Raw genomic sequence first — 54,154 nt, forward strand, 5'->3', positions numbered from 1 at the left:
TGGCATTAATTTGCTGCCTTTTTTTTATATTTTTTTAAGAATTAAAAAAAGCGACAAAGTCGCTTTTTAGAAAGGGGCTATTTCCCGACAGCCCCACCTATCTAACTATGTCTAATAGCTAAAATTTATATTTATTGAATTTTAAATGATTATTGTACCTTATCATTTATTATTTCTATAGCCTTTTCCATTTGCTCATCTTCGTCCTCTATAAGATGTTCAGGGGTAATGCCTGTGCCATCTATATATTCTCCATTTGGGGTGAAGTACTGGGCAACTGTCATCTTATATCCCTCTCCTGTTCTAAGAGGTATTAGGTTTTGCACAAGGCCCTTTCCAAATGTAGTATTTCCTACAAGGGTTCCAACTTCATTGTCTCTAACGGCTCCAGCAAGTATTTCAGAAGCCGATGCACTATTTTCATTTACAAGGATTACAAGAGGAATATCCAGACTGCCATTTGCATCTGATTTTAAAAACCTTTTCTCCCCTTTTCTATCTTGGGTGTAAACTATTGTTCCTTCTCCCATTATACTATCTGCTACCTCTTTGACCTGATCTAGATATCCTCCTGGGTTATCTCTAAGGTCAATTATAAGGCCCTTGGGATTATTTGATTTTATAAGGTCTAAATTTTCTTTAAACTCTGCTCCAGTTTTTTCGTCAAAACTACTTATTCTAATATATCCTATTTCATCCATCATCTCGCTATTTACAGATTTAAGGACAATTCTCTCCCTTATTATTTCTACATCAAATGGTGGCTGTCCTTCTCTTTGGATTGTAAGAACTACCTTCTGGTCTGGTTCGCCTTTCATCATAGAAACAGCTATATCAAGTTCTCTGGCAGATAGTTTCACGTTGTCTACTTCAAGTATCTTATCGTTTGGTTTTATTCCAGCTCTATCAGCAGGAGTCCCCTCTATAGGCCCTATCACCGTGATGAATCCATCTTCTCCTGGAGAAACTACAAGGCCTACACCTACATAGCTTCCAGATGTAGATTCCATGAGTCTGTCATATTCTTCTTTTGTATAAAACTGAGAGTATGGATCTCCTAAACCTTCAAATAATCCTCTTTTCATGCCTAGTAGCAGACTATCGCTATCCACTTCTTCATAAAAGTTTCTTTCTATTTCATTTTTTAGATATATTACTGAAGAAAGTTCTTTTAGATTTTCATAATCACTTCTGGTTATTACAACTCTATTCCCCAAACTTATATTAAGTGCAAGACTTCCAAAAAATGATGCGATTACAAGCATTAAACTTATAAAAAAGGCTCTTTTTTTTGATATCAAAATTTATGTCCTCCAATCTTTAGCCACCTATGTACTTAGATGGATTGACGTAATTTCCATTTTCCCTTACCTCAAAGTGCAGATGAGGACCAGTGGATCTTCCTGTAGACCCTACTCTTGAGACTGTATCTCCACGCTTTACATCTTGTCCTTCAGATACCACTATAGAAGATGCATGGGCGTAAAGAGTCACTATTCCACCGCCGTGGTCAATCATAACCGTATTTCCATAGCTTCCTCTATATCCAGTATATATTACTCTTCCGTCATTTGCGGCAAGTATAGCCGTGCCACTTGAAGCAGCTATATCTATACCAGTATGAAATATCCTCTCTCTAAGAACAGGATGAATCCTATTTCCATAGGGAGATGTAACTCTTCCTCCACCAGCTACAGGCCAGGCCATCACTCCCCCTTTGTAATTTCCTCCAATTCCTTTTTGTCTTTGAAGCTCTCTGATTTTGTTTTCAAGATTCTTTGCTTCTTTTAGAAGTTCTGCTTCCATAGCCTTAAGGTCATCTATTTCAGATTGGACAAGTCTTCTATTTTTGTCTTGCTCTTCTTTGCTTTTCTCTAGTGTTATTTTTTCTGTTTCAAGAGATACTCTTAGGGATACAAGTTTTCTTTGCTCTTCTTCAAGACCTTTCTTTTTAAGCTCTACCTGCTCTTTCTGGCCTTTTAATTCTCCTAGAATTTCTTTGTCTTGTTCTACTACTTTTTTTATCATATTCATATTGGATAGTAGCTCTTCAATATCAGCAGAGTTTAAAAGTACCTGAATATAGTCTATATCAGAAGTCCTATACATTACTCTAAGTCTTTGGCCAAGCAAATCAGTATTTGTCTGTATATTATCCTCAAGAACTACAATTTCATTTTCTGTAGTAACTATTTCCCTTTCCTTTGAAGATATATCTCCTTCAATACCCTTTATTTTATTTTCGCTAATGCTTATCATAGATGCAAGCTCTTCTATTCTCCTCATTATGGCCTGAACCTGAGTTTCTTTTTCTTTCCTTTGGTTTTGGACATTTCCTATATTATCCTTTACATCTTCAAGCTTTTGATTATAATTAGTTGCATATGATAAGCTTCCTATAGATAATGCACCTATAAGGACAGCTATAATTGCTTTTTTCATAGTAATCTCCTCCTATACCTTTAGATATCTCCTAAGGGATACAAGACTTCCCAGTATACCTATTCCTATTCCCATAGCTACAAATATAATAAATACACTGTCAAATATTGTATCAATAGGTAAAAGATATCCTCCGATTAGCGAATATGTCTCGTTTGCCAGTCTTGAATATACAAAACTGTAAAGAGAAAAAACTGCACCAGCTGCTATTAGAGAGCCTATAAGACCTAAGAAAAGCCCTTCTATTACAAAAGGCCATCTTATAAACCAGTTGGTAGCTCCTATGTACTTCATTATATTAATTTCCCTTTTCCTTGCATAAAGGGCTATTTTAATCGTATTTGCAATTATAAATAAAGAAATTGTTGAAAGAAGCAAAATTATGGAAAGCCCAGCTGTGCTTATCACCCTTGAAATAGTAATCATCTTGTCAATTACATCCTTGTAATAGCTAATGTTGTCTATAAAAGAGTCTCCTCTAATAGAATTAACTACAGCATCAGCTCTATTTATAGAAACCACTTCAATTATAAACGAATTTTGAAGAGGATTATCTATTCCCTCCAGAAGATGTGCTTCCTCGCCCCATCTTTCTTTAAATTTTTCCATAGCCATTTCTTTTGACTCAAAAACCACGTCCTTTACCCCATCTATGTTTTCTATCTTTCTTTTAAAGCTAGCTATTTCTCCAGTATCTATGTCATCTATTAAAAATATCTGTATACTGTCAAACTGGCTTTGTGCTGTAATTGCAAAATTATTTATATTAAGAACTACAGAAAGAACAATACCAAGGACAAATAATGAGGCTGCAACAGAAGCTATAGAAGCCAGTGTCATTCCTCTGTTTCTCCAAAGGCTCTTCACTCCTTCTGATATGTTGTAAAAAATACTATTTAGCATCGTTGTAAAGTCCCCTTTCTACGTCCCTCACTACCTTGCCGTGATCTAAAGCTATTACTCTTTGCTGCATCTTGTCAACAAGCTCTTTCGCATGGGTCGCCACAAGCACAGTAGTGCCTCGTTTGTTTATATCTTTTAGAATCCTCATTATCTCACTTGCATTTACAGGGTCTAGATTTCCTGTAGGCTCATCTGCTATAAGAAGAGAAGGATTGTTTATGATAGCCCTTGCTATACCAACTCTTTGCTGCTCTCCACCTGAAAGCTCTGCAGGATAGGACTTTGCTTTATCACTAAGACCCACCATGCTAAGGACAGAAGGTACCTTTCTTCTAATATCTTTTGCCTTGTTCCCAGTTATCTCCATGGCAAATGCAATGTTTTCATAAACTGTTTTATTGGGAAGAAGTCTAAAGTCCTGAAATATTATTCCCATACTTCTTCTCAGTTTAGGAACCTTTCTCCTTGATAGTTTTGTGGTTTGTATCTCGTTTATTGTTATCGTTCCTTCTGTAGGCTCTTCTTCTTTAAGAAGGAGTTTCATAAAAGTTGATTTTCCTGCCCCCGATGAACCTACTAAAAAAACAAATTCTCCTTTTTTGATATCTATATCTACGTTATCTAACGCTACCTTTTCACCTTTGTATATTTTTGTAACACCTTCAAACTTTATCACAACATCACTCCTGGATTTTCATGTACTTTCAAAATTTATAAATGTGAATCATTTTTAATTATACCAAATAATTAAGCTTTTTTTACAATAAAACTATAATTTGCTATACTGATTATATAATGTAGCAGAGAAAAATCATATTACAATCTTGTCATATAGGAGGTTTGTTATGGATGTAAGAACTAGAAAAAAAAATTTAAGAGTTGATGCAATAAATAAGAGAGACTCCCTTACAAGTGAAGAGATTCTAAAAAATTCCGAAAAAATTTTTTCTAAGTTAAAAGAGCTTCCTGAGTTTATTAATGCAAAAACAGTGATGATTTATTTGAATTTTAAAAGTGAGGTAGTTACAGACAGTATTGTAGATTTCCTTCTATCTCAAGGAAAAAAAATAGTTGTTCCTATATGCATCAAAGAACCCAGATCTTTACTTCTCTCTCATATAACTGATCCCAAGGCTGATTGTGATATTGGTTTTTATGGAATCAGGACGCCAAGAGAAGATAATGTAAGGGAGACAGACCCCAAAGAAGTAGATTTTGTAGTTGTACCTGGGGTCGCCTTCTCTAGAGACAAATACAGGCTGGGTTATGGGGGAGGATATTACGACAGGTTTATAAAAACCCTTAGAGAAGATGCATTTAAATGCTCCCTTGCATTTGATGTCCAGATTTATGATGAAGTCCCTATAGACAGGTATGATGAAAAAATGGACTTAATTGTAACTGAAAGAGAAATTATAAGATAACGTCTTTAAAGAGGTATACTGATTTTATATTCAATCAAGTATACCTCTTTTTAGATTGTTATTTTTGAAATATAGTAAGCGCAGATTCATAGTCCTCATTAAAGCCATAAAACCCAAGCACTGTATTTATAAGACTCTTATATGGAGGAGCCTTATCAAATACTCCAAAGTACTCTGCTTTAGTACTTACATTGTTTAGTACAAAACTATCAACTTTAGTGGGCTCTTTAAACATGGTTTTAAGATATCTAGAAAGATAGACTATAGGCATATCCTCTTCTCCTTTTATATTTCCTTCACTTGACCAGATAAAATAATCACTTGTATACATTTTTTCTGGTTCATTAAAATATTCAAGAGAAGAATACATCTTATATTCTGCTGATGGAAGATGATCTCCATAAAAAACAACCAGAGTCTTTCTATCTCTTTTCTTTATCTCATCCATAAACTCTTTAAGAGCTATATCCGAATATTTCAATCCAGTAGCAAGGCTTTCCATTTGCTCTTTATCTCTCTTGGGAAGTCCTTTTATGTTTACTATATAAAATCTATCTTTATAATCCCTATAAAAAAATGGACCATGATTCTGAACAGTTACTGAAAATATAAATCTAGGCTTGTTGCTTTTTTTATCAAGCTCACTCAAAATCTTTTGAAATATATCTCTATCACTCATCCATCCTCCAATAAATTCTGCTTCTTCAAAGTCTTCCATAGATATGAATTTCTCAAAACCTAAAAGAGGATAGACCTCATCTCTTCTATAAAACTCCTTTTTATAATTATGTATAGCTATTGACTTATATCCAATTTCTCTAAAATCCCACGCTAGACTAGGCATTTTTTCCGTAATGGAATTCTGATAAGGCATATAATAATTGGAATATTTAGTTTGAAGCCCAGTTAAAAACTCAAATTCTGTATTAACTGTAGAGCCTCCTATTACAGGAACAAAGATTTCTCCGCCCATCCCTTCACTTTGGTATTTTCTAAAGTATTTAGTCACATCATCAGAAAGTGTAAGCTCGTTTATTTTAGAAATATCAAAAAATGTTTCCGACTGAATCACTATTACATCATAGTCACTATCAAGTCTTTCAATCGGTATATCCTTATTATAGTTTGATTTTGAAATATAGTTAAAATCCGATTTTACATATCGTGGAAAAAAAGTCAGCATATTTGTAGTTATAAGGTGTGGAGTGAAGTACCCTATATTTGAAAATCCTAGAATAACTAAAGCAATCAATATTATTCCATGACTTGAGCTTTTTTTTTCTACTTCTTCACTATGTATTTTAAGAATATATTCATTTTTTTCATTTTCCCTAACTTCAACTAGCTTATAAATACCAAATACTCCTAAAGCTAAAGTTATTAGAAATATAATTAACTCAAAGGACATTAGAGAAGGTAAAAACATTGTAGCAACATCTCTCCCCTTATAAGCCATCACTATGTCATAGGGAACGAACATCCTAAAATGAAATATAAAGGTAATTGTGTTGGAAATAATCATAAAGCATGCAATCAAAAGAAGAACAACTACCATATCCTTTTCTGAAAAGAAGGTTCTTATAGCATGAATTAAGAAACAAAAAAAGGCAATAGATATGAAAGCTTGGCTCATATTTTGAGATTCAAATACATGGCTTTGAAAAATCCATATAGGAGTTTCTATAAGTACAAAAAAGAGAACTCCATAGATTATACTTATTGATATATCTTCTAAGGCTTTACTATATATATTCAATGTCTGTTTGATTCCTTTCCTAAAATTTTTATTTAATTAACCACACTGTTAAATTTTCGTTAAATCTCTAATTATTATGTTATATTTGAGAATTTTTGTCAAAAAAAACTTCCTTAAGATTAATTATCTTTAAGGAAGTTTTTAATAATATATCTATTCATTATCTTGATCTTCGTCCACTTCTTTTTCTTCATATGCTTCAAGATGTTCTTTAACCCTTTCATCAATATCTTTTATTGACATTCCAGTTAGTATTTCTAGTCCTTGTTCCACATTTTCTATTGAATATATATGAAAAGTACCTTTTTTTACTGCCTCTATAACCTCATCTTTTAACATTAGATTTTTTACGTTTTGATGAGGTATTATAACTCCTTGATTTCCTGTAAGACCTTTAAGAGTACATACATCAAAGAAACCCTCTATTTTTTCATTTACTCCTCCGATAGGTTGAATTTCTCCTTTTTGGCTTATGGAGCCAGTTACAGCAATATACTGTTTTATTGGGATTTGAGCTATACTTGAAATTATTACGTAAAGTTCTGTAGATGAAGCGCTATCTCCCTCTATTCCTGAATAATTTTGCTCGAAAGTGATTGAGGTAGTAACAGAAAGGGATTTTTCCTTTCCGTATTTTTCTCCTATATATCCCGCAAGTATCAGGACACCTTTGTCATGTATTGAGCCGCTTTTTCTTACTTCCCTCTCAACGTTGATTATACCTGTTTTTCCGTGGTAGCTGGATGCCGTAATCCTTGCAGGTTTACCAAAAGAATATTCTCCAGTTCCCATAACAGCAAGACCGTTAATCTGACCTATCTTTTCTCCTTCAATATCTATAAGAAGGGTACCATCTTCGTACATTTCATTTAATTTTTCTTCATATTTGTTATTTCTATATTTTTTTGCATTTATTGCCCTTTGAACATCTTTTTCTGTAACAACTTCGCTATCTTCATCGCTAAGAGCATCTGATTCATATAGAATTTCAACGAGCTGATTGTACTTAGCACTTAATTTGTTTTTGTTATCGGCAAGCCTTGAGCTATATTCTACAACTTTTTCTACTGCCTTTTTAGTAAAATGCTTAAGTCCTTTTTCTTCGCACTGGGTTGCTATGGACCTTGCAAACTTATATACATTTTCTGAAGAGCGAGGCATTTCTATATCAAAATCAGCCATTATTCTAAATAATTTTCTAAAATCTTCGTCATAGTTAAATAAAGTGCTATAGGTCCAGTAATCTCCAATGAGTACAACCTTTACATCCATATCAATTGGCTCTGGCTTTAATGTTGAGGTCACCACATATCCGTACTGTTTGTTAAGGGTTTCAATTGTTATTCTTCCTGTTTTTAGAGACCTCTTTAATCCCTCCCAAGCAAAAGGATGGGAAAATAAATCCTTTACGTTTAATATCAAAAATCCTCCATTAGCAAGGTGAAGTGCCCCTGGCTTAATATCTAAAAAGCTGGTTGTAAGGAAACCCATCTCATTTTTATATTCCATTGCTCCAGTTAGATTATAATAAGTTGGATTGGTTTCATTTATTATGGGTCCGCCTACAAGCTCAGAGTTGTCTATAAATAGATTCACTCTATACCTTTCTAAAAATTTTTTTGGATCTTCTCTTTGAAGGGCAAATGGATTTCCATCATGCTTTGGCTTACCTTTAAATTTGCCTATATTACTTATCATGTCTTTTTTCATATCTTGAAGATATTTAATTACTTTTTTGTTTTCAGTAAATTTATCTATTAAATCATCTATAAAAAAGGAAACTACCCTTTCCCCAGTTTTTTTATCTAGCTCTATTATTTTTTCTCTAAGTTTTTGCTCAAAGCCTCTCATTCTGTTCATATATTCAGTTACTTCTTTGTTTAATTCCTGAGACTGATCCCTTAGCCTTGCAAATTCTTCGTCAGAAAGATTATTGTATTCTTCATCTGACATTAATGTTCCATCTTCTTTTAGAGGAACTGTCATCAGACCCTGTTGACTCTGCTGAAAATAAAATCCTCTTTCCTTTGCAAATTCATTAAGTTCTTCAATTAAATTCTGTCCCATCTTTTCGTATTTCTGAACTATCTCAGCGTTTCTAAGCTCATATTCCCTTGATGTAAACACCTTTGGAATTTCTTCATAAAGCTTATCTACCATACTCTCTATATCCTTTTGAAACTCCTTTGCTTTTCCAGGAGGAAAACTAATTGCAAGAGGCTGATCCGGATTATTGTAATTAAATACATAGATATAATCTTTATTATTTCTTTTAGATTTTGCAATCTTTTCAACAACTGAAAATGTATAGCTGCTTCTTCCTGTACCACTAAGTCCTGCTACAAATATATTGTAACCTTTAGCCTTCATTTTAAGTCCAAATCTAAGGGCCTCAGCTGCTCTTTCTTGGCCTATTATACCTTTTAATGGCTTTAAATCTTTTGTACTTTCAAAATCAAAATCTTCCATATTATAGTTTAACTTTAGATATTCTTCTTCTAGTCTATATCTTGAAATATCGACTGTCACAACAATTCCCCCTTTAAGAGCAATTTGCCCTTATTTATCAGTAAATCTATTGTGATAGTTACCCTAATCTAAAAAAAACACACAGATTATTTACTTTGTTTTTAATAGGGTTTTTAAATTTTTCCAACAAAAAAACAAAGATATGGTTTATCCTTGTTTTTTATTTAAAAATTTTTATATTATTAGTCGCTTCTGTTTATAGATTTATCTCTTTTTAGTAATACATATATCAAAAAAAGAGGAAGAGCTGACATCCTTTTAAATCTCCATGGCTCTTGAATTAGTCTGTATAACCACTCTAAACCTAGATTTTGATATATCTTAGGTGCTCTGTTTACTTTTCCTGAATACACATCTAGGCTTCCTCCTACACCCATAAAAACTTTTCCATTCATCTTTTCTATATTGGAATCTATAAAAAACTCCTGTCTTGGAGCTCCAAGGGCTACAAAAACTATGTCTGGATTTGCAGCATTAAGATGCTCTATTGCTAAAGTTTCTTCTTTGGAATTTGGATGCCCTGTATGAGAACCCTTAAAATATCCATGATGAGTGCCTGCTATTTTAAGATTTTTGTATTTTTCCTTTATATTAAATCCTGCTTCTTGGGCTACCCCTTCTTTGCCTCCTATTAGATAAATAGATTTTCCAGATTCATCTGCATACTTTAGCAAATTCTCCATCAGGTCTATCCCTGTCACTCGTTCATTTAGAGGTTTTCCTACAATTTTTGAGCCTATTACAAGTCCTATGCCATCTGGAACTACCATATCTGCTTTTTCAATTATAGTATGAAGTTTTTTATCTTTATTGGCATGAAAAACTATTTCACTGTTTGGAGTTACTATAAAAAACTTTTTATCATTTGAAAGAGCTTCTACTGTTCTTGCAACTGCTTCTCTCATTGTAACTCTATCTATCGGAACTCCCAGTATCTTGATTTTATCCAAAATAAAACATTCCCTTCTATAAACTTAAAATAACTTTAGCTTTTGATAAGTTCGTAAAGCTTTTGATTTTGCAATTCTATCATACTATAAAAACTGTCTAGGCTTTTTTCCAGCTCCTCAACGTTTTTTGAGTTTTCCTTTATAGCCTCTTTTAATTCTTCAAATAAAATATCAGCATTTATATGCTCAACATCAAGTGCATCGCACCTATTCATCATATGCATGAAGCTTTGAATCTTTGGATCATAAGATATTCCAACAGGATATACTCCCATAAGAACAGAAAAAATCAAGCCGTGAAGTCTCATAGCAACCATAATGTCCATATTCCCTATCAAAGAAAGGTATTCATCAACATAAAGATATTCATCCATAAGAACTACCTTATCTCTATAAAGTTCATCCACTTCTTTTTTTATGTTTTCCATAAGCTTTAGATCTTTATGAAAATGAAAAGGTATAAGAACAGGAGTATGGTTAAGCTCAGTTATTATTTTGCCGCAAAGCTTAGCAACCTCCCTTGTTATATCATGATTATTTTTCCAAGGTCTTACTGATATTCCTATATATTGCTTATCCTTATATCTATCCATCTTGGTCAAAACTTCTTTTCCTTTTGAAAGACAAGGTCTTTTTATTCCAAATACTGTGTCTGTAGTTACAAGTATATCTTTTTTGACCCCGATTGTTTGAAGCTCAAGTTTGGATTTTTCATCTCTTACATTTATTACATCAACGGAATTGAGAATTTGCCTTAGCATCCACCTATTATATTTTTTATTTACTGGTCCAATCCCTTGGGAGTATATCATGACCTTTTTTTTGAAAATTCTCTTGGCAAGCCAAATTATTCCTAGGTAATAAGCTATGGAGCGTTTTGAAGTAACATCTTGAAATAAAGACCCACCTCCACTTACAAGGATGTCCATGTCCTTCATTTCTCTAAACATATCTCCAATGCTGGTTCTTTTTATAGACCTAACATTGTGTTTTTTTGCTGTAAAATCAGGATATTGTGACAAAACCACAATATCCACATTTTCAAATATCCTTTTTACACCTTCTATAAGGCCTTTTAATATAGCCTCATCCCCTATGTTGTTGAAACCATAATATCCAGAAATTAATATCTTAGGCATTTCCCTTTCCCTTTTCTATGAGTTTTATTGCCCCCTCTGCCACAAGTACAAAGATAGCTGATGTAAATAGTGTTATTACAAGCTCATAGCTTACTCTAAGATATGACATATAAATTGGGGTTCTTATATGTGAGAAGGTGTTTAATATATTACTCTGCCCTATCATTACAATCAATGCAAATGCTGGGAAGCTCCATACAAATTTCTTTTTAAATGCAAGATAAACCATTAGAACAAGTCCTGGGTATCCAAGTAAGAATGCCTTGTTTCTAGGTCTTGCCGGCAAGAATATTTCAAGGAGATTTCTTACAAGAAGCTCCATAGACGATGGCTCTACATTAGATTCATGTCCACTTCTAAGTAGAAGAAGGGCAACTGCTCCTAGAAGGACCCCAACAATAAGTGCTTGCCAGATTTTGATATTTCCAAGGAAAAACTCCTTTAATTCTTCGTATTTGATATATATTTCATCATTTTTTCTACCATATCCAAAGTATGATAGGTAAACAAGCATTATAATTCCCATAGGAGCTACCTGAGATATTTTTACGCCTTTAAAAATATCAAGCTCAAGAAGATATTTGCTTTGGGCAAAAAATGCCACTTGGAATATCGCTCCAATAAGAGATATTACAACAGCTAGAAGGAGGATGAGTATTCCTCTGAAATAAGCTGTTCCAATACTTGCTTCTTTTTTCTGCTTTAGTATTTCCCTCACTGTAGCAAGGACAAACATACCTGAAATAGATGGAAAAATAATTGTTGATAGCAGTCCGAACATTTTGTTTACCATATCAAGTCTTATATTTAAAACATATATTGCAGCTGTTGCCACAATAGAAATTCCAAATAAAGATAAAATATGTTTTCTCTTTATTTTAAATAGATTGTCTAGGACTATAAATGCTCCTGCAAGAGTTCCCAGAGCAGATAACATCTGAAGAGTTCTTCTCGCTCTCAAATAATCCATTGCATTAATTTCTCCAGGGACTATAGAGTGAGTTTTTTCAAGTCTTTGCTGAAGTTCTCCAAACCTTGCTTTATAAAGCTCCATATCAGTAACTACTTTTCCAGCTGGAGTAATAAATGGTCTAAAGTAAATGACTCTGATGTTTCTTTCTGTTATTGCTCTGTAATAGGTATTCATAATCTCTTCACCATTGTGGTGAAGAGGTATTCCATAATCGAATCTTTTCTGAATATATGGCCAAGTAGTAAATATTCTTACTGCATCATAATTAAGCCTTTCTACAAGGGGCTTCATTCCTGCCATATCAAGATGCTCTCTTTGTACAGATGCTTCAATCATTCCAACTGATATATTTCTATCTTCCATAAGCTCTGCCAGAGCTTCAAGCTCATCATCAGTTCCTATAGCCTCTTCTCCTCCAAAGATTATATATCTTTGGTCGATAGAGTGTCTGTTTAAAGTATCTTCAAATCTTTGAAGGGCTTCCCTTGAATTTTGAATCTGAGAAACATATACAGGTCTTAAAAGAACATTAAGTCCTGATTCTTTTGCAGTCTCAATTTCAGAATCTAAGAATCCAAGTCCTGCGTATTCAAGTTTTGAGACTTGTCCTATATGACTTCCACCGATTCTGTTTCCGTTGAAATCTCTTGCTATAGTAGTATCAAATCCAAAATCCCTTGGATAACCCTCTATTACAAGGGTGTTTTCATCTCGATATGTAATATTTCTTTGTTCTATAAGTGTATCTTTAAGGCCATTTTCAACAAACTCAAGACTCTGAGGACTACCCATTACAACGAGGTCAAATCCTTCAAGCTCTGTTTTTATTTTAAAATCCATGTTTTGTTTAAGAGAGTTTATAGTTGCTTCTCCTATATTTATTGAAGCTACTCCTGCTTCTTTAAATTCTCTTAGATAATAATCCAGGTCCTCTTCACCAATATCTGCGAATCTAACCATTTCTGTATAATCTAAAGTAATTTCATAGTTTTTATATCCTTTTTCCACATCAGCTCTTTGAAACAATATTAAAGAGGAGGATATAAGTCCAATCGCCAGTACAAGAGCGAATAGTCTCTCTATCTTCATTTTTATTCCGCCTTTCATCAATTATCATTCTGCTTAGCTATACTATTATACACTAACTAGCTATACCTTTGTATTAAAAATAAAGCCTTTAGTAATAAACATAGTTTACAAATTTCTTACAAGGGCTTATCTTATCCCTAAAATCAATATAGGATGTAATTTCCAAGAAATTACATCCTAACTTTTGTATATTGCTATAATAATATTAAAAGCCTTCAACATAAAACAAATATTATTTAAATCTATATTTTCTCCCAAATAAATCATCGTATAAAATAGAAAACTCTGTCTCTCTAAAATTAATAAGATTATTTTCTGTTGGTGACATATTAAAGTAAACCTGCTCCGGGTCATTATCTAAATACTGATTAAATACATATCCAAAAAATCCGTCTAAATTTGTATCTGCATAATCAAGCATTGCGCCAGGAAGAGCATTAGCACCCAAATCCATATCCTTCGGTTCTTCTTTATAGTTTGCCCATATAAGATACGGTGTGGCAAAAAGGTCTTTTCTGCTAGTACCAGCCTTCATGTTAAGGTAATATGGATGGGTTCTATACATATCAAATCCTCCTGGGAGATGATCTCCAAACACACATATTATGGCCGGTTTTTCCCTTTCTTTTAAATATTCATAAAGGTAATAAAGGTCATCATCAGAAGCCTTTACACCTGTAAGATATCTTTGAAGCATCTCTTTATCTTCTTCAGAAAGTTCTCCCTCTACAATTATCTCATCAAGTCCAGTAGGAATATAGTAAGGTGCATGATTTTGAACTGTAACTGCAAATATAAATTGATTATCTTCATCTTCTTTCTCAAGTACTTCTATTATTTTGTTCATCATGTCCTTGTCAGACATCCATGAGCCAAAGAAAAATGGATTTTTAAATCCATCAATATCTATAAACCTATCAAAGCCCATAAAATCATAAACTTTGTTTCTATTCCAAAACTCTCCAATATTATTGTGAATAGCAGTAGAGGAATATCCTTGTTCATTAAGAACTCTGGCAAGTGAAAAAATATCGTTTTTTATATGTTGTTGATAAGGCACTGATCCCTCTGGAAGATGCTTTATATTATACCCTGTAAGGAATTCAAACTCTGTGTTTGCTGTCTTCCCCCCTAGAACAGGAACATAAACTTCTCCAATCATACCTTTTGATCCAATCTCTCTAAATTTTGGCATTGGATCCTGGGAAAATACTAGACCTTCAACCTTATTAAAGTCAGCAAGACCTTCTGACATAATGACTATTATATCAGGTCTTTCCCCATTGTCCGCTTCAAAATCTATTAGCACATCATTAATATCCTTCATATGGTTTTCGCTATAATTTAGAGGTTTAGATATTATTATATTGCTGAGATTTATTGTAAATCCAAGAAGTAATCCATTTTCTTTATAATTTTCTCCTTGATTCCAAAAATAGTTTACTATTTCGTTTTCCCTAAAAAAATTGGCTCTGTGACTACTCTCAAAAGAGAATCCCGCCAAAATACTCATTGCAAAACCTACTATTAGTATTTTTGATAAAATTTTAGTTTTGCTAAATCTCTTGATATAAATCTTACGTTCAAAAAAAACATAATATAGAATAAGTAAAATCATTATTGAAAGTCCAAAAACTAAAAATATTTTAGCCTGTCTATCTATAAGATCCCCCTGCATAGCAGGCATTACCCTAAGTGCATCCTGTACAAAATATATATCCCAAGGGAGAAAAGGTTGACCTTGATATTTCATCTTTGACATATTTACAAAACCCATTGCCCCAGTTAAAAGCAAGGTTATAATAGATGATATAGCTGCCCTTGAAAATATAGAATATAGGAACATATTAATTGCAAAGCATATAAACAGATTTATAAATGCATGTCTTGGGTTGTTAAGCAAAAAATAAAAACCTTCTGATACTGAGCTTCTATTTGCAATCTCAATCATAAAAACCATAGGTACTGAAAATAAAAGAGAAAGAAGCAGCCCTATATAGCCTGCTCCTTTTATATGTATTTTTTTCAACTAAAACACGTCCAATCTATATCTATAGAAATTATAAGTCTATTTTAAACTTTCAATTTGAGAAGGAGATAAAAAGTCAGTATAAAATCCATATACTCCAATATCTAAAAGCCTCTTTGCCTCTTCAGCATTATTTATAGTATGGGTATAAACCTTCACTCCATATGCATTAAAGCTATCCATATATTCTTTAGTTATTCTTTCTGGTGGTATAGTCACAACCTTTATTCCTTTAGAAGTCGCAAATTCAAGTGCTCTGCTATTTGTTGTTGATGTAGAGTAAAGAGTATATATCATAGATTTAAATGGATGGCTACTCATTACTGTATCGTACATAGCCTCATTATATATCTGAGGTATTATTCTATCAAGTACAGAAGGGTCTAACTCTTTTACAACCCTAACCATCTCGTCAAACTGACTCTTTGCTTGTATAGGATCTGTAACCTTAGTATCTGTAATTATGTATATATCTTTATTAGCACTCATTATATTTATAAGTTTTTCAAGCTCCATAGGTTCATACATTCCTCTAACTCTATGACTCATAAATTCTGCTTTTGTTGGGATTTCATTGGTTTTTTCCGCTGGGATAGGTCTTCCATATCTCTCTGAAAGAAACTCATAATAATTATGAGTTACAGCTAGCTTTCCATCAGATGTAGGAAGAATATCCACTTCAAAAAGTCTAAACCCATTTTTATAGTTTCCCTGCATTGCTTCAAAGGTATTTGTATTGCTCATTCCATTAATACCTCCAAGAGCATGAGCTATTCCTCTATTTTCAGTCCATGCATAAGGTGCTCTAACTTCTGCCACCTTTTCTATGAAATTAAACTCTAGTTTCATATTTGGAGTATTCATTATTTTTCCAAATGCACTTTCTACTCCGGCTGTACTTATAAGAATCTTACCCCCATGAAACTGAATCTCTCCTGGCATTACTCTTTCCATGCCGTTTATAGTCACTGAGCTATTGTTACCACTAAAGCTAACAATTACCCCGTCTTTATGGTATTCATTTGCAAATGCCTTTTCATAGCCCATAAGACTCATTATATCGTCAGTATCTACAAAGAGCCTGTGATTTACAAAGATTACATCTATCTTATTTTCCTGAGTCTCTTCCGTAGTTATCTGCTCAGAGCTTTTACTTTCTGTCTGATTTGCATATGCATTCGTTGCTCCAGATAGTGATATTATAATTGCTGCACCAAAAGCTATCCATCTTTTCATCCGCTTCACGCTCCTGTGTATAAAGTTTGATATTTAAAATTCTGACCTTGCTAAACAAAAGTATACCATAATATAGTATGGTTTTTTAAATTACATTTTAGAAACAAAAGGAGCAGAGCCTCTTTTTTTAGAGGTCTGCTCCTTATTAACCATCCTGACCTTGAAGCCCTAAACTTATAAGCAGTGCTTTGTCAATCTCTTCCATAAAGTCATCATCGCATCTGCCTACTTTTTCTCTAAGCCTTTTTTTATCAATAGTTCTTACCTGCTCTAAAAGAACTACAGAGTCTTTGACAAGACCGAAGTTTTCAGCCTCAATCTCCACGTGAGTTGGAAGTTTTGCCTTGTTTATTTGAGACGTGATGGCAGAAACAATCACCGTGGGAGAATATTTGTTCCCTATGTCGTTTTGGACTATAAGAACAGGCCTTATGCCCCCTTGCTCTGAGCCTACAACGGGGCTTAAATCAGCGTAAAATATGTCACCTCTTCTAACCATAGTGTTATTACCCACTCTTTGCCATCTTCCCTTCATGCTATCGATTTAAGAAGGTAAATTTTGCCAAAAGCTTACCTTTAACGGGATTTCATTTTCAAATAATCTACTACTTCTATAACTGCACCCTTTGACCTATATACCCGTGGAACACGCCTTTGAACCATACAAAGTAGTTCATAATTTATAGTCCCAAGTCTATTTGCAAATCTCTCTATATCAAAATCTTTTTCATCTGAAAAAATAGTTACTGTATCTCCTACATCTGCCATTTTTTCAAGTCTTATCATCGTTTGATCCATGCAAATTCTACCTACTACAGGAGCAATTTCATTTTTTAATTTCACTTCACATTTTCCCGAGAGCATTCTAGTAAACCCATCTGCATAACCAATCGGAAGGGTAGCTATTATTTCTTTGCCTAAGGTTTTATATGCATGACCATAGCTCACACCTTTTCCTTTTTCAAGGATTTTTATATGAGAAATAGTGCTTTTAAGAGACATTGCAGGTTTCAGGGCAACTCTTGATTTATCTACATCCTCTGATGGATAATGGCCATAAAGAGATATTCCCACCCTTACCATATCAAGATGATACTGAGGAAACATAATAGTTCCTGCACTATTGCATACATGCTTAATTCCAGTATCTATTCCTTTTTTTTCTAAACCATTTATTATTTTTATATATTTTTCAAATTGCCTATGGGTAGGCTCTGGATTTATATCATCAGCCAATGCAAAATGAGTAAATATTCCTGTTATCTCAAGATTTTCAAGGCTTGAAATCTCAACTATATCATCAATAGCCAAATCGTCGCATTTAAATCCCAATCTAGACATTCCTGTATCTAATTTTATATGTACTTTTCCTTTTTTCCCAGTTTCAATACAGATTCTTGAAAAAACTTTTGCCTTTTCAAGGGAATATAAGGTAATGTCTATATCATTAATAAGCATATCTTTAAAGCTACTCTGCGGAACATATCCCATACACATTATAGGTATTTTAATATTATTTTCCCTAAGTTCAAGGGCCTCTTCACAGGTAGCAACTCCAAGGTAGTCTGCCCCTTCTTCCTCAAGTATTTTGCCAATTTGAACGGCTCCATGTCCATATGCATTTGCCTTGATTACAGGACAAAATTTGGTGTCTTGTTTTAATAGCTTTTTAATATTCCTAACGTTTTCCTTAAAGTTATCTGTGTTTATATCTACCCAGGTAGGTCTGAATTCTTTTATCAAATTTACATTCCCCCTCTAAACTAAATTCCCATCTTTATATATTATACACTGTAAAGACAGGATTTCCAATATTCTAAATTTTATGAGGGTTACTGTAGACCTTGATTAAGACTCTATTATCGCAAAAGCAACTGCATACTCCTTACAATGAGATATAGTAATATTTATATTTTGAGTGTTCATTTCATTTGCAAGGATCTTAGCATTTCCATAAAGAGTAATTTCAGGTTTTCCTTTTCCATTTCGTGATATCGCTATATCCTTCATTGTAATTTTAGAGAAGCCTGTCCCTAAAGCCTTTGCTATAGCTTCCTTTGCAGCAAAACTTCCAGCAACAGTCTCTGTTTTAAATTTTTTTGATTTAAAATATAAAAGCTCATCATCAGTAAATAGTTTTTCCAAAAATCTACTATTTTTTGAAATAGCTTTTTCTATTCTATTTATCTCAATAATGTCAGTCCCTATTCCAATTATCATAAAAGCCACCTAAATTCTAAAAAATCAGCTATCATATATTTTAAGTAAAAATTATTACAAAATATTTTTATCTAAAATCTCTGTATCTTTAGCTCCTACAATTCCATGTAAAAAGCCATAGATACTGTTTATTCGTTTTTCTAAAAATTCTCTTTTTTCCCTATCCTTTTTTAGCTTTTCCCTTAACTTCTCTATCTCTATAAGAGTCTTCTTAAGCTCTACTTCATCTTTTTTCATATATTCATATGCATAGTTTACAGTTTCTTTCAAAAGCTCAATATTCTTACTTTCTTTCTCATAAATCATATCCTGAATCTCGTTTTCTTTTTCAAGTATTTCAGTCCTGATTTCTTCCATTCTTACTTTTGACTGTTCTAAATCTTTTTCCAAGCTGTTTTTGCTGTTTGAATTAATTTCATTTGATAAATAAAGTATTTTAGCAGTTATTCTGGATTTTTCCTTATGAAGGGAATTCACCTCAAGTATCTGCTTTTTTTCAACATTAATAAGAGCTTGAAGCTCTTTAGATAATTCCTTCATTTTTGGACTCTGCCCAAGCTTTATCATAGTCTGGTAAGGCTTATAGTTTAAAAGTATAGGCACCCTTTTTTTTGATAGTATCTGTTCAAAAATATTATTCTCCATATTCCCGCTACCTCTTTTACATCCAAAGTTTTTAATTGATACTATGATTATATCAAATTAAAATACTTAATTCTATGGAACTATATTCCTGTATACCTTGTTTTATATACTCCAAAAAAAGACTAGGCTAAGCCTAGTCTCCCTTTGCCATCCTTATTCTGTTAATTGCTTTTCTAAGTTTAACTTCAGCCATATCCATTTCCAAATTTGAAATTTTTCTATTGATAATAGCTTCTGCTCTTTCTTTAGCTTTTTTAGCTCTCTCTATGTCTATATCCATAGGCCATTCTGCAGCTTCAGTTACTATAGTAGCCTTTTCTTTATCTACTTGAATAAAGCCTTCTGCAAGAGTAGCCTCTTTGAAACTACCATTCTTCTTTATTTTTAGCACACCTATATCAAGTGGTGCAACATAATTAGTATGGTTTTTCAGTATTCCTACGTCTCCCTCTGTAGTCCTTACGACTATCATCTCTACTTCTTCATCAAAAAATAGTTTGTCTGGGGTGACAATTTGAAGGTTAAAAGTAGCCATGGCTTACTCTCCCTTCTTAGCTTTTTCCACTGCTTCGTCTATACTTCCAACAAATAAAAATGCTGACTCAGGAAGGTTATCATGCTTTCCATCTATGATTTCCTTAAATCCTCTTATAGTTTCTTTTAGTGGAACATATTTTCCTTCCATTCCTGTAAACTGCTCTGCAACCGAGAAAGGCTGAGAAAGGAATCTCTGGATTCTTCTAGCTCTTGCAACCGTAATCTTATCCTCATCGGAAAGCTCATCCATACCAAGGATAGCTATGATATCCTGAAGCTCTTTATATCTTTGTAGTATTGACTGTACAGATCTTGCTACTTCATAGTGCTCTCTTCCAACAACATCTTCGGTAAGTATTCTTGAAGTGGAATCCAGTGGATCAACTGCTGGATAGATACCAAGAGATGCTATATTTCTTGAAAGAACTGTTGTCGCATCAAGATGGGCAAATGTAGTTGCAGGTGCTGGGTCAGTAAGGTCATCGGCAGGTACATATACAGCCTGTACTGAAGTTATAGAACCTTTTTTAGTAGATGTGATTCTCTCTTGTAGAGCACCCATCTCTGTCGCAAGTGTAGGCTGATATCCAACCGCTGATGGCATACGCCCAAGAAGAGCTGAAACCTCAGAACCTGCTTGTGTAAATCTGAATATATTATCTATAAATAGAAGAACGTCCTGTCCTTCCTGATCTCTAAAATATTCAGCCATAGTAAGACCAGAAAGACCAACTCTCATACGAGCTCCAGGAGGCTCATTCATCTGACCATATACAAGTACAGTCTTGTCTATAACTCCAGATTCCTTCATCTCTTCGTAAAGGTCGTTTCCTTCCCTTGTACGCTCTCCAACCCCTGTAAATACTGATATACCACCATGCTCTTTTGCGATATTATTTATAAGCTCCATTATAAGAACTGTCTTTCCTACTCCAGCTCCTCCAAATAGTCCTATTTTTCCACCTTTTGCGTATGGTGCTATAAGGTCCACGACTTTTATTCCAGTTTCAAGTATTTCAGTTGAAGTCTCTTGATCTTCATATGATGGTGCTTCTCTATGAATTGGAAGTCTTTCTCCACTTCCTACGTATTCCATTTCATCTACTGGCTCTCCTAAAAGATTAAATATTCTTCCAAGAGTATCTCTTCCTACAGGAACAGTTATAGCTCTTCCTGTGTCCACAGCCTTCATTCCTCTGACAAGACCATCTGTAGAACTCATGGCAATGCATCTTACTGTATCATCCCCAGTATGCTGAGCCACCTCTACAGTGATTTTCCTTCCATCATGCTCTATTTCTATTGCATTTAAAAGATTAGGAAGGTTCTCAGAAGGAAATCTTATATCCAGTACTGGTCCGATTATTTGGACAACAGTACCAATATTTTTTTCTGGCATTCTTTTTCCTCCTTCTATGCTTACTTGAGGGCTTCAGCCCCTGCTACAATTTCAGATATCTCCTGTGTGATTGTAGCTTGTCTAGCTCTATTATATCTAAGCTGTAATGTGTCTATCATTTCTCCTGCATTATCTGTAGCAGACTCCATAGCAGTTCTTCTTGCTCCTTGTTCAGAGGCAAAGGACTCAACTATTGCTCCAAAAATTATTCCATCGATATATTTAGGAACAAGGTAATTGAATACTCCCTCAGGAGAAGGCTCATACGTTATTGAGCTTGTTTTAGAAACCTCTTCCTTTTCAAAAGATAGAGGAAGAAGCTTTACTATTTTGGGTTCTTGAGTAAGACTTGAAACGAATTCGGTGTACACTATGTACAATTCGTCGATTATTCCCTCTTTATACATCTTTATCCCTTGCTCAGCAATTTGGGTGACTTCCGCAAGTTCTATTCCTTCTGCCTTAGAGGAAAACTTTCCATGGATGTCATATCCTCTTTTAGAGAAATATTCTATCGATTTTTTTCCCACAGCTATAATAGAAGATTTCTCTCCGTTCATATGGTTAAGGGCTTCTTTAAGGACATTTGAGTTATATCCTCCTGCAAGTCCTCTATCTCCTGCTATTACTATATAGCCTTTATTAGGATTTTCCTTTTGCACTATATATGGAGATTTCAAGCCAGTTGTGTTTGCAGCAATCTTTTTCATGGTTTCGTAAAGAATTTTAAAATAAGGTCTTGAATTTTCAACCTTTTCTTTAGCTTTTCTAAGCTTTGAGGACGAAACAAGCTCCATTGCCTTTGTAATCTGCATGGTGCTCTCGACGCTTTTTATACGTCTTTTTATGTCCTTCATTCCTGCTCCTGCCATATTTCATTCACCTCCTCATCTAGAGGCTACTTACTATTTTTGAACTTAGTCTTGAATTCTTCAATAGCAGCCTTTAATTTTTCCTCATTTTCCTTAGTTAAATCCTTTGTATCTAGTATATCTTTACCTATTTCAGGATAAGCTTCAGACATGAATTTAAATAGCTCTTCTTCAAACTCTCTAACATCTTCTACTTCTATATCCTTTAGATAGTTATTATTTACCGCATATATAATCATTACCTGATGCTCAACATTTATAGGTGATGATTCTCCTTGCTTTAGTACTTCAACTATTCTTGCCCCTTTTTCAAGTCTGTCCCTTGTATCTTTGTCAAGGTCTGACCCAAACTGTGCAAAGGCCTGTAACTCTCTGTACTGAGCATATGCAAGCTTTACTGTACCTGCAACCTTTTTCATTGCTTTTATCTGTGCGTTTCCTCCAACCCTTGAAACTGAAATCCCAGGGTTTACAGCAGGTCTTACCCCTGCATAGAAAAGCTCAGATTCTAGGAATATCTGTCCGTCAGTTATAGAGATTACGTTTGTAGGTATATATGCAGAAACGTCACTTGCCTGAGTTTCTATTATTGGAAGTGCTGTAAGGGAGCCTCCTCCTCTTGCATCACTAAGCTTTGCAGCTCTCTCAAGAAGTCTGGAGTGTAGGTAAAATACATCACCTGGATATGCTTCACGACCTGGAGGTCTTCTTAGAAGCAGGGAAAGGGCTCTATATGCCACCGCATGCTTTGAAAGGTCATCATATACACAAAGAACATGTTTCCCTTTTTCCATAAAGTATTCACCCATAGAGCATCCTGAATAAGGAGCTATATACTGAAGGGGAGCAAGCTCTGATGCAGTTGATGAAACTACAATCGTATAATCCATTGCACCAGCTTTTTGAAGAGTGTCAACTATTTGAGCAACAGTAGATCTCTTTTGTCCTATTGCAACATATATACATATTACATCTTTTCCTTTTTGGTTTATTATAGTGTCAAGGGCAATAGCAGTCTTACCAGTTTGTCTGTCACCAATTATAAGCTCTCTTTGTCCTCTTCCTATAGGTATCATGGAGTCAATTGATTTTATACCTGTCTGAAGTGGCTCATGAACTGATTTTCTGTCTATGATTCCAGGTGCATTAGTCTCTATTGGTCTAAAATCACCTGTACTTATTGGACCTTTTCCATCTATGGCTTGTCCAAGGGAGTTTACTACTCTTCCAAGAAGCTGTTCTCCTACAGGAACCTCAACTATACGTCCTGTACTTTTTACCGTGTCCCCTTCCTTGATGTTTTCGTCTGAACCAAGCATTACGGCTCCAACAAAATCTTCTTCAAGGTTAAGGGCCATGGCATAGACCCCTCCATCAAACTGGAGAAGCTCACCCGCCATACACTTTTCTAATCCATGTATTCTAGCTATACCGTCACCAACTTGTATAACCGTACCAACATCTTGAAGATCTATTTTATTTTCATATCTTTTTATCTGTTCTTTTATAATGCTACTTATCTCTTCTGGTCTAAGTTCCATGGTCTCACCGCCCTTCTATGCAATTATTGCTGATATTTCATCTTTCAGTCCTTCAAGACGGCTTTTAACAGTTCCGTCTACTTGTTTGTTTCCAATTTTCAGAAGTACTCCTCCTATTAGTGATTCATCAACCACAGTATGAAGGACTATATTGCTCCCAGTAATTTTTTTAAGTCTTTCTGAAAGTATAGTTCTCATATCTTCTGATAAAGCTACTGCTGTAACAGCTGTAACCTCTTTAATATTTCTGCTTTCATTTAAAAGCTCTTTATATGTGGCTACTATCTGATGAAAAGATTCAAATCTTTTCTTATCTACTAATACTTTAAGAAAATTAATTGATTCATTTGATATTTTTTTAGCGAATATTTCATCAATTAAAGATTTTTTCTCGTCTTTAGAAACCATAGGAGCCTTAAGTATTTTAAGAAGTCCTTCATTTTCTCTAAAAACAATATCTAAAGAATTAAGTTCCTCAAGAAAACTATCTTCCTTTTTTAGCTCTAAAGCAACTTCAAAAAGCGCTTTTGCATACCTTTGCTGAACTAGTTCTGCCATGAGGTATCACCTACATTGTCTATAAATTCCTTGATAAGAGTCTCGTGGTCACTAGAATTTATATCCTTCTTAATAACCTTTGATGCTATCATCATCGCTATATCTGAAATATCATCTTTGATTTCATTTACAGCCTTTTGCTTTTCTCTTGCAATTTCATTACTAGCCTTGTCCATAATCCTATCAGCTTCTTTTTTAGCTTCTTGAATTATCTCTTCTGATCTTAGCTCAGCTCTTTTAGAGGCGTCTCTTACTATTTCTGCAGCCTCAGATTTAGCAGCAGCGATTTTCTCCATGTATTGAGTTTCTAAAGTTTCAGCCTTTGACTTTGCATCCTCTGCTTCTTTAAAAACCTTTTCTACTTCGATTTGCCTGTTTTCCATAAAAGACTTCACTGGCTTGAAAAGTAATTTTTTAAGGACAAGGAACAAAATAAAAGTATTTACTATTGTAAAAATAATACTCCAGTCAAGTCCTACGAAATTTTGGTATCCCATTTTTTTCCTCCTTCCTTCATTAACTGCTTTTTCCCCAAAGCCTAGGGCAAATTATAACCCTAAGCCATTCATAAGAGCTGTTACAAAAGGGTTTGCAAATATAAGGATAAGAGCAATTACAAGCCCGTAGATACCTGTTGACTCGGCAACCGCTGCTCCAAGAAGCATTGTTCTTACTATGTCTGATTGTGCTTCTGGTTGTCTTCCAACAGCCTCTGCACCTTTACCTGCTGCGAATCCCTGACCTATACCAGGACCTATACCTGCGATCATCGCAAGACCTGCTCCTATTGCTGATGCTGCCATAACTATTGCAAATTCTAAACTGAACTGTTCCATAACTTAAATTCCTCCTTAATCTTTGTTGGTTAATTTTTTTTACTTTACAAAATGTTAGTCCATAGCCATTGCTACGAATACCATTGTAAGCATACAGAAAATAAATGCTTGAAGTATACTTGTGAACAAGTCAAAGTATATCGACAAGACTGCTGGAAGACCTACTTGAAGTATTGGTATGTCATTGAATATTGGTAAAAATGACCCAAATACAACACTACTAAGCCATCCTAAAAAGCCGTATAATAGCATTGTTATTACCATTCCTCCGGCTATGTTTCCAAAGTGACGAAAGCTAAGCGACACTGGATTTGCCAGCTCTGAAATAATATTCAGGGGCAAAAGCATTGGAAGTGGTTCCAAAAATCCCTTCAAATAACCTTTCAGACCTTTACTTCTCACACCACTGACTTGAACAAGCGCAAATGTGATTAGAGCCCATCCTACTGTAGTATTTAAATCCGCAGTTGGTGGTCTTAGGCCAAAAAGACTTAGAAGGCTTGAAAAAAGTGAAAATGCAAAAAGAGTTCCGATATAAGGGGCAAATCCAAGTTTATCTTTCCCCATGGTCTGTTCTACAAGAGAATATACTCCTCCGACATAGCCTTCAACCACTACCTGAGCCCCCCTGGGAACTCTTTCCATTCTCCTTGTTCCAAGATATGCCAGTAATGTAAGTATAATCATAACGAGCCATGAATTAATTACAGTCTCTGTTACAGCTATTCCTCCCATTAATGGTATTTCAAAAAGAATCTTAGGACCGTTCACTATATCCCTCCTTTCCTAGTATTTTGGTACAAGATTATAAATTTTGGAAAAAACATAGGAATAATTGTACCTATGACATTTATATAGTCAGCCTTAACTGAAACTAAAAGTACAACTCCAGTCAAGACAAGCCTAACAATATAGTTTCTTCCCGCATAGACCATGGCTTTTGAGGGATCCAGAGTTACTGATTTTTTTATACTTAAAGACAAGAGCCTAAAATTAAGTACTGTAAACACTGAACCGAAAAAAATCCCATAAAGCAAGGCTTTATCTAAAAAACCAAAGACTAAAGCAATAAAAACATAGAGAAGAGATAGTAGAAAGACTCCTTTAGCAACTTTGATTGTCTCCTTTAATGTCACATCCACAGTAATCAACCGCCTTTTCTATTGTCTCCATCTTTTTTTGAAAACTGAGAAAGTTTGTAGAGATTTATAAACGCCGTCATTACTCCCAATATTATGAAAATAAAGAGCACCCACACCCCTAGATCAAATCTTTTCATAAGGTAGTTTGCTAGCCATACGCAACCTATTATAGGCACTACCATAGATATTCCAATTTGACTAATAAGGGCAAGGTTAGAGAGTGCTTTATAATAACCGTCTTTTTTGTCAGCCAATCTGCACCTCCAGTATACATAGGTAATTATACTATCTTAATTAATAATTTAAAACTTAGAAAAATTAAACTGTTTATAAAATTTATTTAAATTCGTCAATTTCTTTATTTAAAATACCAAATTTATAGAGCAGATAATCAGCTATCCTAATAGATGCCTTTCCATCTCCGTAAGGATTTACTGCATTTGCTACCGATTCATAATAGCTTTTATCTCTTATAAGCCTGTCTGAAATCTGGTATACCTTTTCTTCTTTTACACCAGCAACCTTTACCGTTCCCGCCTCTACAGCTTCAGGTCTTTCAGTTTCTGTTCTAAGTACTACAACAGGCTTTCCAAGAGCAGGAGCCTCTTCCTGAACTCCTCCTGAATCTGTAAGAAGAAGATAAGATTTTGCCATAAGATTGGCAAAAGGCTCATAATCAAGTGGCTCAATAAGGCTTATCCTATCGCTATCTCCGAGTATTGACTTCGCAGCATCTCTAACAATAGGATTAAGATGCATAGGAAAAATCAAATGAGTGTCTGGATTTTCTTTTACTATGCTTTTTACTGCTCTAAAGATTTCCTCCATAGGCTCGCCCCAGTTTTCTCTTCTATGGCAGGTTAAAAGTATCACTTTTTTGTTTTCAAAATCAATCGATTTTAGCATCTCATCTTCAAACTCATAATCTTTTTTTACTACTTGAAGTAGTGCATCGATTACTGTATTTCCTGTAACTACTATATTCTTTGTTGAAATATCTTCCCTAACTAAATTCTCTCTATTTGTTTTTGTGGGAGAAAAATGATATGTGCTCAGCCTTCCAGTGAGTCTTCTATTCATCTCTTCTGGATACGGAGAGTACATATTTTCACTTCTAAGACCTGCCTCTATATGTCCTACTGGTATCTTTTTATAAAAAGCAGCAAGACTTGCAGCAAAGGTAGTTGTAGTGTCTCCGTGGACAAGTATTACATCTGGAGTGTACTTGTCAAGGACCTCTTCACAGCCATAAAGAACTCTACTTGTAATATCGGTTATTGTCTGACCATGCGTCATTATATTAAGATCAAAGTCAGGCTCTATATTAAAAAGCTTTAAAACTGAATCTAGCATCTCTCTATGCTGAGCAGTAACAAGCACCTTGCAGTCAAATTCTTCTCTTGATTTCATTTCTTTTATAAGAGGCGCCATTTTTATGGCTTCTGGTCTAGTTCCAAATACCGTTAATACCTTTATTCTATTCATTTTGTCCCTCCAGTTTCGTGGCTTAGTATCTTCAGTCTAAATACTCCGATTGTAATTAATATCACCACAAACCCAAGTATCATTATTGCTGTATTAAGTGGTGATTCAGCTATAAATATAGCACTTATTCCAAGTATAAAGCTCATGCTATAAAGAGAAACCACTGTCTGTTTTTGAGAAAGTCCTCTATCAAGTAGTCTGTGATGCAGATGTCCTTTATCAGCCTCCATTATAGGCTTTCCTGCATTAGCCCTTCTAATTATCGCAAATGTTGTATCGAAAATTGGTATTCCAAGGGCAAGAACAGGCACTACAATTGCAAGGGTTGCCGCGGATTTTATAGCTCCTTCTATGGATACAACTGCCAAAGTAAAACCTAAAAATAAGGACCCTGTATCACCCATAAATATCTTTGCTGGATTAAAGTTGAATGGCAAGAAACCTACAGCTCCTCCTGCAAGCCCCATAAGAAGCATTGCCGGCATGATTTCTCCATTGAGATAGGAAATAAGGGCAAGGGTAATAGCAGAAATGGCTGACACTCCTGCTGCAAGGCCATCAAGGCCGTCAATTAAATTAACTGTATTTGTAATCCCCACTATCCAAAATACAGTAATAGGTAGACTTAATATCCCAAGGTAAAGCATTCCTGTATTTGAATCAAATGGATTGGTTATAAACTCTATTTTTACCCCAAAAAAAGTCACAAGTACAGCGCAAAATATCTGCACAACTAACTTGGTTTTAGCTCCAAGTGTTATCGTGTCATCTATAACTCCCATACTTACAATTATAAGTGAAGCAAGAAATATTCCTAGCACTTCCTTGTTTATTGGAATAAAAAACATAGCTGATATTAGAAACCCTAAAAAAATAGCTATTCCTCCAAGTCTAGGTATAGGCTCTTTATGAACCCTTCTATTATCCTTTGGCACATCTATTGCTCCAAGTTTGTGGGCAATTTTTATTACAAATGGAGTTAATATATAAGAAAAGGCCATAGCCGCCACGAATATCATCAGTAAACTTTCCATTACAAACCTCCTAATACCCTAACGTTTCTGTTAGGGAATCATCATTATCAATCCATAGCCCTATATCTACAGCTTTATAGTCTTCCTGAGTTTCTCTAATTATTATTTCTTTAATCCCTGAATTAATAATAACTCTTTTACACATGGAACATGAGCTGGCGTTTTCTACAAGCTTACCTGTTTTCATATCTTTTCCAACAAGATAAAGGGAGGCTCCTATCATATCTCTTCTTGATGCGGATATAATAGCGTTCATTTCAGAATGAACTGATCTGCATTTTTCATACATTTGTCCTCTGGGAATATTCATAGATTCTCTAAAACAATATCCCAAATCTATACAGTTTTTTCTTCCTCTTGGAGAACCTGTATATCCAGTTGCTATTATTTCATCATTTTTCACTATAATGCTTCCGTAGTTTCTTCTTAAACATGTACCTCTTTTTAATACCGATTCTGCTATATCAAGATAATAATTTATCTTATCTCTTCTTTCCAAGGTGTTCCCGCTCCAATCATTTTAAATGGTAGATTTTGTAAGACAAGAAGTGAATTTGCCTTTGTAATATTATAGCAGAAATAAGGCTTTACTATAAGGTATAATCATTAATTTATCATAGTAAATGAAGTTAGTCAAAAAAATAACATAAAACTTTTACAATTACCGCTGTTCTGAAAGTATATATTTTGGGTATATATTTATCTAAAGAAGGAGGTGCTCATATGAAAATTTTAAAGAAATTCACCTCGTTACTTGTCATTACTTTAATGATAATCATAAATCCTCTTATTTCTTATCTTCCATCTGAAGCTATAAGCAGTTATAAGGATATCTCCGTCATGATAGTCACATCAGACAATATAGGAACAATGACAATTGGAAGTGGTTTTCCATATAGTGATGACGGCAAAATAATAACGAATTATCACGTAATAGAAAAAGCTCTTTATGGGGGAATTATTTTTGAAGGAGCAGAGAATCTTTATCCATTTTCAATTATAGGCGTTGACAAGATTAATGACATAGCAGTTTTAAAAATAGAAAAAGAAACCACCCCTTTAAAAACATCATCCTTGTCCAGCCTAAAGGTTGGGGATTCTGTAACTGCTGTAGGAAATCCTCTTGGAGTAGTAAACGTTGCAAGCGAGGGCAAAGTAACAAGATTTTCTGACGATTCCATATATTTCACTGCCCCAATAGATCAAGGAAATAGCGGAGGCCCCCTTTTAAATTCTAAAGGGGAAGTAATTGGAATAGTGACTGCAATAGTAAGCAGTTCAGGATATAGCTCAAGTTACGCCACTCCTGCCCATATGATTGAAAGTGTTCCACTTAATTTAAATGTTTCTGTGCTTCCATTTTCAAATCTCCTTGAAGGACTTGAAAGTCACGGAGAATATTATTATCACCTAGAAATGGTGCTAAACGGAACCCTTAATTCTATCCCTTCAGCTACTGTCGAAGAAGCCTTTAATGATTTTTTTGTAGACCCTGAATTTAGTCACTTTATTTCTGTTGATGGCTCCTCAGTTATAGAGTTTACAGGAATATGTCTTTATAATGATGCTCTTGCTGATATTTTAATTCAGTTTGTAATAGATGATGAAGATGTCTTTTATATTCATTATATGGAAGTCAATGGACTTTCAAAAGACAATATAGAAATCCTGGAACTTTTAAGAGCCATAAATGACTATATAACTTTATCAGACGTAGAGTTCAATAATGCAGCCTAATGCTTTAGAAAAATCATATATTAAAATATTTATATTAAAAAAGTGGTACCTAGAATAAATCTTTATTCCAAGTGCCACTTTTTAATGCATTTATAAAGTTTTTATATTTTAATAAGGCTTACTTTATTTCGTTCCAAAAATTCTATCTCCTGCGTCTCCAAGACCTGGAACTATATATCCATGGTCATTTAATTTTTCATCAAGGGCCGCAAGGAATATATCCACATCTGGATGCTCGTCTTGAACAAATTTTACTCCCTCTGGGCATCCCACAAGACACACAAGCTTGATACTCTTTGCTCCTTTTTCTTTTAGGAGTTTAATAGCCGCAGCTGCTGAACCTCCTGTTGCAAGCATAGGGTCAACAACCAAAAAGTCTCTTTCTTCTACATCCTGAGGAAGTTTGCAGAAATATTCTACAGGCTGAAGAGTTTCAGGGTCTCTATATAAACCTACGTGACCTACCTTTGCTGCTGGTATCATCTCAAGTATACCATCTACCATACCAAGTCCAGCTCTTAAAATAGGAATCACTGCAAGTTTTTTCCCCACTAAAACCTTAGATTTGGTCTTAGTTACTGGAGTTTCTATTTCGATTTCCTTTAAAGGTAAATCTCTTGTAATCTCATAAACCATTAGCATTCCTATTTCTTTTACCATTTCTCTAAACTCTCTAGACCCAGTATTTTTATCCCTCATTATAGTCAGCTTATGCTGGATCAAAGGATGGTTGATTACTACTACTTTTGACATATTTTCCTCCTAAAATTTTGATTTAGATTTGATTTTATAGATTATTGCTTTCTATATCAATTATCATATCCACTCTTTTAGCATGTCTTTCTCCCTCAAATTCTGTCTCAAGAAAGGCATCAACAAGTTCTAGAGCAAGGCCATAGCCAAGTACTCTTTCTCCAAGGGAAATCATTTGACAGTTATTGTGAGCTCTGCTCATTTTTGCTGAGAAGGTATCAGAAACATTTGCACATCTTATTCCTTTTACTTTGTTTGCAGCAAGTCCTATTCCAATTCCAGTTCCGCAACAAACTATCCCTCTTTCTATCTCTTCATTTATTATCCCTTTGGCAACTGCTTCTCCATACTTTGGATAATCCACAGATTCAGGCCCATTTGTCCCATAATCCACAACTTCATAACCCTTTTCGTTAAGATGATTTTTTATTACCTCTTTAAGCTTATACGCCCCATGGTCTGCTCCAATTCCTATTTTCATTGATTTTCCTCCTTGCTAATTTTTATAATCTTATGAACCGACTTTTTTATAGCATCTATTATTTCATCTCTTACAAGTATATAGCTGTCTATGCCAAGTCCAAACGGGTCGTTTATATCCTTTTCACCCATATCAGCAAATTCCTTAAGAGTATAAACATTTAAATTTTTATCATAATTTAATAGCAATTCTTTATGGGCCCTTCCCATTGTAAGTAAGATATCAGCCTGAATGTTCTCTGGATTTATCCTCTGACTTCTGTGTTTTTTTATATCAACACCTATTTCACTCATTGCATCAATGGAATGCTCAGAAGCTGTGTCTCCATTAAAAGCCATAGTACCAATAGAATAAATACTGTAGTTTTCGAGATTTTCCCCCATATCTTTAAGTTCAGACTTTAGAATAGCTTCAGCCATAGGGCTTCTGCAAGTGTTTCCAGTGCATACAAATGCCACTTTAATCAACTTAATCATCTCCTTATATAATATGGTTTCCTGCTGCCTTTATTAGTCTATTCATTATAGCGTCAGCCACAGAATCTCCTTCAAGAAAATGGATATATACTTTAGAAAGACCTATATCGTCAACTTTTCTAAGGATTTTGAAAAAATTCTTGGCAGCTTCAATATGATTTTCTCCTAGGCTAATACCTAGCCCATCATAATATCCTAAATATTTTTCAAGGCAAATTACACCTATTTTCCCATTCTTGGCTAATTCTATTTCTTTTTTTATTTTGCTTACTATCTCAGTTTCAGAGCCTTTGACAACCACGAGTTCTGCATTTGGACTATAGTGAGTATATTTCATTCCTGGGGATTTTGGAGGAGTGTTCTTATCTTTCAATGATGAATCCTCTTCTATTTCAAATCCCAGTACCTTTTCTATATCTTTTTTTCCAATTTTTCCAGGTCTTAGTATAATAGGTTTTTCTGATGTCATATCAATTACTGTTGATTCAAGTCCTATCTCGCTATCTGAATGAATTATTATAGCATCAACTCTTTTTGTGAATTCATCTTCTATATACTCAGCTGAAGTGATTGAGGGTCTTCCGGAAATATTCGCAGATGGGGCTGCGATAGGCACCCCTGACATCTCTATAAGTTTTCTTGCAATCTCATTCGAAGGCATTCTTACAGCTACTGTTTCAAGATTTCCTGTAGTAGCGTATGGAACTTCTTTAGTTTTTTTAAAGATAATGGTTAGAGGTCCTGGCCAAAATGCATCCATAAGTTTTTTAGAGTTTTCACTTACAAAAGCTGCTATTTTATAAAGTTCATGAGGGTCTGATATATGAACAATCAAAGGGTTATCAGAGGGTCTTCCTTTTGCTTTGTAGATTTTTCTTGCTCCCTCCTCGTCTAAGGCATTTCCCCCTAGACCATATACCGTTTCAGTTGGAAAAACAACCGTCCCTCCTGATTTGATTATATTTGCTGCTTCCTCTATCATAACTCTATCTTTTTCTAAGTTTTCTATTTTAAAAATCTTTGTTTTTTTATTAAAATCTTCCATAGGCATGTCTCCTTAATTTAAAATATACAGAATTTTTGTACTTTGCATATGAAAAAAGGCCATTTTTCACTGGCCCTTCTTTTATATAATATTACTCTGCCATTTTCATTTTTTCGGCCTGATCAGTGGTTATAAGAGCTTCAACCATCTCATCTATATCACCATTAATAAATGACTCCAGCTTATAAAGAGTAAGACCTATTCTGTGGTCAGTGATTCTTCCTTGAGGATAGTTGTATGTTCTGATTCTCTCAGATCTATCACCTGTACCAACTTGGCTTTTTCTTTCGCTTGCAACTTCTTTTTGCGCTTTTTCAAGCTCTATATCATAAAGCTTAGCCTTTAGAAGTTTAAAAGCTTTCTCCTTATTTTTCAGCTGAGATTTTTCATCCTGCATAGAAATTACTATTCCACTTGGAACATGGGTAAGTCTTACCGCAGAATCTGTGGTATTTACAGACTGTCCTCCGTTTCCAGAAGATCTAAATACATCTACTCTTACATCATTTAGATTTAGTTCTACTTCAACATCTTCAGCTTCCGGGAGTACTGCCACAGTGGCTGTAGACGTATGGATTCTTCCACTTGATTCTGTATCAGGAACTCTTTGAACCCTATGAACTCCAGATTCAAACTTTAATCTTGAATATGCACCTTTACCATTTATCATAAATACTATTTCTTTATATCCCCCTATACCTGTTTCATTAGAAGACATTACTTCTACCTTCCATCTTCTATTTGAAGCATACATAGAGTACATTCTAAAAAGAGTTCCGGCAAATAATGCTGCTTCATCTCCGCCAGCTCCTCCTCTTATCTCAACTATTACGTTTTTTTCATCATTTGGGTCTTTAGGAAGAAGAAGAAAGTTTAGTTCTTCAACTATAGATTCCATTGATTCTTCAAGTTCTGAAAGCTCCATTTTCGCAAGCTCTCTCATTTCCTCATCATTAGAGGTTTCAAGGATTTCTTTAGATCCTGCTATCTGCTCTTTCGCAGATTTATATTCTCTATACTTCATTACTATAGGCTCTATATCGGCATGTTCCTTCATGAATTTCTGCCATTGACTCTGATTCCCTATTACCTCAGGGTCAGATATCTTTTCATTGAGCTCTCTATATTTTTCTTCTATAAATTCCAGTTTATCAAACATATTAACCACCCTTTATCAAATTACTCCGTTCAAATACAAACACTTAATTATATCAAATTTTTCGCCCTATTACAACCCTGTCAAGTCCTGCTAAATCTTTATATACTGATATATCTTCATATCCTGAGCCATTCATTACAGTCTTTACAGCTTCCCCTTGGTCATATCCTATTTCAAAGGCCATGATTCCTCCCTTATTTAAAAAGTTTGAGCCATCCCTAACTATTGCTCTATAAAAATCGAGGCCATCTTCCCCGCCATCTAATGCATCTAAAGGCTCGTGCTCTCTTATTTCAATTTGAAGAGTTTTTATTACATCTTTTTTTATATAAGGAGGATTAGATACTATAAAATCTGCTTTAATATTTCCTTCGATTTTATGAAATAGGCTTCCTTCTCTTACATCAAGTCTATCTTTTACACCATGCCTAATGGAATTTTTCCTAGTAAGCTCTATGGCAGAAGGATTGATATCACAAGCTATAATCTTTAGGTTAGAAAATTCTTTTAGAAGGGAAATTGATATAATTCCGCTTCCTGGACCTATTTCTATCCCAAGGATGTCTTTTTTTTCATTTAAATTACTATCTTTCAGCTCCTTGATTAGCTCTTCAACTAAAATTTCAGTATCCGGTCTTGGAATAAGTACAGACTTCTCCACCAGAAAATCCATCCCCATAAACTCCCTCTCTTTTAATATATAGTGAATTGGAGTTCCAGATTTTCTTAGTGAAAGATATTCTTTTATTTTCTTTTCCTTATTTTCTTCTATACTCTCCTCTAAGTTAAGTATAAGATAAAGCCTCTCCTTTTGAAGAACATAACCTATTATAAGCTCAGAATCAAGTCTTGGGTTTTGAGTATTTGAAAGCTCATCCATCCCAAAAGCAATCAGTTCTTTTATGGTCATCCAATCTATCCTTTCCAAAAGTTTTAATTTATAGGCAAGTAATTATGATTTTAAATAATATAAATCGAAAGCTAATTCTATTCTCCAGCTCCATTATTAGCTATTGCTGCTGCAAAAGTTTTCTCTCTTTCAAGGATGTCTTGATTAAGTAAAAAAACCTCCTGTGCATCCTCTTTCATGTCCTCTTTGGTCTCATTGATACCAAGGGCTCCCTTTAGAGATGCAATTGCAACCTCTATTTGTCTTTCGTCAGGCTCTTTTGTAGTTATTTTTTGAAGCATAAGTCCAGGAAATACAAGAGCTTTAGTAAAAGGGTCATTTCCCTTTCCTGCAAGTTTTATAATTTCATAGGATATTCCTGAAACTATTGGAAGCATAATTACTTTTAATAAAGATCTTAAAAGGATGCTTTCTGTAGATATAAAAGAAAAAATAAATGTAGACACCATAAGAACCACAAATATAAAATTCGTGCCACATCTAGGATGGAGTCTAGGCATTTTCTTAACATTTTCTACGGTAAGTTCCAAATCCCTCTCATATGCCTGTATAGATTTATGTTCTGCTCCATGATATTGAAAAACCCTCTTAATATCTGAAAGCAATGATATAAGGTATATATAAGCTACAAAGAAACCAACCTTTATAATCCCCTCTTTAAGACTCTTTAAGGCTCCTGTATCAGATTCAGAAAAACTAACCACAAAAGATGGAAGAATTACAAAAAGACCTAAAGCTAAAGCTACAGCAATAACCATAGAAATAACTGTTGCTACCTTGTCTGCATTTTCTTTGAAAATTTTCGTCATAAGATTTTCAAAGAAACCATCTACTTCCTCTTCTTCTTCAAAAAATGACGCTGAATAATTTATATCTTTACTGCCTTGAACCATTGAGTCTATAAGCATAAACACGCCTCTTACAAAAGGTACCTTTCTAAGCTTATTTCCAGCACTTTTTATATTTTCTGTCTTTAAAACTATCTCTCCATTTGATTTTCTAATAGCTATAGCTTTTTTTTCTTCACTCTTCATCATGACCCCTTCGATGAGGGCCTGTCCTCCTACACTTAATTTCCTCATAATTATTCTCCTTAGTTTGATTTCTAAAATAACTTTTATCTCTAATATTATTATACTGCTTTATTTATAATTAAAGGTTATATTTTTATAACAATTCATTATTTACATATTTAATATATCATAAGAACATAGTTAAAAATTGTTTTATAATAAAATTATATTTTATTTTTATTATTTTTATGTTACACTTGATTTATTTTATCTTCTAGTATATAATAATTTTAAAGACTTAGAGATTAATATCTTGAAGTTTTCCTTTAAAATATTTCCCCATATAAAGACAGCTGGCCACAGGAGAACCTGTGGCCAAATTTCTTTTTTGTGTTTTTTTCATTGTTTTTATTTCGATATTTGGTGACATTTTCTGCATCTTGCTTCGTAAGACTCAGTTGCGCCAACAAGTATTATAGGATCATCGTATCTTGCAGGCTTTCCATTTATCAATCTTTGAGTTCTAGTAGCTGGTGAACCACATTTCATGCAAACAGCCTGAAGCTTATCTACAAACTCAGCTCTTGAAAGAAGTCCAGGAACTGGTCCAAATGGTTCTGCTTTAAAATCCATATCGAGTCCAGCTGTTATTACTCTAATACCCATATCTGCAAGCCTAAGAGCAATCTCTACAACCCTCTCATGAAAAAATTGAACCTCGTCTATCCCCACAACCTGAGTTTCATCCGTAATATAATCAAGTATTTCCTCTGGATGATTTATAGCAATGGCTCTAATACTTATACCGCTATGAGATACCACATCTTCTTTGCTATAGCGATTGTCTATACACGGTTTAAATACGATAACATCCTGTTTTGCTATTTTAGCTCTTTTTAATCTTCTTATAAGTTCTTCGCTTTTTCCGCTATACATTGGTCCTACTACAACTTCTATATAACCATGGTCAGTTGGTCTATACATATCTCACCTCAAAATAATCTATTTTTACATTATTTAATTATACATTAGCTTCAAAAAATATTAAAGGACCGCCTTTGCGGTCCTTATCATATTTTTTATCTTTTGAATTTGTTGTTGAATCTTTCGATTCTTCCACCCTTTTCAATGCTCTTAGCCTGTCCTGTGTAAAAAGGATGACATTGCGAACAAACTTCCACACGAATCTCTTCATTAGTAGATCCTGCCATAAATTCATTTCCACACGCACAATGAACCTTGATTTCTTTATATTCTGGATGAATATTTGGTTTCATGAAATTCACCTCTCTCCTGCTAAACATAATTAATCTATCTTACATTTTATCAACTATGACATTGTAACATAATATCTTTTTAAGTTCAATCACTTTTCTTTTTCAAAAGCTTTATTTATTAGCTGAACAAAATCATTATTGTTTTTTGTATTTTTCATCATTGATATAATTTGCTCCATGCTTTCATGGGCAGTAGAGTTTATAAGAGTTCTTCTTAAGTTATATCCACATAAAAGTTCATCTTCCCCTAGAAGCATTTCTTCTTTTCTAGTACCTGATTTATATATATCAATAGCTGGGTATATTCTTTTTTCTGAAAGTCTTCTATCAAGATGAAGCTCCATGTTTCCTGTTCCTTTAAATTCTTCAAAAATTACATCATCCATCCTAGAGCCTGTCTCTACAAGTGCAGTTGCAAGTATTGTAAGAGAGCCTCCCCCTCTTATGTTTCTAGCAGCTCCAAAGAATTTTTTCGGTCCGTAAAGAGCACCAGGGTCAAGTCCTCCAGATAGGGTTCTTCCAGTAGGCTGGATAGTTAGATTATATGCTCTAGCAAGCCTTGTGATGCTATCAAGAAGGATTACTACATCTTTTCCATGTTCTACAAGTCTTTTGGCTCTGCTTAGTACCATCTCAGCCACCTTTATATGGTGAGATGGAAGCTCATCGAAGGTAGATGATATTACATCTGCACACATTACAGATTCTCTTATATCTGTAACCTCTTCGGGTCTTTCATCAACAAGAAGTACAATAAGCTCCACTTCCTTATTGCTCTTTATTATAGAGTTTGCAACAGTCTTTAAAAGAGTGGTTTTCCCTGCCTTTGGCGGGGCAACAATAAGTCCTCTTTGTCCTTTTCCAACTGGACTTACTACATCAATAAGCCTTGCAGAAAGTTCTCCTGATTTTTCAAGATAAAATCTTTCCTCTGGATATATAGGGGTCAGTGAATCAAAGGATTTTCTCTTTGATGCTGCATCTGGCTTAAAACCATTAATAGATTTCACATAAAGGATGGCTCTAAATTTTTCTCCATTTTTTGGAGGTCGCGTAATCCCTAGAATTTTATCCCCTGTCTTCATACTAAATCTTCTTATCTGAGATGGTGATATATATATATCATTTTCTGTAGAGAGATAGTTCGACCCTCTTAAAAAACCATATCCATCAGGAAGAATCTCAAGTACCCCTTCTGCAAAATCTACTTCCTCTTCATTTTTAAGCTCGTCTGCAAGTTTTTCAGGAAGGGCCTCATTTTTTACCGCATCATTTGCTGCATTTTTGTCTACATCCTTTGAATTTCCTACTTCCTTTTCCTGCATCATAGCTTTTTTTTGACTTATATCCTTTTCAAGATATTCTATAAGTTCATTTTTTTTATATGAAGTTACTGATTTTAGACCATTTTCTTTAGCCAAAGTCCTTAAATCAGACAACTTCATATTAGTTAAATTATCCATTTGAATTATCCTCCTGAAATAAACTGCGTAACTTTACAAATATTAATCTATCTTTAAATTATGTAATCTAATTTTCCATCTAAGTTTTTACATTTAAAAGGACTCTATTATATATTAAACTTTTGGGGAGTTTTGGTTTTTGGAAATCCTAGAGTTTAAATTGGGAAAAAATAATTTTGCAGACAAGATTTATCTGAAAAGATTCATCACGCAGATTCACTTATATAGATGTTGTATTTTTTATAGTAATACTTTTATGATTCTTTTTTATATTATAACATGAAAGATTATTTTTTCAAAATAAAGCCTTGCCAACAAATTAATTTAGCAAGGCTTTTCCAAAAAGTTTTAAAATAGTCTTACTTTAACCCATATACATACGGCTTTTTACTTAGTCTATGAATTGCCTCTACAAATCTTATTGTTCCAGTTTCAGCTCTCATTACTATGGAATGGGTTATAGCAGTATCATCATGACCAAACACTACACCTTTAAGCAGATTACCTTCCGTGATTCCAGTTGCAGCAAAGTAAACTTCTTCTCCTTTTACTAGGTCTTCCATCTCAAGAAGATTCTCAGGATTTACTCCCATTTTCATACATCTTTCATATTCTTCATCTTCTTCAGCTATAAGTCTTCCTTGGAAATCCCCACCAAGACATTTTATTGCAGCTGCAGCAAGTACCCCTTCTGGTGCCCCTCCAGAGCCTAACATTATATCTATACCAGTATGGTCAAAGCAAGTGTCTATAGCAGCTGCGACATCTCCATCCATAATAAATTTAATTCTGCATCCCATTTCTCTGCATATCTTTATTAAGTTATGATGTCTCTCTCTATCAAGCATGGTAACTGTAAGCTTATCTAACGGCTTGTCAAGCGCATCTGCAGTAGCAATAAGTATATCAGGTACAGGCATATCAAGACTTACTTTCCCTTTAGCTTTAGGACCTATTGCTATTTTTTGCATATACATATCTGGAGCATGAAGAAGGTTTCCTTTAGGAGCCATTGCAATTACAGATATGGCATTGTTGAACCCTTTTGCAACTGAAATAGTCCCTTCTACAGGATCTACTGCTATATCTACCTTTTCAAAACCTTCTCCCATTCCTACCTTTTCACCTATGTAGAGCATAGGTGCTTCGTCCATTTCACCTTCTCCTATTACCACAGTTCCATCTATATCAACAGTTGAAAACATTTTTCTCATAGCTCTAACCGCCGCTTCATCTGCACCGTCTTTATCTCCTCTACCAAGATACTTAGCACTCTCTATAGCCGCAGCTTCAGTTACTCTTACTAGGTTAATCGCAAGATTTCTATCCATAACAACCTCCCTTAATCTATGATTTTTATTTTACTATATCTAGGCGAATCTTTTAACATATTTTTTATATTTCTCTATATTTGTCCATAAGGTTTGTCATTATGCTATTTTTGTCAAGCCTATGATATGCTTCCACAAACCTAACTGTACCTGTTTTTGACCTCATTACTATAGAGTGAGTTTTCGCCTTATCTCCTTTAAGATAAACTACCCCTTTTAAAAGGTCACCACTTGTGATTCCAGTAGCTGCAAAAAATATTTCCTCTCCCTTTGCAAGGTCATCCAAAAGAAGTATTTTATATAGTTTTTCCTCATCAAATCCCATTTCTTTACATCTATTAATTTCTTCTTGGCTAAGAGGATTTAGGCATCCCTGCATGTCTCCTCCAAGGCATTTTACAGCAGCTGCTGTAATTACACCTTCTGGAGCTCCTCCTATTCCCATAAATATATCTACCCCAGTTTCTTCAAAACAAGCAGCAAGTGCAGCTGCTATATCTCCATCACTAAACACCTTGATCCTTGCTCCTACTGCTCTAGCTTCATCTATTATATACTGATGTCTTTCTCTATCTTGAACCATTATTGTAACTTCAGAAACTCTCTTGTCAAGAGCCTTAGATACTTTAAGAATATTATTAGCTACAGTATCTGTTATATCTATTGCTCCTTTTGCTTCAGGACCCACCACTATTTTTTTCATATATGTATCAGGAGCTTTAAGTAGACATCCCTTTTCTGCCATGGCAAGTACAGCTATAGAGTTTGGAAGACCTTTAGCAATAAGGCTAGTTCCCTCTAGTGGGTCAACTGCTATATCAGTTTCCATTCCTTTTCCAGTCCCAAGCTTTTCCCCTATATATAGCATAGGAGCTTCATCAAGCTCACCCTCACCTATTACAACTTCTCCATCTATATCTATACTTTGAAAAGCTAATCTCATGCCTTCTACAGCTGCTCCATCAGCGCCGTTTTTATCACCTCTGCCCATATATCTTGCCGAAGCAAGTGCAGCAGTTTCAGTTACTCTAACCAGTTCAAGTGCAAGATTTCTACCCATCATATCCTCCATATCAAAACTAAAAATATTTTCATAACAAACCTTATGGCTTTTATATAAACCATAAAGTATATCACAATCATCAACTAACAATTATATAGGATGACATTATTACTGTCAAAATTATATTTTGAATTAATTAAGTTTGTATGGGTATAAATCATACTGTGATTTTAATGAAACAATTCTTTTAAAGAGGGGGAAGTTTTATGAAATTTAAAGCTGGCAAAAACGTAGCAGTATCAGAAATAATAGAGTCTTTAAAATCAGCTGATGTAAATCATGTATTTGGAGAGGCAACAGAAAAATACGGAAAAACAATAATCCCAGTGGGAAAAGTATGCTGCAGCTTTGGATATGGGTTTGGCTCATCGAATACAGAGGATTCTGATGCAGAAACCTCAGCAGATAAAGATGGTAAAGAAGATGGCTTTGGAGGTGGGGGAGGAGCTAGTTTTAAAATAAAGCCTGTTGGCTATATAGAAGTAACTCCAAGCTGTACGAAGTTTGTAAAGACACCTCTTTTTTCTTTCAAATCCGCTCTTCTTGGTGTATCTTTATTCAAGATGGGAGCAATGTTTGGTCTATGTCTTGCGGGAATGCTCTATTGCAAGAAAAAACATTACTATAATCATCACTAATTTTTATAATTGTATCTATATACCTATAAACGCCACTTGATTTATTTCAATGGCGTCTTTTATATATTTTTTAATTTATATTACTATTCAGGACTTCCATATATGTTAAAATTAAATCAATATAGATTTAAAATAGTTTTACCAAAAAAATTAAGGGGAGATTTATGTGAAAAAAGGGTTAGCTTTAAAAATCACAATCTATATAGGCCTATTTGCACTGTCTATTGGACTAATAGTCGGGGGAGTATCTATTTTTATTAGTCGAAATCATATTGTTAAAGAGACCGAAAGCGGAATGGCTAGAGTAACTTCTTTAGGGACTGAAAAAATAGAGATGGCGGTTAATAGTAGATTAGAAATTCTTCACGAGCTTGCTAAAAGAGAACGAACCCAATCAATGGATTTTGAAACTCAAAGAAGCTCGTTAATAGATGATGTAAAGAGACTTGGGTATCTTGATATGGCAATAGTAGATTTAAATGGTCAGGCAAGATATGTATTAGAGGAAAATACAGCTGATTTGTCAGATAGAGGATATATTAAAAAGGCCCTTTCTGGTGAGCCTGCAGTTTCCGATGTAATTATAAGTAAGGTAACAAACAGCGCTGTTCTTATGTATGCTGTTCCAATAGAATATGATGGTGAAGTCCTTGGAGTATTACTTGCCCGCCGAGATGGAAATGCTCTTGCTGAAATCACTTCAGATATGGGCTACGGTGAGACTGGATATGCATATGTAATAAATGACAAAGGGATTGTTGTAGCTCACCCCAACAGAGATCTTGTTATGAATCAGTTTCAGCCTATAGAAGAATCTCAGGCTAATCCTGATTTAATTCCTTTATCTCAGCTTTTCTCTAAGGTGCTTGATGAAAAAGATGGAATCTCTACATATACCTACGAAGGGGAAGATCTTTATGCTTCATATTCACCAATAGTTGGAACTAACTGGACTTTGATTATTACAGCAAACCAAGAAGAAGTGAATGAAGGAGTATCAAGACTTACGAGATTGCTAGCTTTGATAGTCTTTTCCATACTTATTCTCTCAATTTTAATATCCTATACACTGGGAAAATCATTAGCAAGCCCTATTATAAAACTTACGGACATTGTAAAAAAACAGTCAAATTTGGATTTTAGTAAGATTGACTCTAAATCTACCGAAGTCTTAAAAAATAGAAAAGACGAGATTGGCCTCATGGCAACTGAACTTATATTTATGTCAGAAAACTTAAGAACTCTTTTAATTAATGTTTCAGATACAGCAAGTAATGTCTCTGCTACTTCTGAAGAACTTACAGCAGCATCTGAACAATCAGCTAGAGCTTCAGAGGAAGTTGCTCAGGCTGTAAATGAAATAGCAAAAGGGTCTTCTGACCAAGCAAGCAATATATCCGATGCATCATCATCTCTTGAACTACTTGGAAAGAATATAGAGAATAATAAGTTCAAGAGCATAGAGCTCCTTGATTCTTCGAGTGAGATTTCTGCTCTTGTAGACTCAGGTACTGAAATAGTGAGAGTTCTTGATCAAAAGACCAAGGATAACAGTGATGCTGCAAAAACAGTATTTGAAAGTATATTAAAAACTAGAGAAAGCTCAAACAAGATTGGGGAATCTAGCGCACTTATAACCACCATAGCTGATCAGACCAACCTTCTTGCCCTTAATGCTTCTATTGAGGCTGCTAGAGCAGGAGAACATGGAAGAGGTTTTGCTGTTGTTGCAGATGAAATAAGAAAGCTTGCAGAGCAATCTAGAAGTACTACATCAGTAATAGACGAAATGGTGGAAAAATTAAAAACAGATGCTGAAGTTGCTGTAAAGAAAATGGAGGAAGCTGGTACAATAGTAAGGCTTCAGGAAGAAAGCGTATCCGAGACTCGAGATACCTTTGAAAATATCTCCTTAGCCATAAAAAAATCCGAACAAATGGTCAACGAGATTTCAGCCTCAGCAGAAGGTATGAACGTAAGAAAAGAAAGTATTTTAGCAAATATAGAAAGACTTTCAGTGGTATCTGAAGAAAATGCCGCTTCCACCGAGGAAACTTCAGCAACTATCGAAGAGCAGACAGCATCAGCAGAGGAGATTGCAAATGCAAGTGCTGAACTTTCTGATATGGCTCAAAATCTTCAAGATATGATAATGAGATTTAAATTCTAATATATTTATTTCATCTAATTTTAAAAGCCAAAAGTTTTGGAACATCCTTTTTATTGGATAATCCTTCAAACTTTTGGCTTTTTTATTGGTTAAGGCCAAATATTAATATGCCCCTTACCAATCTTCTATTTCTTTGCTTTACTCTTATTTCATTATTTTTATTGCTTTTCCAGTTCTTTTTTCAAAGATTTCATTTTCCTTTACAGCAATTTTCCCATCAATAATAACATATTTTATTCCCTTTGGAGGTAAAGTAGGATTCATAAAATCTGCCTTATCTATTATTTCTTCAGGGTCAAATATTACTATATCTGCATCCATATTCTCTTTTATACTTCCTTTTTTATCTAACCCTAATCTTTTTGCTGGGTCTATTGTCATCTTTTTTATGGCTTCAATAAGACTTAATTCTTTATCATCTCGCACATATTTACCAAGCACTCTAGGAAATGTACCAGCACCCCTTGGATGTCCCTGTCCCTTTCTATATAGACCATCACTTGCAACATAAACAAATGGTGATTTGATTGCTTCAACCACTTCTTCTTCATTCATCACAAATGCCACTACCAGCATTTGAGGATGCTCTTTCCTTACTCTATTGAAAAGCTCTTCATTGCAGTAAACACCTTTATATGGCTCTTCCGTAAGAAGGATATCCTGATAGGTTTTGTTCCAAAGTTCAAAGCAACCTTCATCAAATACCGCAGAACCTATATATGTGCTAAATGCATCATATGGATAACAATCTGCTGTTATATCAAGGCCTTCATCTCTTGCAGATTTAATTAAATCTAAAGATTCTTTCATCATTCCATAAGCACTACAGCTTCCCAGATGAGATATCTGCATTGGCTTTCCTGTCTTTCTTGAAATTTCAATAAGTTCCTTAATAGACTCTATTGCATACTTTGCATCCTTTCTAAAATGTGCAGAGAGAAGTATATCAAGGTCTTTTACATACTCTGTTAATGATAGTATTTCATCAAGGGTTATTCCAGGTGAATATTCAAGACCGAAAGAAAGACCAATAGCTCCTTGCTTTAGTATATCTTCTCTTAATATCTTTCCCATCTTCTCTATTTCATCAGCAGTGGCAGCCCTATATCTATCATCTATGCCTACCTTTGCTCTAAGGAAATTATGGCCTGTAAACTGCAGATAATTTACAGGTGCTCCATTTTTATCGATAAATCCGAAAAACTCCTTTACAGATTGCCTATTGTTTCCACAGTTCCCGCCTACACATGTAGTAGCACCCATCAGAAGCATTTTGTTTGCTATATCATAGTCGTCTCCATCCACAGTTTCTCCTATTACCTCTTCGTGCATATGAATATCCACAAATCCCGGAGAAACTATCATTCCACTAGCATTTATTTCTTTCTCATATACCCCTTTTAGCTCCCCTTGTTTTGCAATCTCTATTATTTTACCGTCTTTTATTCCTATATCTGCAATCTCAAATTTCATTGAATCAAAATCCGGAATACTTCCATTTATTATTTTCATTAAAAGTCCTCCTTAAATCCACTATAAAAAATTGACTTAATAAAATCTCACTTTTTTTATTGATTACAAAAATCAATTGCTATCTTTGCATATATGTCAACATAATCCACAAGCTGATTTACAGGTACTTTTTCATCTTTAGTATGAGAATAAGCTATATCTCCTGGTCCTGTTACTACTGTTGGAATTTTTGCAAAGCCGCTTAAAAGAGCTGCATCAGTCCACCCTCTTCTTCTTGTAATTTCAGGCATTTTTCCTATCTTTTCTTTAATAGATTTTTTTACAGAATTTACAATAGGGTGATTTTCATCAGTAATTAGATAAAGGTGGTCTAGGGTAAGCATATTGTTTGGCATTCTTGTAATCTCTGCATCAAAATCAGGATCTTCTTTTTTTAATATGTCTATTACTTCCTGATACTCCTTTATCACACTCTCTACACTTTCTCCAGGGATATATCTTCTGTCTATTTTGATAGAGCACCAGTCAGCAACTGTACTAGGCTGATTTCCCCCTTCTATTTTTCCAAAATTCATTACAGACGGCCCCATAAATTCATTGTCTCTATCCTTGAGCTTCGGCATGACCTGCTCTTCAATTTTTAAAATTAGTTTTGCAGCCTTGGATATGGCATTTACCCCAAGGTTAGGCACCCCTCCATGAGCTGCTTTTCCTTTCACTTTAATCTCAAGCCATTCAAGACCTCTATGTCCTATAGCATACTCATAATTTGAAGGCTCTCCAACTATCGCTCCATCTGCTTTTATCCCATTTTTCACAAGATACTCAGTTCCTTCACTGCGTTCTTCTTCTCCGATTACGCCTGCAAAAATAATATTTCCATTTAGCTTAGCCCCTGCTCTTTTAAGGCCCACCATAGCAATAAGCATAGATGCTATAGCACCCTTCATGTCATTGCCGCCTCTTCCCCATACAAAACCATCTTTCACTTCACCACCATATGGCTCTATAGTCATATCATATGGCGGGACTGTATCAGTATGACCGTTAAAAAGAAGGGTTTTTCCATCTCCTTCTCCCTTAATATATGCCATTACATTTGTTCTTTCACCATCTACCTCTATAAGCTCTGTTTCAAGCCCTTCTTTTTTGCAAAATTCATAGATAAACTGAGCCACTTCTTTTTCCCTTCCCGGTGTATCTACATGACTTGGAATTTTAACAAGCTCCCTTGTAAGCTCTATCACTTCATCCTCTTTTACATAATCAAATATATTAAACATATTTTCCCCCTTAAGCGAAAGGCCATGGAAGAAAATCTGTCCATGACCTTTTCGTCTAATGTTGATGTGAAATTGGACTTACTAAATTAATTATTTTTAAATGCCTTATTTATACTCTAGTTTAAACTTTTAGAAAGGTCCGTACTGTATTACATCTGCAATTATCATAAATACTGCTCCAATTCCTATCCATATAAGCATAAGCGGCCATAAGAATTTTACCCATCTTTCATAAGGAACTCTACCTATTGAAAGAGCAGCCATAAGTGTTGCAGACGTAGGTATTATCGAGTTTGTAAATCCATCACCAAACTGATATGCCATTACTGCCGTCTGTCTTGTAACTCCAATTATGTCTGAAAGTGGAGTCATTATTGGCATAGTAGCTGCTGCTTGACCACTTCCTGAAGGTATGAAGAAGTTTATTATTACCTGTACTAACATCATTCCAACTACTGCTATACTACTTGGAAGAGTTTGAATTGCTGATGCCAGTCCATTTATAAGTGTATCTATAATCATACCATCTTGCATTACTACAAGTATTCCTCTTGCAACTCCAACTACAAGAGCTCCAAATACTATACCTCTTGCTCCTTCAACAAACTCTTTTGCAAGCTTGCTAGGCCCCATCTTACCTAAAAGACCTCCTATGATTCCCATAGCAAGAAAGGCTGAAGCAATCTCTGTGATATACCATCCTAATTGGAATACTCCATAAATAATAAAACCAAATCCAATCACTATAGTTGTAAGGACAAGATAATGCTGCTTTTCAAAAGCTGGAACGTCATTTAAATCCATAATCTTGTGCTTTTGCTCTGCTTCAAGATCACTTACTACACTGTTTTCCATATTATCTTGAACTTTTGCAGCATATCTCATTACATATATCATAGTCACAATAAGCATAACTACAAGAACAACAAGTCTAAGACCAATTCCTGAAAAAAGAGGTACCTCTGCTATCCCTTGAGCAACCCCTACAGTAAATGGATTCATAAAACCAGATGAGAATCCCACAGCAGCTCCAAGAGTTATCATTGCAGTACCCACTATGGCATCATAGCCTAGCGCCCTTGCAAGAGCTATACCAATAGGGACAAAGACTATGGTCTCCTCCGCCATCCCAAAGGTCCCCCCACCTATGGAAAATATCACCATGAATATAGGAATCATAAACTTTTCCTTACCCTTAAGACTAAGAGCAATTTTGCTAATTCCGGCTTCTATAGCTCCAGTTGAAGCTATCATCTGAAACGCTCCCCCAACTATAAAAATAAAGAAGATTATTCCTGATGCAGCTGACATTCCATTAGGTATAGACTGCATTAGATCAAAAGGTCCTATAGGACTTGGGTCAACCAGATGAAATGATGCAGGATCTACAACTGTTCTCCCTGTTGCGGGGTCTTCTACTCTCTCATAAGTACCTGCCGGCACTATGTATGTCAGTAAGGACATTATAATAATTACACTAAAAAGTATGACATACGTATGGGGTACCTTTGAAAATTTCTTGTTTTCAACTTGGACGTTTTGACTCATCTTTTATTCCTCCTCTTTTTGATATTAATTTATTTTTATAATCCTACTTCATAACCTCCTTTCCATATATATATCAACTCCATTAACTAACTTAATATTTTTGACACTTTTAAGGAATAAGCTTTGATATTTTGTTTGCACCTTCAATTATTTTCAATTTAAGAAACTCAAAATCCTTTTCATCTAATGTTCCTTTAACTACAGCCGCTGCTATGGATCCTACTACCTGACCCCTTGAGTTTCTAATTGGAGCACCTATCCCCATCGCTCCTATCATTCCTTCTTCATCACTTATTGCATAACCTTGTTTTCTAATTTTTTCATATTCTCTAAGAAGTTCATCGGGATTTGTAATGCTATATGGTGTTTTTTGGGGAAGATATGTCCTTTTTACTATATCTACAAGCTCTTCCCATGGCTCATAAAAAGCCATTATTGTCTTTCCATAAGCACCCGAATTTATGGGGTATACAGTACCTGGACTATATCCTATTTTAATTGGTTGGAAATTTTCAATTTCAAATATATTTACAATCTTATCACCACTAAGCACAGAATAGCCTACTGACTGATTGGTCTCCCTAGCAACCTCCGTCACTATATATCTTATCTGATCCATACTATTTAGACTCAGGAGATAACTGTTTCCAATTCTATAAGCTTCAGGTCCTAATGAGTATTTTTTTGTTATTGGATTTTGAAGAATCATCATTTCTTTTATAAAAGAATTTATTATTCTATGGACTGAACTTCTGTTTATTTTGAGTTCTTTGCTAATGTCCAATGCTGTCATTTCGTAAGGAGGCTCAGCAAGTCTCTTTAAAGTAGCTATTGCCTTTTCGATAGATGTATTTCCCGAAGTCATATTACCCCTCCATCACTGTTCATAATATGAACTAGAGTTTGCTATATAAACTTTAAATTTTTTTCGGAAACCATTCTAAATTTTCCGAATATTTCCTTTATTTTACAGGATATTTTTAAAACAATCAAGAAAAACATCCTTAAAAACTAATATTTATTAGTATAAAAGGATGTTTTTATATATCAATCTTATTTTCCGAAAGTAGCTTCCCAATCTTTTAGAAATTTGTCAATCCCTATATCTGTAAGGGGATGCTTTGCCATTTGAGTAAGAACATTAAATGGTATTGTTGCTACATGAGCCCCAGCAAGCGCAGCTTCTGTAACATGAAGAGGATGCCTTATGCTAGCTGCAATCACTTCAGCTTCTATACCATATATATCAAATATATCTACAATCTCTCTAACAAGGTTCATTCCTTCATAGCCTATATCATCTAGTCTTCCTAGAAATGGACTTACATATGTTGCCCCTGCTTTTGCAGCAAGTAGAGCTTGATTAGATGAAAAGACAAGAGTAACGTTTGTCTTTATTCCCTCTTTTGAAACTGCTGATACAGCTTTAAGACCATCTGGAGTCATAGGTATTTTAACTATTACATTTGGATGCATTTTAGCTACTTCTCTTGCCTCTTCAATCATTTCCTCTGCCTTAAGGGATATTACTTCAGCAGATACGGGTCCATCCACAATCTCAGTTATTTCTTTTATGACTTCCTTAAAATCCCTTCCTTCTTTTGCTACAAGGGAAGGATTTGTAGTAACCCCATCTACAATACCCCAGCTTGCACCTTCTTTTATATCAGCTACATTAGCTGTATCTAAAAATATCTTCATAGCTACCTCCTAAAAGTGTATTAGTTCCATTTCATATTAACAAGTATTCTTGTTGCATCTATCTGCCCAGAGGTTTTTACTCCTACTACTATGAGTTCATCTCCTCTATAGAGCTTTCTTGGATCTATAAAATTTCCGTATCTTAAATCTTCAATGTTAGTTCTTGAGTTATAGCTTATTTTAACTACATTTTTAAGTGCATCTTCCATTTCAATAATCCTTGCTCTGTCATCCACTGATAGTATCGTTCCGTTTATAGTGGTCTCTCTATAAGTTCCAAAGGTTATTATCTCTTCTACTACATCTCCATCAAGATATACATCTACTTCAAAACCTACTTTAAGAGCATATATAGTTTTTCGCTCTCCCCTAACTCTTATAAGAGATTCTGATGATAAAATTACAACAACATCTTCTCTATTTGAATTTTCAACAATTAGTCTATTCTCAAAGGCTCCTACTTGTATTTCTTTGATTACACCTTTTCTGATACTTGACTTTACGCTATTTGCTTCAATAGATATAATTAAGCCATCCTTAAGCTCTACTTCTAAAGAATCTCCCGTTCTTAGACTTGTCAAACTATCTTCTCTGATTCCATTCCTTCTAATAAGGACACTTGAGCTGATGTCATAGGTGTTATCATTTTTTTCCTCTGATATTATAAGTCTATTTCCTCTAATATCTTTTAATTTGCCTGTAACTACTCCATCTCTTTTTTCTTGACTTTCTTCTAATATTACAGATATAAGGTTATTTCCTTCATGCACTATTTTTGCATTTTTATCCATTTTTATGTCAGATAAAACCGCCCCTTTAGTCCCGATTTTTACATCTACTTTTTGAGAGTCATTAGAAAAGCTATAAATCATTCCATCTTTCCCTTGAACCGTTAGATTTATTTTATCTCCAACATAAATTATTCTATCTATTTTTCCGTCTGTCACACTGTAATTGTCTGGGTTGGATGAGACAGGAGCTCCTGTAGAAGGAACATCTCCTCCGCCTGGTGGTATTTCAGGTACCTCTTTATCTATTTCTTCATTTGGAATACCTGTTGCTCTTTCGGATTTATCATAGACATTTGATATCATAACAGCCATCTCTGCCCTTGTTATAGCTCTATTTGGCCCAAAATTTCCTTGAGGGTCACCAGTTTCACTAATTACATTGTTTCTTATAAGGACATCAATATAAGGTATGGCTTGTGGATTTATCTCACTTACATCATTATATTTAAGTACAGCTGTTCTATTCATCTGAGAATGCCAGTTCATAGCATTTACCATAAATACTGCGACTTCATATCTAAGGGCATTCATTTGTACATTTTCTCTGTTTTGATTCATTATTCCAGATAACATGCTGTCATTTGAAGGTATTATTTTGTTTTCAAGAGCAAAAACAATAAAGGGCCATGACCAATCCGGTATTTTATAGTCCTTTAGTTTTTCTTCCCACTTGGATATATTTTCTCTATATGTTCTTTGCACCTTATCTTGGTCAAAAAGCTTAGATAGCATTATTATAGATTCAAGTCTCGATACAGCTTTGTCAGGAGCAAATGTTCCATCAGGATACCCACCTATCATATCCTTTTGTTGCATATCTTCTATATAAGTCTTTGCCCAATGGTTGGAAATATCACTATATGGTGCTCCATAGGCAATCATGGAGTTTGAAATGACTATCATCGAGGACAAGGCCAACGAAAGAACCCTTTTATTTAATTTCATATATTCGCCTCCCATATTAAACCACTACAGTTTTATTTTCCAACATTATACCATAAAATAAAGCCGTAATATAAACCTTGTCCATTTACAAATATTACATTATGTTTACTATTTTCAAATTTTATACTATTTTTCGTTTATGGCTCCTGCTGCTATATTTACTGCCTCCCATGGAGTAGCATAAGGTGGAGCGTAGCAGAAATCAGCATAGTTGAGATCTTCTAGGGATATAGAATGCTCTATTGCAAGTACAAAAATATCCAGCCTCTTTGCAACTCCTTTTTTCCCTATCATCTGAACTCCATATATCTTTTTCTCATCATAAAAAAGCTTTATATGGATTTTTTCACTTCCTGGGTATGTTTTTGCATGGGAGTATGTGGTTATCATCTTAGATTTAAGGCTTAAACCTAGCTTTTCACCATCTTTGTCTGTGATTCCAGTCTTTCCATAGGTAAGATCAAGTATCTTTACAACCGATGTTCCGATTCCACCCCTATAGGCTGTATTTCCTCCAGATATATTTATTCCGCATACTCTTCCAATTTTATTGGCATAGGTTCCAAGGGGTATATACTCATAATCATCCTTTAGCCTATTATATACAAAAGCGCAGTCACCACCTGAATATACATTTTCTCGGCTAGTTCTTCCATATCTGTCAGTTACTATAATCCCCTTTTCCATTTTAAGATCTTGCCCTTTAATAAAGTCTGTATTTGGGGCAATTCCTATGGAAAGTATAAGAAGGTCACAGGGGTATTCCCCTTTGTCAGTCTTAATTTTCTCAACCTTTTTATCACCTATTATTTCCTCTAATGATTCCTCTTTGTGTATTTTTATATTAAAGGACTTTAGATGCTCTTCAATAATATCAGAAAATTCCTCATCTGCAATCTCCATAAGCCTTTTAGGTCTATGGATAATTCTTACATTTTTACCTTGCTCAATCATACTCTCCGCAACTTCAAGACCTACGTATCCCCCTCCTACAATTACTATATCCTTTATATCTTTCTTCTCAATATTTTCTTTGATATCAACCGCATGATATATATGTTTTAATACATGAACATTTTGAAGATTCACTCCTGGGATTTTAGGGATTTTCGCTTTTGCACCTGTTGCTATAAGAAGATAGTCATAGGTGTCTTCAAACTCTTTATCATTATTCAAGTCTTTAACCTTAACCCTTTTAGAATCAAAATCTATGTCTATAACCTCATGAAATATTTTTACATCTATGTCGTCCTTTTGAAAATCCTCAGGCTTTTTTACAAAGAGAGTTTCCTTATCATCATAAAGCCCTCCTACATAATAAGGCATTCCGCATTGAGAATATGAGATTTCATCTGTCTTTTCATAAACAACTATTTCAAAGTCTGGTCTCTCTCTTCTTACCTTGGATGCTCCACTAAGTCCTGTAGCATTTCCTCCAATCACAACAAGCCTCATCATAATTCTCCTTTCATTTTTCGATTCACTTATCTGGATTTAATACCCGTTTGTCATTTTTTTACTCTTTATAAGATTTTCAATTTTTTTAAATTTTTTTAATACCTTTTTTTGTTCAATATACATATAGCTCTGTGAAAGGGGGAGTGAAAATGATAAATATCACTAAAATGCCAGGCTCACTTAGACTAAAGTATTTGACAGGAGTAGACCTTGATGGAAAGGAAATCTACAAGACAAGGCTGATGGGAAATATAAACCCAGAGGTTACAGATGAAGACCTCTACGGTCTTAAAGAACTTCTTGAAGATATCCAAAAAGATGCAATCACAGAATTTAGCAGAGTAGAAAACAAATTTATAACCCAGTAGAAAGGAGGTAAATCATGCAAAGTATACTTCATCTAACATTCAATAAGGCAAGTGGAAAAAAACAGACCTACAGAATTCCTGAAGTAATAGAAAATCCAGACCCTATAAAGGTCAAGGCACTAATGGACTATATTCTAGATAAGGAAATATTTTACGTAAAGGACGACGTTTTATCATCTGTTTTAGAGGCAAAGCTTCAAAATATTTCAAGCACTGAAATAGAGTTTTAAGATAATAAAAAAAGGGGCTGTCGGGAAATAGCCCCTTTCTAAAAAGCGACTTTGTCGCTTTTTTTAATTCTTAAAAAAATATAAAAAAAAGGCAGCAAATTA

The 54,154-nt window shown here is 34.5% G+C and carries 53 protein-coding genes; 6 read left to right on the forward strand and 47 right to left on the reverse strand.

Annotated elements, in window-relative coordinates:
• Positions 1 to 149 precede the first annotated feature (149 nt).
• The 4 genes from J2Z35_RS08740 to ftsE are packed head-to-tail and all read right to left on the reverse strand — an operon-like array spanning position 150 to position 4,021.
• Entirely contained in the window at positions 150 to 1,301 is a 1,152-nt protein-coding gene (locus J2Z35_RS08740; RefSeq protein WP_209661021.1) for a S41 family peptidase, read from the reverse strand.
• A gap of 19 nt (positions 1,302 to 1,320) precedes the next feature.
• Complete coding sequence (locus J2Z35_RS08745) at positions 1,321 to 2,442, reverse strand: murein hydrolase activator EnvC family protein (protein WP_209661022.1); 1,122 nt, start codon at positions 2,440 to 2,442, stop codon at positions 1,321 to 1,323.
• A 12-nt stretch (positions 2,443 to 2,454) separates the two neighbouring features.
• The gene (ftsX, locus tag J2Z35_RS08750) at positions 2,455 to 3,345 is read right to left on the reverse strand and encodes a permease-like cell division protein FtsX (RefSeq protein ID WP_209661023.1); all 891 of its coding nucleotides are present in this window, start codon (positions 3,343 to 3,345) and stop codon (positions 2,455 to 2,457) included.
• On the reverse strand, positions 3,335 to 4,021 hold the full coding sequence (ftsE, locus tag J2Z35_RS08755; RefSeq protein ID WP_209661024.1) for a cell division ATP-binding protein FtsE: 687 nt from the start codon (positions 4,019 to 4,021) through the stop codon (positions 3,335 to 3,337). The genes ftsX and ftsE overlap by 11 nt, the downstream gene beginning before the upstream one ends.
• A gap of 169 nt (positions 4,022 to 4,190) precedes the next feature.
• Here ftsE and J2Z35_RS08760 point away from each other — a divergent pair, with 169 nt between their 5' ends.
• A complete protein-coding gene (locus J2Z35_RS08760) occupies positions 4,191 to 4,769 on the forward strand; it encodes a 5-formyltetrahydrofolate cyclo-ligase (protein WP_209661025.1) in 579 nt (192 codons plus the stop codon).
• Between the two features lie 58 nt (positions 4,770 to 4,827).
• Here the strand turns inward: J2Z35_RS08760 and J2Z35_RS08765 are convergent, their stop codons facing one another.
• The 24 genes from J2Z35_RS08765 to J2Z35_RS08880 form a co-directional block, all read right to left on the reverse strand.
• Positions 4,828 to 6,525 (reverse strand): sulfatase-like hydrolase/transferase, encoded by a 1,698-nt coding sequence (locus J2Z35_RS08765; protein WP_209661026.1) that lies wholly within the window; start codon positions 6,523 to 6,525, stop codon positions 4,828 to 4,830.
• Positions 6,526 to 6,678: 153 nt separating this feature from the next.
• Positions 6,679 to 9,054 (reverse strand): Lon protease family protein, encoded by a 2,376-nt coding sequence (locus J2Z35_RS08770; protein ID WP_209661027.1) that lies wholly within the window; start codon positions 9,052 to 9,054, stop codon positions 6,679 to 6,681.
• 182 nt (positions 9,055 to 9,236) lie between these two features.
• Positions 9,237 to 10,004, reverse strand: coding sequence for a WecB/TagA/CpsF family glycosyltransferase (locus J2Z35_RS08775; protein WP_209661028.1), 768 nt, complete (start codon positions 10,002 to 10,004; stop codon positions 9,237 to 9,239).
• A 35-nt stretch (positions 10,005 to 10,039) separates the two neighbouring features.
• A complete protein-coding gene (csaB, locus tag J2Z35_RS08780) occupies positions 10,040 to 11,143 on the reverse strand; it encodes a polysaccharide pyruvyl transferase CsaB (protein WP_209661029.1) in 1,104 nt (367 codons plus the stop codon).
• Positions 11,136 to 13,205 (reverse strand): DUF5693 family protein, encoded by a 2,070-nt coding sequence (locus J2Z35_RS08785; RefSeq protein ID WP_209661030.1) that lies wholly within the window; start codon positions 13,203 to 13,205, stop codon positions 11,136 to 11,138. Before J2Z35_RS08785 ends, csaB begins: the two co-directional genes overlap by 8 nt.
• Positions 13,206 to 13,437: 232 nt before the next feature.
• Positions 13,438 to 15,234, reverse strand: a complete 1,797-nt coding sequence (locus J2Z35_RS08790; protein ID WP_209661031.1) for an LTA synthase family protein — start codon at positions 15,232 to 15,234, stop codon at positions 13,438 to 13,440.
• Between the two features lie 39 nt (positions 15,235 to 15,273).
• Positions 15,274 to 16,470: a phosphatidylinositol-specific phospholipase C/glycerophosphodiester phosphodiesterase family protein gene (locus J2Z35_RS08795; protein ID WP_209661032.1), complete on the reverse strand. Its 1,197-nt coding sequence runs from the start codon at positions 16,468 to 16,470 to the stop codon at positions 15,274 to 15,276.
• Between the two features lie 145 nt (positions 16,471 to 16,615).
• A complete protein-coding gene (locus J2Z35_RS08800) occupies positions 16,616 to 17,005 on the reverse strand; it encodes a type II toxin-antitoxin system PemK/MazF family toxin (RefSeq protein WP_281063630.1) in 390 nt (129 codons plus the stop codon).
• A gap of 41 nt (positions 17,006 to 17,046) precedes the next feature.
• Positions 17,047 to 18,213: an alanine racemase gene (gene alr, locus J2Z35_RS08805; protein ID WP_209661033.1), complete on the reverse strand. Its 1,167-nt coding sequence runs from the start codon at positions 18,211 to 18,213 to the stop codon at positions 17,047 to 17,049.
• 105 nt (positions 18,214 to 18,318) lie between these two features.
• On the reverse strand, positions 18,319 to 18,690 hold the full coding sequence (acpS, locus tag J2Z35_RS08810) for a holo-ACP synthase (protein WP_209661034.1): 372 nt from the start codon (positions 18,688 to 18,690) through the stop codon (positions 18,319 to 18,321).
• 54 nt (positions 18,691 to 18,744) lie between these two features.
• Positions 18,745 to 19,335: a hypothetical protein gene (locus J2Z35_RS08815; RefSeq protein WP_209661035.1), complete on the reverse strand. Its 591-nt coding sequence runs from the start codon at positions 19,333 to 19,335 to the stop codon at positions 18,745 to 18,747.
• Between the two features lie 133 nt (positions 19,336 to 19,468).
• The gene (locus J2Z35_RS08820) at positions 19,469 to 19,870 is read right to left on the reverse strand and encodes a F0F1 ATP synthase subunit epsilon (RefSeq protein WP_209661036.1); all 402 of its coding nucleotides are present in this window, start codon (positions 19,868 to 19,870) and stop codon (positions 19,469 to 19,471) included.
• A gap of 3 nt (positions 19,871 to 19,873) precedes the next feature.
• The gene (atpD, locus tag J2Z35_RS08825; protein WP_209661037.1) at positions 19,874 to 21,271 is read right to left on the reverse strand and encodes a F0F1 ATP synthase subunit beta; all 1,398 of its coding nucleotides are present in this window, start codon (positions 21,269 to 21,271) and stop codon (positions 19,874 to 19,876) included.
• A gap of 20 nt (positions 21,272 to 21,291) precedes the next feature.
• Positions 21,292 to 22,143: an ATP synthase F1 subunit gamma gene (atpG, locus tag J2Z35_RS08830; RefSeq protein WP_209661038.1), complete on the reverse strand. Its 852-nt coding sequence runs from the start codon at positions 22,141 to 22,143 to the stop codon at positions 21,292 to 21,294.
• Between the two features lie 26 nt (positions 22,144 to 22,169).
• Positions 22,170 to 23,684 carry a F0F1 ATP synthase subunit alpha gene (atpA, locus tag J2Z35_RS08835; protein ID WP_209661039.1) on the reverse strand — a complete coding sequence of 505 codons (1,515 nt, stop codon included), beginning with the start codon at positions 23,682 to 23,684 and terminating at the stop codon, positions 22,170 to 22,172.
• A gap of 15 nt (positions 23,685 to 23,699) precedes the next feature.
• Positions 23,700 to 24,242: a F0F1 ATP synthase subunit delta gene (locus tag J2Z35_RS08840; RefSeq protein WP_209661040.1), complete on the reverse strand. Its 543-nt coding sequence runs from the start codon at positions 24,240 to 24,242 to the stop codon at positions 23,700 to 23,702.
• On the reverse strand, positions 24,230 to 24,739 hold the full coding sequence (gene atpF / locus J2Z35_RS08845) for a F0F1 ATP synthase subunit B (protein ID WP_209661041.1): 510 nt from the start codon (positions 24,737 to 24,739) through the stop codon (positions 24,230 to 24,232). The genes J2Z35_RS08840 and atpF overlap by 13 nt, the downstream gene beginning before the upstream one ends.
• Positions 24,740 to 24,790: 51 nt before the next feature.
• Positions 24,791 to 25,078, reverse strand: a complete 288-nt coding sequence (gene atpE, locus J2Z35_RS08850) for an ATP synthase F0 subunit C (RefSeq protein WP_209661042.1) — start codon at positions 25,076 to 25,078, stop codon at positions 24,791 to 24,793.
• 54 nt (positions 25,079 to 25,132) lie between these two features.
• A complete protein-coding gene (atpB, locus tag J2Z35_RS08855) occupies positions 25,133 to 25,849 on the reverse strand; it encodes a F0F1 ATP synthase subunit A (protein ID WP_209661043.1) in 717 nt (238 codons plus the stop codon).
• A complete protein-coding gene (locus tag J2Z35_RS08860) occupies positions 25,849 to 26,220 on the reverse strand; it encodes an ATP synthase subunit I (RefSeq protein WP_209661044.1) in 372 nt (123 codons plus the stop codon). Before J2Z35_RS08860 ends, atpB begins: the two co-directional genes overlap by 1 nt.
• A gap of 5 nt (positions 26,221 to 26,225) precedes the next feature.
• A complete protein-coding gene (locus J2Z35_RS08865; protein WP_209661045.1) occupies positions 26,226 to 26,474 on the reverse strand; it encodes an AtpZ/AtpI family protein in 249 nt (82 codons plus the stop codon).
• Between the two features lie 82 nt (positions 26,475 to 26,556).
• A complete protein-coding gene (gene wecB / locus J2Z35_RS08870) occupies positions 26,557 to 27,705 on the reverse strand; it encodes a non-hydrolyzing UDP-N-acetylglucosamine 2-epimerase (protein WP_209661046.1) in 1,149 nt (382 codons plus the stop codon).
• Entirely contained in the window at positions 27,702 to 28,739 is a 1,038-nt protein-coding gene (locus J2Z35_RS08875) for a glycosyltransferase family 4 protein (RefSeq protein ID WP_209661047.1), read from the reverse strand. The genes wecB and J2Z35_RS08875 overlap by 4 nt, the downstream gene beginning before the upstream one ends.
• 10 nt (positions 28,740 to 28,749) lie before the next feature.
• Positions 28,750 to 29,238: a deoxycytidylate deaminase gene (locus J2Z35_RS08880; RefSeq protein ID WP_209661048.1), complete on the reverse strand. Its 489-nt coding sequence runs from the start codon at positions 29,236 to 29,238 to the stop codon at positions 28,750 to 28,752.
• Positions 29,239 to 29,462: 224 nt separating this feature from the next.
• On the opposite strand from J2Z35_RS08880, the gene J2Z35_RS08885 reads away from it, so the two are divergent.
• On the forward strand, positions 29,463 to 30,476 hold the full coding sequence (locus J2Z35_RS08885; RefSeq protein WP_209661049.1) for a S1C family serine protease: 1,014 nt from the start codon (positions 29,463 to 29,465) through the stop codon (positions 30,474 to 30,476).
• A 123-nt stretch (positions 30,477 to 30,599) separates the two neighbouring features.
• Here the strand turns inward: J2Z35_RS08885 and upp are convergent, their stop codons facing one another.
• The 12 genes from upp to glpX (J2Z35_RS08945) all read right to left on the reverse strand — a co-directional run bounded on the left by upp (position 30,600) and on the right by glpX (J2Z35_RS08945) (position 41,444).
• Entirely contained in the window at positions 30,600 to 31,229 is a 630-nt protein-coding gene (upp, locus tag J2Z35_RS08890) for a uracil phosphoribosyltransferase (RefSeq protein WP_209661050.1), read from the reverse strand.
• A 34-nt stretch (positions 31,230 to 31,263) separates the two neighbouring features.
• Positions 31,264 to 31,710 (reverse strand): ribose 5-phosphate isomerase B, encoded by a 447-nt coding sequence (gene rpiB, locus J2Z35_RS08895; protein ID WP_209661051.1) that lies wholly within the window; start codon positions 31,708 to 31,710, stop codon positions 31,264 to 31,266.
• On the reverse strand, positions 31,707 to 32,168 hold the full coding sequence (locus J2Z35_RS08900; RefSeq protein ID WP_330623420.1) for a low molecular weight protein arginine phosphatase: 462 nt from the start codon (positions 32,166 to 32,168) through the stop codon (positions 31,707 to 31,709). Before J2Z35_RS08900 ends, rpiB begins: the two co-directional genes overlap by 4 nt.
• Positions 32,169 to 32,190: 22 nt before the next feature.
• Complete coding sequence (locus tag J2Z35_RS08905; protein ID WP_209661053.1) at positions 32,191 to 33,231, reverse strand: L-threonylcarbamoyladenylate synthase; 1,041 nt, start codon at positions 33,229 to 33,231, stop codon at positions 32,191 to 32,193.
• Positions 33,232 to 33,322: 91 nt separating this feature from the next.
• The gene (gene prfA / locus J2Z35_RS08910) at positions 33,323 to 34,390 is read right to left on the reverse strand and encodes a peptide chain release factor 1 (RefSeq protein WP_209661054.1); all 1,068 of its coding nucleotides are present in this window, start codon (positions 34,388 to 34,390) and stop codon (positions 33,323 to 33,325) included.
• A gap of 52 nt (positions 34,391 to 34,442) precedes the next feature.
• A complete protein-coding gene (gene prmC, locus J2Z35_RS08915; RefSeq protein ID WP_209661055.1) occupies positions 34,443 to 35,300 on the reverse strand; it encodes a peptide chain release factor N(5)-glutamine methyltransferase in 858 nt (285 codons plus the stop codon).
• Positions 35,301 to 35,377: 77 nt separating this feature from the next.
• Positions 35,378 to 36,382, reverse strand: a complete 1,005-nt coding sequence (locus J2Z35_RS08920) for a DUF1385 domain-containing protein (RefSeq protein ID WP_209661056.1) — start codon at positions 36,380 to 36,382, stop codon at positions 35,378 to 35,380.
• Positions 36,383 to 36,721: 339 nt separating this feature from the next.
• Positions 36,722 to 37,297 (reverse strand): thymidine kinase, encoded by a 576-nt coding sequence (locus J2Z35_RS08925; RefSeq protein ID WP_209661057.1) that lies wholly within the window; start codon positions 37,295 to 37,297, stop codon positions 36,722 to 36,724.
• A 95-nt stretch (positions 37,298 to 37,392) separates the two neighbouring features.
• On the reverse strand, positions 37,393 to 37,590 hold the full coding sequence (rpmE, locus tag J2Z35_RS08930) for a 50S ribosomal protein L31 (RefSeq protein WP_209661058.1): 198 nt from the start codon (positions 37,588 to 37,590) through the stop codon (positions 37,393 to 37,395).
• An 89-nt stretch (positions 37,591 to 37,679) separates the two neighbouring features.
• The gene (gene rho / locus J2Z35_RS08935) at positions 37,680 to 39,053 is read right to left on the reverse strand and encodes a transcription termination factor Rho (RefSeq protein ID WP_209661059.1); all 1,374 of its coding nucleotides are present in this window, start codon (positions 39,051 to 39,053) and stop codon (positions 37,680 to 37,682) included.
• A 359-nt stretch (positions 39,054 to 39,412) separates the two neighbouring features.
• Positions 39,413 to 40,384 carry a class II fructose-bisphosphatase gene (gene glpX / locus J2Z35_RS08940; protein WP_209661060.1) on the reverse strand — a complete coding sequence of 324 codons (972 nt, stop codon included), beginning with the start codon at positions 40,382 to 40,384 and terminating at the stop codon, positions 39,413 to 39,415.
• A 64-nt stretch (positions 40,385 to 40,448) separates the two neighbouring features.
• Entirely contained in the window at positions 40,449 to 41,444 is a 996-nt protein-coding gene (glpX, locus tag J2Z35_RS08945; protein WP_330623419.1) for a class II fructose-bisphosphatase, read from the reverse strand.
• 209 nt (positions 41,445 to 41,653) lie between these two features.
• Here glpX (J2Z35_RS08945) and J2Z35_RS08950 point away from each other — a divergent pair, with 209 nt between their 5' ends.
• Together J2Z35_RS08950 and J2Z35_RS08955 are read left to right on the forward strand one after the other, a co-directional pair.
• Positions 41,654 to 42,085 carry a GerW family sporulation protein gene (locus tag J2Z35_RS08950; RefSeq protein WP_209661062.1) on the forward strand — a complete coding sequence of 144 codons (432 nt, stop codon included), beginning with the start codon at positions 41,654 to 41,656 and terminating at the stop codon, positions 42,083 to 42,085.
• Positions 42,086 to 42,251: 166 nt separating this feature from the next.
• Positions 42,252 to 44,255, forward strand: a complete 2,004-nt coding sequence (locus J2Z35_RS08955; protein ID WP_209661063.1) for a methyl-accepting chemotaxis protein — start codon at positions 42,252 to 42,254, stop codon at positions 44,253 to 44,255.
• Between the two features lie 144 nt (positions 44,256 to 44,399).
• On the opposite strand, the gene J2Z35_RS08960 is transcribed toward J2Z35_RS08955, so the two are convergent.
• The 7 genes from J2Z35_RS08960 to J2Z35_RS08990 form a co-directional block, all read right to left on the reverse strand.
• Complete coding sequence (locus tag J2Z35_RS08960) at positions 44,400 to 45,767, reverse strand: N-acyl-D-amino-acid deacylase family protein (RefSeq protein WP_209661064.1); 1,368 nt, start codon at positions 45,765 to 45,767, stop codon at positions 44,400 to 44,402.
• A 56-nt stretch (positions 45,768 to 45,823) separates the two neighbouring features.
• Positions 45,824 to 47,011 carry a M20 family metallopeptidase gene (locus J2Z35_RS08965; RefSeq protein WP_209661065.1) on the reverse strand — a complete coding sequence of 396 codons (1,188 nt, stop codon included), beginning with the start codon at positions 47,009 to 47,011 and terminating at the stop codon, positions 45,824 to 45,826.
• 129 nt (positions 47,012 to 47,140) lie between these two features.
• Positions 47,141 to 48,559, reverse strand: coding sequence for a YfcC family protein (locus J2Z35_RS08970; RefSeq protein ID WP_209661066.1), 1,419 nt, complete (start codon positions 48,557 to 48,559; stop codon positions 47,141 to 47,143).
• 109 nt (positions 48,560 to 48,668) lie between these two features.
• Entirely contained in the window at positions 48,669 to 49,424 is a 756-nt protein-coding gene (locus J2Z35_RS08975; RefSeq protein ID WP_209661067.1) for an IclR family transcriptional regulator, read from the reverse strand.
• A 188-nt stretch (positions 49,425 to 49,612) separates the two neighbouring features.
• Positions 49,613 to 50,260, reverse strand: a complete 648-nt coding sequence (gene fsa, locus J2Z35_RS08980) for a fructose-6-phosphate aldolase (RefSeq protein WP_209661068.1) — start codon at positions 50,258 to 50,260, stop codon at positions 49,613 to 49,615.
• Positions 50,261 to 50,280: 20 nt separating this feature from the next.
• Positions 50,281 to 51,996 carry an S-layer homology domain-containing protein gene (locus J2Z35_RS08985; RefSeq protein ID WP_209661069.1) on the reverse strand — a complete coding sequence of 572 codons (1,716 nt, stop codon included), beginning with the start codon at positions 51,994 to 51,996 and terminating at the stop codon, positions 50,281 to 50,283.
• A 126-nt stretch (positions 51,997 to 52,122) separates the two neighbouring features.
• Positions 52,123 to 53,451, reverse strand: coding sequence for a CoA-disulfide reductase (locus J2Z35_RS08990; RefSeq protein ID WP_209661070.1), 1,329 nt, complete (start codon positions 53,449 to 53,451; stop codon positions 52,123 to 52,125).
• A gap of 152 nt (positions 53,452 to 53,603) precedes the next feature.
• Between J2Z35_RS08990 and J2Z35_RS08995 the strand changes: the two genes are divergently transcribed.
• Together J2Z35_RS08995 and J2Z35_RS09000 are read left to right on the forward strand one after the other, a co-directional pair.
• Positions 53,604 to 53,822: a DUF1659 domain-containing protein gene (locus tag J2Z35_RS08995; protein WP_209661071.1), complete on the forward strand. Its 219-nt coding sequence runs from the start codon at positions 53,604 to 53,606 to the stop codon at positions 53,820 to 53,822.
• A 14-nt stretch (positions 53,823 to 53,836) separates the two neighbouring features.
• A complete protein-coding gene (locus tag J2Z35_RS09000; protein WP_209661072.1) occupies positions 53,837 to 54,052 on the forward strand; it encodes a DUF2922 domain-containing protein in 216 nt (71 codons plus the stop codon).
• Positions 54,053 to 54,154: the final 102 nt, after the last annotated feature.

Source organism: Acetoanaerobium pronyense (genome assembly GCF_017874355.1).
GTDB lineage: Bacteria > Bacillota > Clostridia > Peptostreptococcales > Filifactoraceae > Acetoanaerobium > Acetoanaerobium pronyense.

Bases quoted from the DNA above. Each gene is read 5' to 3' on its own strand.
- J2Z35_RS08745 (WP_209661022.1), bottom strand. From the start codon at position 2,442: ATGAAAAAAGCAATTATAGCTGTCCTTATAGGTGCATTATCTATAGGA.
- ftsX (WP_209661023.1), bottom strand. From the start codon at position 3,345: ATGCTAAATAGTATTTTTTACAACATATCAGAAGGAGTGAAGAGCCTT.
- J2Z35_RS08760 (WP_209661025.1), top strand. From the start codon at position 4,191: ATGGATGTAAGAACTAGAAAAAAAAATTTAAGAGTTGATGCAATAAAT.
- csaB (WP_209661029.1), bottom strand. From the start codon at position 11,143: ATGCCTAAGATATTAATTTCTGGATATTATGGTTTCAACAACATAGGG.
- J2Z35_RS08785 (WP_209661030.1), bottom strand. From the start codon at position 13,205: ATGAAGATAGAGAGACTATTCGCTCTTGTACTGGCGATTGGACTTATA.
- J2Z35_RS08795 (WP_209661032.1), bottom strand. From the start codon at position 16,470: ATGAAAAGATGGATAGCTTTTGGTGCAGCAATTATAATATCACTATCT.
- J2Z35_RS08800 (WP_281063630.1), bottom strand. From the start codon at position 17,005: ATGAAGGGAAGATGGCAAAGAGTGGGTAATAACACTATGGTTAGAAGA.
- acpS (WP_209661034.1), bottom strand. From the start codon at position 18,690: ATGATAATTGGAATAGGGACTGACATTATTGAGATAAATAGAATAGAA.
- J2Z35_RS08815 (WP_209661035.1), bottom strand. From the start codon at position 19,335: ATGGAGAATAATATTTTTGAACAGATACTATCAAAAAAAAGGGTGCCT.
- J2Z35_RS08820 (WP_209661036.1), bottom strand. From the start codon at position 19,870: ATGGCTACTTTTAACCTTCAAATTGTCACCCCAGACAAACTATTTTTT.
- atpD (WP_209661037.1), bottom strand. From the start codon at position 21,271: ATGCCAGAAAAAAATATTGGTACTGTTGTCCAAATAATCGGACCAGTA.
- atpG (WP_209661038.1), bottom strand. From the start codon at position 22,143: ATGGCAGGAGCAGGAATGAAGGACATAAAAAGACGTATAAAAAGCGTC.
- atpA (WP_209661039.1), bottom strand. From the start codon at position 23,684: ATGGAACTTAGACCAGAAGAGATAAGTAGCATTATAAAAGAACAGATA.
- J2Z35_RS08840 (WP_209661040.1), bottom strand. From the start codon at position 24,242: ATGGCAGAACTAGTTCAGCAAAGGTATGCAAAAGCGCTTTTTGAAGTT.
- atpF (WP_209661041.1), bottom strand. From the start codon at position 24,739: ATGGGATACCAAAATTTCGTAGGACTTGACTGGAGTATTATTTTTACA.
- atpE (WP_209661042.1), bottom strand. From the start codon at position 25,078: ATGGAACAGTTCAGTTTAGAATTTGCAATAGTTATGGCAGCATCAGCA.
- wecB (WP_209661046.1), bottom strand. From the start codon at position 27,705: ATGAATAGAATAAAGGTATTAACGGTATTTGGAACTAGACCAGAAGCC.
- J2Z35_RS08875 (WP_209661047.1), bottom strand. From the start codon at position 28,739: ATGGAAAGTTTACTGATGATATTCGTGGCGGCTATGGCCTTTTCTTAT.
- J2Z35_RS08885 (WP_209661049.1), top strand. From the start codon at position 29,463: ATGAAAATTTTAAAGAAATTCACCTCGTTACTTGTCATTACTTTAATG.
- upp (WP_209661050.1), bottom strand. From the start codon at position 31,229: ATGTCAAAAGTAGTAGTAATCAACCATCCTTTGATCCAGCATAAGCTG.
- rpiB (WP_209661051.1), bottom strand. From the start codon at position 31,710: ATGAAAATAGGAATTGGAGCAGACCATGGGGCGTATAAGCTTAAAGAG.
- J2Z35_RS08905 (WP_209661053.1), bottom strand. From the start codon at position 33,231: ATGGAAGATTTTAATAAAAAAACAAAGATTTTTAAAATAGAAAACTTA.
- prfA (WP_209661054.1), bottom strand. From the start codon at position 34,390: ATGTTTGATAAACTGGAATTTATAGAAGAAAAATATAGAGAGCTCAAT.
- prmC (WP_209661055.1), bottom strand. From the start codon at position 35,300: ATGACCATAAAAGAACTGATTGCTTTTGGGATGGATGAGCTTTCAAAT.
- J2Z35_RS08920 (WP_209661056.1), bottom strand. From the start codon at position 36,382: ATGAGGAAATTAAGTGTAGGAGGACAGGCCCTCATCGAAGGGGTCATG.
- J2Z35_RS08925 (WP_209661057.1), bottom strand. From the start codon at position 37,297: ATGTATAGACCAACTGACCATGGTTATATAGAAGTTGTAGTAGGACCA.
- rpmE (WP_209661058.1), bottom strand. From the start codon at position 37,590: ATGAAACCAAATATTCATCCAGAATATAAAGAAATCAAGGTTCATTGT.
- rho (WP_209661059.1), bottom strand. From the start codon at position 39,053: ATGGATAATTTAACTAATATGAAGTTGTCTGATTTAAGGACTTTGGCT.
- glpX (WP_209661060.1), bottom strand. From the start codon at position 40,384: ATGGATAGAAATCTTGCGATTAACCTAGTAAGAGTAACTGAAGCTGCG.
- glpX (WP_330623419.1), bottom strand. From the start codon at position 41,444: ATGGGTAGAAATCTTGCACTTGAACTGGTTAGAGTAACTGAAACTGCT.
- J2Z35_RS08950 (WP_209661062.1), top strand. From the start codon at position 41,654: ATGAAATTTAAAGCTGGCAAAAACGTAGCAGTATCAGAAATAATAGAG.
- J2Z35_RS08960 (WP_209661064.1), bottom strand. From the start codon at position 45,767: ATGAAAATAATAAATGGAAGTATTCCGGATTTTGATTCAATGAAATTT.
- J2Z35_RS08965 (WP_209661065.1), bottom strand. From the start codon at position 47,011: ATGTTTAATATATTTGATTATGTAAAAGAGGATGAAGTGATAGAGCTT.
- J2Z35_RS08970 (WP_209661066.1), bottom strand. From the start codon at position 48,559: ATGAGTCAAAACGTCCAAGTTGAAAACAAGAAATTTTCAAAGGTACCC.
- J2Z35_RS08975 (WP_209661067.1), bottom strand. From the start codon at position 49,424: ATGACTTCGGGAAATACATCTATCGAAAAGGCAATAGCTACTTTAAAG.
- fsa (WP_209661068.1), bottom strand. From the start codon at position 50,260: ATGAAGATATTTTTAGATACAGCTAATGTAGCTGATATAAAAGAAGGT.
- J2Z35_RS08985 (WP_209661069.1), bottom strand. From the start codon at position 51,996: ATGAAATTAAATAAAAGGGTTCTTTCGTTGGCCTTGTCCTCGATGATA.
- J2Z35_RS08990 (WP_209661070.1), bottom strand. From the start codon at position 53,451: ATGAGGCTTGTTGTGATTGGAGGAAATGCTACAGGACTTAGTGGAGCA.
- J2Z35_RS08995 (WP_209661071.1), top strand. From the start codon at position 53,604: ATGATAAATATCACTAAAATGCCAGGCTCACTTAGACTAAAGTATTTG.
- J2Z35_RS09000 (WP_209661072.1), top strand. From the start codon at position 53,837: ATGCAAAGTATACTTCATCTAACATTCAATAAGGCAAGTGGAAAAAAA.